General features: G+C 60.9%; 52 protein-coding genes and 1 pseudogene (2 of these 53 cut by a window edge). 20 read left to right on the forward strand and 33 right to left on the reverse strand.

All coding sequences use genetic code 11. The features are described 5' to 3' along the window. On the forward strand, window positions 1-498 hold the 3' portion of the coding sequence (locus PCPL58_RS02675; RefSeq protein WP_065348757.1) for a LysR family transcriptional regulator. The gene continues 459 nt to the left of window position 1, outside the view; 498 of the gene's 957 nt are visible here — the last part of the coding sequence; its start codon lies beyond the left edge, outside the window; its stop codon occupies window positions 496-498. On the opposite strand, the gene PCPL58_RS02680 is transcribed toward PCPL58_RS02675, so the two are convergent. Further along, window positions 499-825, reverse strand: a complete 327-nt coding sequence (locus PCPL58_RS02680) for an ElaB/YgaM/YqjD family protein (protein WP_003318456.1) — start codon at window positions 823-825, stop codon at window positions 499-501. A gap of 165 nt (window positions 826-990) precedes the next feature. Between PCPL58_RS02680 and PCPL58_RS02685 the strand changes: the two genes are divergently transcribed. Both PCPL58_RS02685 and PCPL58_RS02690 read left to right on the forward strand, forming a co-directional pair. Then, window positions 991-1,206, forward strand: coding sequence for a dodecin (locus PCPL58_RS02685; protein ID WP_003318455.1), 216 nt, complete (start codon window positions 991-993; stop codon window positions 1,204-1,206). A 146-nt stretch (window positions 1,207-1,352) separates the two neighbouring features. Beyond that, the gene (locus PCPL58_RS02690; RefSeq protein ID WP_003318454.1) at window positions 1,353-1,577 is read left to right on the forward strand and encodes a DUF1161 domain-containing protein; all 225 of its coding nucleotides are present in this window, start codon (window positions 1,353-1,355) and stop codon (window positions 1,575-1,577) included. Between the two features lie 137 nt (window positions 1,578-1,714). On the opposite strand, the gene PCPL58_RS02695 is transcribed toward PCPL58_RS02690, so the two are convergent. Then, entirely contained in the window at window positions 1,715-2,716 is a 1,002-nt protein-coding gene (locus PCPL58_RS02695) for an LLM class flavin-dependent oxidoreductase (protein WP_003367765.1), read from the reverse strand. Between the two features lie 211 nt (window positions 2,717-2,927). Between PCPL58_RS02695 and PCPL58_RS02700 the strand changes: the two genes are divergently transcribed. Both PCPL58_RS02700 and PCPL58_RS02705 read left to right on the forward strand, forming a co-directional pair. Next, on the forward strand, window positions 2,928-3,359 hold the full coding sequence (locus PCPL58_RS02700) for an OsmC family protein (RefSeq protein WP_065348758.1): 432 nt from the start codon (window positions 2,928-2,930) through the stop codon (window positions 3,357-3,359). 118 nt (window positions 3,360-3,477) lie between these two features. Beyond that, entirely contained in the window at window positions 3,478-3,711 is a 234-nt protein-coding gene (locus tag PCPL58_RS02705; RefSeq protein WP_003367761.1) for a DUF1161 domain-containing protein, read from the forward strand. Here the strand turns inward: PCPL58_RS02705 and PCPL58_RS02710 are convergent, their stop codons facing one another. Then, entirely contained in the window at window positions 3,712-4,140 is a 429-nt protein-coding gene (locus PCPL58_RS02710) for a PA0061/PA0062 family lipoprotein (RefSeq protein WP_167355214.1), read from the reverse strand. 95 nt (window positions 4,141-4,235) lie between these two features. On the opposite strand from PCPL58_RS02710, the gene PCPL58_RS02715 reads away from it, so the two are divergent. After that, window positions 4,236-5,291 carry an aminopeptidase gene (locus PCPL58_RS02715; RefSeq protein WP_065348759.1) on the forward strand — a complete coding sequence of 352 codons (1,056 nt, stop codon included), beginning with the start codon at window positions 4,236-4,238 and terminating at the stop codon, window positions 5,289-5,291. Window positions 5,292-5,461: 170 nt separating this feature from the next. Here PCPL58_RS02715 and PCPL58_RS02720 read toward each other — a convergent pair whose 3' ends face one another. Continuing rightward, a complete protein-coding gene (locus PCPL58_RS02720; protein WP_065348760.1) occupies window positions 5,462-6,007 on the reverse strand; it encodes a gamma carbonic anhydrase family protein in 546 nt (181 codons plus the stop codon). 76 nt (window positions 6,008-6,083) lie between these two features. Between PCPL58_RS02720 and prlC the strand changes: the two genes are divergently transcribed. Both prlC and PCPL58_RS02730 read left to right on the forward strand, forming a co-directional pair. Further along, complete coding sequence (gene prlC, locus PCPL58_RS02725; protein ID WP_162273806.1) at window positions 6,084-8,171, forward strand: oligopeptidase A; 2,088 nt, start codon at window positions 6,084-6,086, stop codon at window positions 8,169-8,171. Next, complete coding sequence (locus tag PCPL58_RS02730; protein ID WP_003367746.1) at window positions 8,168-8,455, forward strand: YheV family putative zinc ribbon protein; 288 nt, start codon at window positions 8,168-8,170, stop codon at window positions 8,453-8,455. Before prlC ends, PCPL58_RS02730 begins: the two co-directional genes overlap by 4 nt. Window positions 8,456-8,544: 89 nt before the next feature. On the opposite strand, the gene PCPL58_RS02735 is transcribed toward PCPL58_RS02730, so the two are convergent. The 5 genes from PCPL58_RS02735 to PCPL58_RS02755 all read right to left on the reverse strand — a co-directional run bounded on the left by PCPL58_RS02735 (window position 8,545) and on the right by PCPL58_RS02755 (window position 14,257). After that, complete coding sequence (locus tag PCPL58_RS02735; protein ID WP_003367743.1) at window positions 8,545-8,772, reverse strand: hypothetical protein; 228 nt, start codon at window positions 8,770-8,772, stop codon at window positions 8,545-8,547. Window positions 8,773-8,981: 209 nt separating this feature from the next. Beyond that, window positions 8,982-10,880, reverse strand: coding sequence for a cytochrome c/FTR1 family iron permease (locus PCPL58_RS02740; protein WP_065348762.1), 1,899 nt, complete (start codon window positions 10,878-10,880; stop codon window positions 8,982-8,984). 156 nt (window positions 10,881-11,036) lie between these two features. Then, the gene (locus PCPL58_RS02745) at window positions 11,037-11,669 is read right to left on the reverse strand and encodes a LysE family transporter (protein ID WP_011266152.1); all 633 of its coding nucleotides are present in this window, start codon (window positions 11,667-11,669) and stop codon (window positions 11,037-11,039) included. Window positions 11,670-11,736: 67 nt separating this feature from the next. After that, window positions 11,737-12,330, reverse strand: a complete 594-nt coding sequence (locus tag PCPL58_RS02750; protein ID WP_002551363.1) for a mechanosensitive ion channel family protein — start codon at window positions 12,328-12,330, stop codon at window positions 11,737-11,739. A gap of 16 nt (window positions 12,331-12,346) precedes the next feature. Then, window positions 12,347-14,257 (reverse strand): ATP-binding cassette domain-containing protein, encoded by a 1,911-nt coding sequence (locus PCPL58_RS02755; protein ID WP_003432693.1) that lies wholly within the window; start codon window positions 14,255-14,257, stop codon window positions 12,347-12,349. Between the two features lie 46 nt (window positions 14,258-14,303). Between PCPL58_RS02755 and PCPL58_RS02760 the strand changes: the two genes are divergently transcribed. Continuing rightward, window positions 14,304-14,780, forward strand: a complete 477-nt coding sequence (locus PCPL58_RS02760; protein WP_065350985.1) for a TIGR02444 family protein — start codon at window positions 14,304-14,306, stop codon at window positions 14,778-14,780. On the opposite strand, the gene PCPL58_RS02765 is transcribed toward PCPL58_RS02760, so the two are convergent. Beyond that, entirely contained in the window at window positions 14,777-15,775 is a 999-nt protein-coding gene (locus tag PCPL58_RS02765) for an AlgP family protein (protein ID WP_065348763.1), read from the reverse strand. The two genes, PCPL58_RS02760 and PCPL58_RS02765, sit on opposite strands and share 4 nt — an antisense overlap. A 216-nt stretch (window positions 15,776-15,991) precedes the next feature. Here PCPL58_RS02765 and PCPL58_RS02770 point away from each other — a divergent pair, with 216 nt between their 5' ends. Continuing rightward, window positions 15,992-16,669, forward strand: a complete 678-nt coding sequence (locus PCPL58_RS02770) for an FKBP-type peptidyl-prolyl cis-trans isomerase (protein WP_003367726.1) — start codon at window positions 15,992-15,994, stop codon at window positions 16,667-16,669. 78 nt (window positions 16,670-16,747) lie between these two features. Here the strand turns inward: PCPL58_RS02770 and PCPL58_RS02775 are convergent, their stop codons facing one another. The 8 genes from PCPL58_RS02775 to PCPL58_RS02810 form a co-directional block, all read right to left on the reverse strand. Continuing rightward, the gene (locus PCPL58_RS02775; RefSeq protein WP_003432684.1) at window positions 16,748-17,221 is read right to left on the reverse strand and encodes an Rsd/AlgQ family anti-sigma factor; all 474 of its coding nucleotides are present in this window, start codon (window positions 17,219-17,221) and stop codon (window positions 16,748-16,750) included. 174 nt (window positions 17,222-17,395) lie between these two features. After that, on the reverse strand, window positions 17,396-17,923 hold the full coding sequence (locus PCPL58_RS02780; protein ID WP_065348764.1) for a disulfide bond formation protein B: 528 nt from the start codon (window positions 17,921-17,923) through the stop codon (window positions 17,396-17,398). A gap of 216 nt (window positions 17,924-18,139) precedes the next feature. Further along, complete coding sequence (locus PCPL58_RS02785; RefSeq protein WP_003367721.1) at window positions 18,140-19,384, reverse strand: heme biosynthesis protein HemY; 1,245 nt, start codon at window positions 19,382-19,384, stop codon at window positions 18,140-18,142. Next, a complete protein-coding gene (locus PCPL58_RS02790) occupies window positions 19,381-20,502 on the reverse strand; it encodes a uroporphyrinogen-III C-methyltransferase (protein WP_065350986.1) in 1,122 nt (373 codons plus the stop codon). Before PCPL58_RS02790 ends, PCPL58_RS02785 begins: the two co-directional genes overlap by 4 nt. A gap of 53 nt (window positions 20,503-20,555) precedes the next feature. Next, a complete protein-coding gene (locus PCPL58_RS02795; protein ID WP_044309662.1) occupies window positions 20,556-21,329 on the reverse strand; it encodes a uroporphyrinogen-III synthase in 774 nt (257 codons plus the stop codon). Then, a complete protein-coding gene (hemC, locus tag PCPL58_RS02800) occupies window positions 21,326-22,267 on the reverse strand; it encodes a hydroxymethylbilane synthase (protein WP_003318426.1) in 942 nt (313 codons plus the stop codon). Before hemC ends, PCPL58_RS02795 begins: the two co-directional genes overlap by 4 nt. Before the next feature lie 232 nt (window positions 22,268-22,499). After that, window positions 22,500-23,246 carry a LytR/AlgR family response regulator transcription factor gene (locus tag PCPL58_RS02805; RefSeq protein WP_003367710.1) on the reverse strand — a complete coding sequence of 249 codons (747 nt, stop codon included), beginning with the start codon at window positions 23,244-23,246 and terminating at the stop codon, window positions 22,500-22,502. Further along, complete coding sequence (locus PCPL58_RS02810; protein ID WP_003318424.1) at window positions 23,243-24,325, reverse strand: sensor histidine kinase; 1,083 nt, start codon at window positions 24,323-24,325, stop codon at window positions 23,243-23,245. Before PCPL58_RS02810 ends, PCPL58_RS02805 begins: the two co-directional genes overlap by 4 nt. 133 nt (window positions 24,326-24,458) lie before the next feature. On the opposite strand from PCPL58_RS02810, the gene argH reads away from it, so the two are divergent. Together argH and PCPL58_RS02820 are read left to right on the forward strand one after the other, a co-directional pair. Continuing rightward, a complete protein-coding gene (gene argH, locus PCPL58_RS02815) occupies window positions 24,459-25,853 on the forward strand; it encodes an argininosuccinate lyase (protein WP_024641407.1) in 1,395 nt (464 codons plus the stop codon). Between the two features lie 306 nt (window positions 25,854-26,159). Beyond that, a complete protein-coding gene (locus tag PCPL58_RS02820) occupies window positions 26,160-27,401 on the forward strand; it encodes a nucleoside recognition domain-containing protein (RefSeq protein WP_003367703.1) in 1,242 nt (413 codons plus the stop codon). 4 nt (window positions 27,402-27,405) lie between these two features. Here the strand turns inward: PCPL58_RS02820 and PCPL58_RS02825 are convergent, their stop codons facing one another. From PCPL58_RS02825 to PCPL58_RS02845, 6 genes and pseudogenes are all read right to left on the reverse strand, one after another. Beyond that, complete coding sequence (locus PCPL58_RS02825) at window positions 27,406-28,599, reverse strand: DUF5924 family protein (protein ID WP_003367700.1); 1,194 nt, start codon at window positions 28,597-28,599, stop codon at window positions 27,406-27,408. A 95-nt stretch (window positions 28,600-28,694) separates the two neighbouring features. Next, a complete protein-coding gene (locus PCPL58_RS02830; RefSeq protein WP_065348765.1) occupies window positions 28,695-30,080 on the reverse strand; it encodes a M16 family metallopeptidase in 1,386 nt (461 codons plus the stop codon). A 57-nt stretch (window positions 30,081-30,137) separates the two neighbouring features. Continuing rightward, entirely contained in the window at window positions 30,138-31,790 is a 1,653-nt protein-coding gene (locus PCPL58_RS02835) for a Na/Pi cotransporter family protein (protein WP_065348766.1), read from the reverse strand. 764 nt (window positions 31,791-32,554) lie between these two features. After that, complete coding sequence (locus tag PCPL58_RS32515) at window positions 32,555-33,415, reverse strand: methyl-accepting chemotaxis protein (protein ID WP_414860626.1); 861 nt, start codon at window positions 33,413-33,415, stop codon at window positions 32,555-32,557. Continuing rightward, a pseudogene (locus PCPL58_RS32520) lies at window positions 33,410-34,531 on the reverse strand (Cache 3/Cache 2 fusion domain-containing protein); the annotation flags it as partial. The gene PCPL58_RS32515 and the pseudogene PCPL58_RS32520, both read right to left, overlap by 6 nt. 185 nt (window positions 34,532-34,716) lie before the next feature. Then, entirely contained in the window at window positions 34,717-35,637 is a 921-nt protein-coding gene (locus tag PCPL58_RS02845) for a LysR substrate-binding domain-containing protein (protein WP_065348768.1), read from the reverse strand. 165 nt (window positions 35,638-35,802) lie between these two features. Between PCPL58_RS02845 and PCPL58_RS02850 the strand changes: the two genes are divergently transcribed. Next, entirely contained in the window at window positions 35,803-37,185 is a 1,383-nt protein-coding gene (locus tag PCPL58_RS02850) for a NorM family multidrug efflux MATE transporter (protein ID WP_065348769.1), read from the forward strand. A gap of 12 nt (window positions 37,186-37,197) precedes the next feature. Here the strand turns inward: PCPL58_RS02850 and PCPL58_RS02855 are convergent, their stop codons facing one another. After that, window positions 37,198-38,862, reverse strand: a complete 1,665-nt coding sequence (locus tag PCPL58_RS02855; RefSeq protein ID WP_065348770.1) for a putative bifunctional diguanylate cyclase/phosphodiesterase — start codon at window positions 38,860-38,862, stop codon at window positions 37,198-37,200. Window positions 38,863-39,066: 204 nt separating this feature from the next. Here PCPL58_RS02855 and rep point away from each other — a divergent pair, with 204 nt between their 5' ends. Together rep and PCPL58_RS02865 are read left to right on the forward strand one after the other, a co-directional pair. After that, the gene (gene rep, locus PCPL58_RS02860) at window positions 39,067-41,076 is read left to right on the forward strand and encodes a DNA helicase Rep (RefSeq protein WP_003401585.1); all 2,010 of its coding nucleotides are present in this window, start codon (window positions 39,067-39,069) and stop codon (window positions 41,074-41,076) included. A gap of 51 nt (window positions 41,077-41,127) precedes the next feature. Continuing rightward, window positions 41,128-41,697 carry a xanthine phosphoribosyltransferase gene (locus PCPL58_RS02865; RefSeq protein WP_044309668.1) on the forward strand — a complete coding sequence of 190 codons (570 nt, stop codon included), beginning with the start codon at window positions 41,128-41,130 and terminating at the stop codon, window positions 41,695-41,697. A gap of 427 nt (window positions 41,698-42,124) precedes the next feature. On the opposite strand, the gene PCPL58_RS02870 is transcribed toward PCPL58_RS02865, so the two are convergent. After that, on the reverse strand, window positions 42,125-43,444 hold the full coding sequence (locus tag PCPL58_RS02870; RefSeq protein ID WP_003367682.1) for a sigma-54 interaction domain-containing protein: 1,320 nt from the start codon (window positions 43,442-43,444) through the stop codon (window positions 42,125-42,127). Window positions 43,445-43,708: 264 nt separating this feature from the next. Here PCPL58_RS02870 and PCPL58_RS02875 point away from each other — a divergent pair, with 264 nt between their 5' ends. From PCPL58_RS02875 to PCPL58_RS02885, 3 genes are read left to right on the forward strand one after another with little or no spacing between them, the layout of a single operon-like run. Next, a complete protein-coding gene (locus PCPL58_RS02875) occupies window positions 43,709-44,593 on the forward strand; it encodes an MBL fold metallo-hydrolase (protein ID WP_003435144.1) in 885 nt (294 codons plus the stop codon). 27 nt (window positions 44,594-44,620) lie between these two features. After that, window positions 44,621-45,874, forward strand: coding sequence for an NAD(P)/FAD-dependent oxidoreductase (locus PCPL58_RS02880; RefSeq protein ID WP_065348771.1), 1,254 nt, complete (start codon window positions 44,621-44,623; stop codon window positions 45,872-45,874). Continuing rightward, on the forward strand, window positions 45,867-46,679 hold the full coding sequence (locus PCPL58_RS02885; RefSeq protein ID WP_003435140.1) for a sulfite exporter TauE/SafE family protein: 813 nt from the start codon (window positions 45,867-45,869) through the stop codon (window positions 46,677-46,679). Before PCPL58_RS02880 ends, PCPL58_RS02885 begins: the two co-directional genes overlap by 8 nt. Window positions 46,680-46,946: 267 nt before the next feature. Here PCPL58_RS02885 and PCPL58_RS02890 read toward each other — a convergent pair whose 3' ends face one another. The 6 genes from PCPL58_RS02890 to dibA all read right to left on the reverse strand — a co-directional run bounded on the left by PCPL58_RS02890 (window position 46,947) and on the right by dibA (window position 53,193). Further along, entirely contained in the window at window positions 46,947-47,927 is a 981-nt protein-coding gene (locus PCPL58_RS02890; RefSeq protein ID WP_002551393.1) for a sulfate/molybdate ABC transporter ATP-binding protein, read from the reverse strand. 2 nt (window positions 47,928-47,929) lie between these two features. Next, window positions 47,930-48,802, reverse strand: coding sequence for a sulfate ABC transporter permease subunit CysW (cysW, locus tag PCPL58_RS02895; protein WP_065348772.1), 873 nt, complete (start codon window positions 48,800-48,802; stop codon window positions 47,930-47,932). A 13-nt stretch (window positions 48,803-48,815) separates the two neighbouring features. After that, on the reverse strand, window positions 48,816-49,637 hold the full coding sequence (cysT, locus tag PCPL58_RS02900) for a sulfate ABC transporter permease subunit CysT (RefSeq protein ID WP_003367677.1): 822 nt from the start codon (window positions 49,635-49,637) through the stop codon (window positions 48,816-48,818). Between the two features lie 95 nt (window positions 49,638-49,732). Continuing rightward, window positions 49,733-50,743 (reverse strand): sulfate ABC transporter substrate-binding protein, encoded by a 1,011-nt coding sequence (locus tag PCPL58_RS02905; protein WP_065348773.1) that lies wholly within the window; start codon window positions 50,741-50,743, stop codon window positions 49,733-49,735. 149 nt (window positions 50,744-50,892) lie between these two features. Next, complete coding sequence (oscA, locus tag PCPL58_RS02910; RefSeq protein ID WP_003367675.1) at window positions 50,893-51,072, reverse strand: sulfur starvation response protein OscA; 180 nt, start codon at window positions 51,070-51,072, stop codon at window positions 50,893-50,895. A gap of 201 nt (window positions 51,073-51,273) precedes the next feature. Continuing rightward, window positions 51,274-53,193: a phosphodiesterase DibA gene (gene dibA / locus PCPL58_RS02915; RefSeq protein ID WP_065348774.1), complete on the reverse strand. Its 1,920-nt coding sequence runs from the start codon at window positions 53,191-53,193 to the stop codon at window positions 51,274-51,276. A 153-nt stretch (window positions 53,194-53,346) separates the two neighbouring features. Between dibA and desA the strand changes: the two genes are divergently transcribed. Both desA and PCPL58_RS02925 read left to right on the forward strand, forming a co-directional pair. Further along, on the forward strand, window positions 53,347-54,531 hold the full coding sequence (desA, locus tag PCPL58_RS02920; protein ID WP_003367671.1) for a delta-9 fatty acid desaturase DesA: 1,185 nt from the start codon (window positions 53,347-53,349) through the stop codon (window positions 54,529-54,531). Between the two features lie 129 nt (window positions 54,532-54,660). Continuing rightward, the gene (locus PCPL58_RS02925; protein WP_032609721.1) at window positions 54,661-55,659 is read left to right on the forward strand and encodes a GGDEF domain-containing protein; all 999 of its coding nucleotides are present in this window, start codon (window positions 54,661-54,663) and stop codon (window positions 55,657-55,659) included. A 511-nt stretch (window positions 55,660-56,170) separates the two neighbouring features. Here the strand turns inward: PCPL58_RS02925 and PCPL58_RS02930 are convergent. Beyond that, a protein-coding gene (locus tag PCPL58_RS02930; protein WP_065348775.1) for an HDOD domain-containing protein crosses the window boundary here: on the reverse strand, window positions 56,171-56,246 show its 3' portion. The gene runs 1,307 nt beyond the window's last position; the window shows 76 of its 1,383 coding nt (coding positions 1,308-1,383); its start codon lies off the right edge, out of view; the stop codon is at window positions 56,171-56,173.

The following is a 56,246-nucleotide window of genomic DNA, read 5'->3' on the forward strand; positions in this document are numbered from 1 at the left end:
CGGCCAGGTCTTGATGCCCTGCTGATATTTGCCGAGCCGCCGTGGCCGGCAGACATGCAGGTATTCGAACTGGCAAGCGAGCGGATCGGACCTGTGTTGAGCCCACGCTTCGCGCGATTCGAGCGTCTGTGCGATGCACCTGCCGAGACGTTGCTGGAAGAATCGTTGCTGCAAACCACATCGCGTCCGCAGGCGTGGCCGAGCTGGGCGCAGCAGAACGGCATCGATCCGCAGTCATTGCGTTACGGGCAGGGTTTCGAGCATTTGTATTATTTGCTGGAGGCGGCCGTGGCGGGCCTTGGCATTGCAATTGCGCCCGAGCCTCTGGTCATCGATGACCTGAAGGCCGGTCGCCTGGCTGCGCCTTGGGGGTTCAGTGAAACCCCGGCGCAGCTGGCGCTTTGGGTACCCAGACGTGCGGCCGATGGACGGGCGCAGCAGCTTGCTCAGTGGTTAAAAAATGAGCTGAAGCGGTCCGGGGAACCGATCAAAAACTGATCAATTACCGCGCTTGAACAGCATGTAGGCAGCGATCAGGCCGATGGCACCTACCGCAACGCCGGCGGTGGTCCAAGGGTGTTCCTGAGCGTAGTCGCGGGTTGCCAGTGCGTTTTCGCGGGTTTTCTCTTTAACGTCTTCGTAGACATCGCTTAGCAGGCTGCGCGAGTGGCTCAGCGCGCTTTCAGCGTTGGCTTTCAGATTCTTCAGTGTCTTGCGCGACTCGTCGGTAGCGTCGGCTTTCAGGCCCTCGAGGGACTTCAGGAGGCTCTCGATTTCAGCTTCCATACTCTGCAACGAGGCTTTGCGAAGTGACGTAGTAGCCATGGTGTTTCTCCTGCAATGATGAGTGGGCGTGTTGTTTCGGACTCCGGGCTTTTTGGAAAGTGCGATGGGATTTTTGCAAAGGTCTGAACTTTTGCGCGCCTTCTCCTGACAGAAGCAGGGAGCGCGCTCTATATCGCGTCTTTTTCAGACCTCAGGAGAACTGCCATGTCGGATCATCACACGTACAAGAAAGTTGAAATCGTAGGCTCTTCCACGACCACCATCGAAGACGCCATCAACAATGCCCTGGCCGAAGCCAGCAAAAGCCTCGACCTGATGGAATGGTTTGAAGTGACCGAAACCCGCGGCCATATCGAAAACGGCAAAGTCGCGCACTTCCAGGTGACGTTGAAAGTGGGCTTCCGCATCACCAACAGCTGAGGGTGATCTGAACCTTTCGGCTGGCCGATTGCCATAAGCTGCGCTACACGCAAATGTGGCCACGCGTTCGATGTGTGAGCGTGGGGATTTTCAATGGGCGCCTGTTCCGATGGCGTCTTCATTTGGCCGGACGAGAGGGATTACCCATGAAGAAGTTTTTGTTGGCTGTAGGCTTGCTGAGCATTGCAGGCACTGCCCTCGCGGCAGGCAAGCCGTGTGAAGAGTTGAAAAGTGAACTCGACGCAAGACTCCAGGCGAAGGGCGTAACGTCCTACACGCTGGAAGTGGTCGAGAAAGGCAGCGCGGCCGACAAGCAAGTCGTCGGCACCTGCGAAGGCGGCACCAAGGAAATCGTTTACCAGCGCGGTTGATTGCCAGCCAGGCCCGGCTCAGGCCGGTTGGCCCGGTCAATCCCGTTTGCAGGTTTCACGAACAGCATCGCCCCGGACTTTCATCCAGTCCGGGGCGATGCTGTTTCTGGCTGGTTTTTTCCGATTCGGAAAGTCGCTTAGCCGTGCGCGACCTGGGCCAGGATCTCGTAAGAGCGCAGCCTGTCTTCGTGCTCGTACATGTCGCAGGTGAAGAGCAACTCGTCCGCATCGGTCTGCTCGAGCAGCACGTCCAGTTTGGCGCGAATCTTTTCCGGGCCACCCACCATCGCCAGACCCAGGAAGCTTGCTACGGCTTCACGCTCGTGTGGCAGCCACAGGCCGTCCATCGACTCGACAGGCGGGCGCTGCATCAGGCTGTGCCCACGCATCAACGCCAGAATGCGCTGATAGACCGACGTCGCCAGGTATTCGGCGTGCTCGTCCGTGTCGGCCGCCGACAGGGGCACACCGAGCATCACATAAGGCTTGTCGAGCACTTCCGATGGCTGGAAGTGATTGCGATACACGCGAATCGCCTCGTGCATGTAACGCGGTGCAAAGTGCGATGCGAAGGCATACGGCAAGCCGCGCATGCCTGCCAGCTGGGCGCTGAACAGGCTCGAGCCCAGCAGCCAGATCGGCACGTTGGTGTTTGAACCGGGTACGGCGATCACTTTTTGATCAGGCGTGCGCGGCCCCAGGTATTCCATCAGCTCGGTGACATCATCCGGAAAGTCATCGGCACTGCCGGAGCGCTCGCGGCGCAAGGCACGCGCAGTCATCTGGTCGGAGCCCGGAGCGCGGCCCAGTCCCAGGTCGATGCGGCCGGGATACAGGCTGGCCAGGGTACCGAACTGCTCGGCAATCACCAGCGGCGCGTGGTTGGGCAGCATGATCCCGCCAGCCCCGACACGAATGGTCGACGTGCCGCCTGCCAGGTAGGCGAGTAGCACCGAGGTCGCTGAACTGGCGATGCCGTCCATGTTGTGGTGCTCGGCCACCCAGAAGCGGTTGTAACCCAGCTTTTCAACATGCTGGGCAAGGTTGAGCGAGTTGCGCAGGGAATCGGCGGGCCCTTTGTCGTGGCGCACCGGCACCAGATCAAGGGTGGAAATTTTTACATCTGCCAAACGTTTCATAGGCCGGGGTAGCTCCTCGAATTGTGATGGGCCGGCTGCTGGAGCTGCCCACGATGAAACAGCAGTGCGGGCGCAAGTCCGGCTTTTCAATGGGCAGTGTAGAAAAGCCTACTGAAATGGTTGGTCTTTCCGACGGTTGAACTTTCCAGAGCCGTCTATCCTCAGAATGCTGTAACAGCAACGATCCAAATTCATTCCAAAAGGAGCCACCATGAGTATCGTCAAGAAAGCATCCGCCCACTGGGAAGGTGATCTGAAAAGCGGTATCGGCAGCATCTCCACGGAAACCGGAGTGCTGCGCGAAGCGCCTTACGGCTTCAAGGCACGTTTTGAAGGCGGCAAAGGCACCAACCCGGAAGAGCTGATCGGCGCAGCCCATGCAGGCTGTTTCTCGATGGCGTTGTCCATGATCCTGGGCGGTGCAGGCCTGACTGCTGAAAGCATCGATACTCAGGCTGAGGTGTCGCTGGATGAGGTAGAAGGCGGTTTCGCGATCAGCGCTGTGCATTTGACCCTCAAGGCCAAAGTGCCAGGCGCGACCCAGGAGAAGTTCGACGAGTTGACCAAGCAGGCCAAAGAAGGCTGCCCGGTTTCCAAGGTACTGAACGCGAAGATCACCCTGGACGCTACATTGCTGAGCTGATTCACAGCCAGCCTTGCGGGGGCGCCTTGTGCGCTCCTGTATCTGCTGTATAAAGCTGGCTTGCTTCATCGGTCATGCGTTGGTTGACGCATGGTTTGATTATGATCAGGAGTCGAGCATGAAACGTTTTATTATGGCAGCGACCTGCACCCTGCTGGCAACCAGTGCCCTGGCGGCACCGAAATCCTGCGAAGAACTAAAGGCTGAAATCGAAGCCAAGATCCAGGCCAACAACGTCACGTCCTACACGCTGGAAATTGTTGGCAACGAAGAGGCCACCGATCCCAGCATGATCGTCGGCAGCTGCGACAACGGTACGAAAAAAATCATCTATCAGCTCAACGGTCGCTGATCAGATGCAGTGCACCCCGCCCTCTTCTTCCTCCTCGGCCACCACCTTGCGCTCTGCATCGTAAAGCCAGGCATCGACACTGTTCGCCAGTGAGCGTACCTCCAGCACATAACGCTGCCCGGCAGCGAAGTGGTCGTAACGAACACTGACGTAACACGTGATCTCGGTGTACTCGTCGCCGATCATCCCCATGCCGCCCGAGCGGTACTCGTAGTCATAACGCACCTGCAACTCATGGCTGCCCGGCGTCACCTGAAAGTAGCGGCCGTCGTAAGTGTTCTTGCCATCGAGCTTGTCGCCCATGATCAACTGGCCGGTGATGGTGCGCATGTCGACCCACGCCATGTCCGGATTGACGGTGGGCAAGGGGCCGGCGCATCCGGCGAGGGTGGCGAGTACAAGTGCGATCGGCAGTGTCGTGAAGCGCATCATGTGGGCGGTTCCGGATTTTGTTGATTGAGCATAGCCTGCCACACCCGTCCGGCATAACATCACCTTCTCCACATCACCAAAGCACTTCCTTGATGGCCACATTCTCCCTGCCACGCCTTCGACACCTGCCAGCGCTGACGGCCGTCACGCTGCTCGCCGGCTGCTCCAGCGTTTCCTACTACGGGCAGTTGGCTCAGGGGCAGTGGCAGTTGCTGCAGGCACGTGAGCCGGTGGAGAAGATCGTGGCTGACCCGACTCGGGATGCAGGTTTGCGCCAGCATCTGGCCCGGTCGCAGTTGGCGCGGACGTTTGCCAGTGAGCATTTGCATCTGCCGGATAACAAGAGTTACCGCCTGTATGCGGATCTGGGGCGGCCTTATGTGGTGTGGAATGTGTTCGCGACGGATGAGTTCTCGCTGGAGCCGGTCACGCACTGTTTTCCAATCGCTGGGTGTGTGGCGTATCGCGGTTATTACAGCCCTGGCGGTGCGCGTGGCGAGGCGGCGTTGCAGCGGCAGGCGGGCAAGGATGTGTATTTGAGTGGCGTGGAAGCCTATTCGACGCTGGGTTGGTTCAATGATCCGATTCTCAGTTCGATGATGGGCTGGGGTGACGAGCGTCTGGCCACGCTGATTTTTCATGAGTTGGCGCATCAGCGTTTTTACGTGAAGGACGACACGGAGTTCAACGAGTCCTACGCCAGTTTCGTCGAGCAGGAAGGTACGCGGCAATGGCGTGCGGCGCGGGGATTACCGCCGGAGAGTGTTTTGCAGTCGGCGCGGCGTGATCAGTTTACCCGGTTGGTGCTCGATACCCGGGAGCGGCTCAAGGCGTTGTATCGCCAGCCGCTGTCGGCCGAGGTGATGCGCGCCCGCAAGGCTGAAGAATTCGAGCGGATGCGCCGTGATTACCGCGCGTTGCGGGATGATCAATGGGCAGGCGACAAGCGCTTCGATGCCTGGATCAACAGCCCGATGAACAACGCCAAGCTGCTGCCTTTTGGTCTTTACGATCAATGGGTGCCAGCCTTCGAGGCGTTGTTCAGGCAGGTGAATGGCGACTGGCAGGCCTTTTATCGGGCTGTGGAGAAGCTGGGCGCGATGCCTGCCGAGGCGCGCAAGGCGGCGCTGCGGGCGTTGATGCCTTGAATCCCTTGTGGGAGCGAGCTTGCTCGCGAAGAGGTCGGTACAGCGCCCACACAAAGGGCGTTTGAACCGCGGTCTTCGCGAACAAGCGAAGCGTCGCCCGGCTCGCTCCTAAGGCCTTCGGCCAGAATAGAAGGTCAACTGAGTGCAGAGCGCAGTATTAATAGCGGGCCTCAACCCTTATCAAACCCCTCCGCCAGATGCTGATCCTTGAGTTTCACGTAATTAGTCGCGCTGTACGGGAAGAAGGCGATTTCCTTTTCAGTGAGTGCGCGCACCTGTTTGACCGGGCGACCGACGTACAGGAAGCCGCTTTCCAGCACTTTGCCCGGCGGCACCAGGCTGCCTGCGCCGATGATCACCTCGTCTTCAACTACCGCGCCATCCATGATGGTCGTGCCCATGCCGACCAGGATGCGATTGCCGATTGTGCAGCCATGCAGCATGGCCTTGTGGCCGATGGTCACGTCATCGCCGATGATCAACGGAAAACCGTCCGGGTTGAAGGGGCCTGCGTGGGTGATGTGCAGCACGCTGCCGTCCTGCACGCTGGTGCGGGCACCAATGCGGATGCGATGCATGTCGCCGCGTACCACCGTCAACGGCCAGACGGAGCTGTCGGCGCCGATTTCGACGTCACCGATAACCACCGCTGAATGATCGACAAAGGCCCGTTCGCCGAGGGCTGGGGTGTGCTCCTGAAACTTGCGAATGGCCACGATAGGCTCCTTCTTTGGCAGTGATAGGCGTGCAGAGCGGGTTTGGTTGCTGCGGTCGGCGTCGATTGTAATTAAGATGGCTGAGTGTTTCTTCAAGGCAAGGTGCAAAACCGTGAGCGCGAACAACCCTCTTCTGCAATCGTACGACCTGCCACCCTTTTCGGCGATTCGTGCCGAGCATGTCAAACCTGCTATCGAACAGATCCTGGCGGATAACCGTGCCGCGATTGCCGACATCCTCGCCAAACAGGGTTCGACACCGACCTGGGCCGGGCTGGTGCTGACCATGGACGAGCTGAACGACCGCCTGGGCGCGGCATGGAGCCCGGTCAGCCACCTGAATGCCGTGTGCAACAGCGCCGAGCTGCGCGAAGCGTATGAATCCTGCCTGCCGGCCTTGAGCGCCTACTCCACCGAGATGGGCCAGAACCGCGCGCTGTTCCAGGCCTATGAAGCCCTGGCCAATGGCCCCGAGGCCGCCAGTTTCGACGTTGGCCAGAAGACCATTCTGGAGCAGTCGCTACGTGACTTCCGCCTGTCCGGTATCGATCTGCCGCCCGAGCAGCAGAAGCGTTACGCCGAAGTGCAGAGCAAACTGTCGGAGTTGGGCAGCCAGTTTTCCAACCAGTTGCTCGATGCCACTCAGGCCTGGACCAAGCTGGTCGCCGATGAGTCCGCCCTCGCCGGCCTGACCGATTCTGCCAAACAGCAGATGGCCGCCGCTGCCAAGGCAAAGAATCTGGAAGGCTATCTGATCACGCTGGAATTCCCGAGCTATTACGCGGTGATGACCTACGCCGAAGACCGCGCACTGCGCGAAGAAGTCTATGCGGCGTACGCCACCCGCGCGTCGGATCAAGGCCCGAACGCGGGCAAGAACGACAACACGCCGGTCATGGAGCAGATCCTCGACCTGCGTCAGGAACTCGCGCAATTGCTCGGCTATGCAAACTACGCCGAGCTGAGCCTGGCGACCAAGATGGCCGAGTCCAGCGACCAGGTACTGAGCTTCCTGCGTGACCTGGCCAAACGCAGCAAGCCTTTTGCTGCCCAGGATCTGGAGCAGCTCAAGGCTTATGCCGCCGAACAGGGCTGCCCTGATCTGCAAAGCTGGGACAGCGGTTTCTACGGCGAGAAGCTGCGCGAGCAGCGCTACAGCGTTTCCCAGGAAATCCTGCGTGCCTACTTCTCTGTCGATAAGGTGCTTGGCGGCCTGTTCACCATCGTTCAGCGCCTGTACGGCATCGAGATTACCGAGCAGAAAGGCTTCGACACTTGGCACCCGGATGTTCGTCTGTTCGAGATCAAGGAAAACGGCCAGCACGTCGGGCGCTTCTTCTTCGATCTGTATGCGCGCGCCAACAAGCGTGGTGGTGCCTGGATGGACGGCGCGCGCGACCGTCGCCGTACGGCGCAAGGCACGTTGCAGAGCCCGGTAGCCAATCTGGTGTGCAACTTCACACCCGCTGTTGCCGGCAAGCCTGCGCTGCTGACCCATGACGAAGTCACCACGCTGTTCCACGAATTCGGTCACGGCCTGCATCACCTGCTGACCCGCGTCGAGCATGCCGGGGTATCCGGTATCAATGGCGTTGCCTGGGACGCCGTCGAGTTGCCGAGCCAGTTCATGGAAAACTGGTGTTGGGAGCCCGAGGGCCTGGCGCTGATCTCCGGTCATTACGAAACCGGCGAGCCTCTGCCGCAGGATCTGCTGGAGAAGATGCTCGCCGCCAAGAACTTCCAGTCCGGCCTGATGATGGTGCGTCAGCTGGAGTTCTCGCTGTTCGATTTCGAGCTGCATGCCACGCATGGCGACGGCCGCAGCGTACTGGACGTGCTGGAAGGCATTCGCGACGAAGTGTCAGTGATGCGTCCACCCGCCTACAACCGCTTCCCGAACAGCTTCGCACACATCTTCGCAGGCGGTTACGCAGCCGGTTACTACAGCTACAAGTGGGCCGAGGTGCTGTCCGCCGATGCGTTCTCGAAATTCGAGGAAGACGGTGTGCTCAACGCTGAAACCGGACGCGCCTTCCGCGAAGCCATTCTGGCGCGTGGTGGTTCGCAGGCACCGATGGTGCTGTTCGTCGACTTCCGAGGACGCGAGCCGTCGATTGACGCATTGTTGCGTCACAGTGGCTTGAGTGAGGATGCGGCAGCATGACCGATACCCCGGTAGTCATTACCAGGAAACGCTTCATCGCCGGGGCGGTTTGCCCGGCGTGTAGCGAGCCTGACAAACTGATGATGTGGAACGAAAACGACGTGCCGCATCGCGAGTGCGTGAGTTGCGGTTACAGCGACACGCTCAACGAGCAGGGTATTTCGATACCGAAGGAGTTGGGTACGCGGGTCAACAAGGCGGTTGTCAAACCGGCTGATCCCAAGGTCCAGGGCGTGCAGTTCTTCCCGAACCCGAAGTTGAAGAAGCCGGTTGATCCCGAGTGACGTGATCGGTCGGTGTCAAATTGAAAGGTTCGTTCGTTTGAACGAACCTTTTTTATTGCCCGCCGTGCCTCAGGTTATCAACGGTAGAGTTACCAATCGGCCAACTCAGCCACTTTCTTCCTGAAGGCCAGCGCCAGAGCCGTCAGCACTTCCTCATCCCTGCCCAGTTCGCCGCGAATCTTGTGTTTTCCCTGCGGGTGCAGCCTGACCCAGGCGTGTTCTTGCAGGTCATCATTTTCATAAAATTCAATGGCTATTTCAGGATGGTCATGTTCCTCAATGTCTTCAGCCCACAACCGAATCTCATACTTGGCCATCACCCACCCCGTTGTCAGGTAAATGCGCCAGTACCCGATAGCCGAGTTGGCGTTTCGCTACACTAGGCCTGAAGAAAAAGGGCGTCTACTGGCAGAAGTAACAGGTGGTTTTTTGTACAGGGCGGGAAAGTAAGACCGCGAATCGCAACAACGCTGGGGGGGAAGCAGGGACAAGCGGTGAGCACCACTTGTCCCTGGCAGGCAAAACGTCAGCCTGCTGTTTGCAGTCTGCGCTTCTCGGCCAGACGACTTCTGCCGTACAGCACTGCAATGGCGATCAAGGCGATGGCCTGTGCGCTGAGTGAGTACAGGTCGGCGTGAATGCCCAGCCAGTCGAACTCGAAGAACGGCACCGGCCTTGTGCCGAATATCCCCGCCTCCTGCAGCGCCTTGACGCCGTGACCGGCAAACACCACTGACAGTGCGCAGAGCAGCGCAGCATTGATGCCGAAGAACAGCGACAGCGGCAGCTTCGCCGAGCCGCGCAGGATGACCCACGCCAGGCCTACGAGCAGCACCAGCGCCGTGGCACCCCCCGCCAGCACGGCATTGTGCCCGGCCGGTCCGGCCTGCAGCCACAGAGTTTCGTAGAACAGGATGACTTCGAACAACTCGCGATACACCGAGAAGAACGCCAGCACCGCGAAGCCGAAACGACCGCCGCCGCCGACCAGACTGCTTTTGACGTAGTCCTGCCACGCAGCGGCGTGACGACGATCATGCATCCACACCCCGAGCCAGAGCACCATCACACTGGCGAACAGCGCGGTGGCGCCTTCCAGCAATTCACGCTGCGCGCCGCTGACGTCAATGACATACGCCGCGAGTGCCCAAGTGGCCAGCCCGGCCAGCAGCGCCAGACCCCAGCCGATGTTGACGCTGCGTACGGCAGACTGCTGGCCGGTGTTGCGCAGAAACGCCAGAATCGCCGCCAGTACCAGAATCGCTTCCAGCCCTTCACGCAGCAGGATCAGCAGGCCTGAAATATAGCTCAGCGACAGGCTCAGGCCGTCGCTGCCCAACAGGTCCGCCGACTCCTTGAGCTTGCCTTTGGCTGCTTCCAGCTTCTGCGCGACCTGAGGTAGCGGCATGCTGTCCTGCAAGGACTGCCGGTAAGCCATCAGGCTCTTTTCAGTGTCCTTGCGCACATTGGCGTCGACGTTATCCAGCGAGCTTTCGACCAGCTCGAAACCCTCCAGATACGCCGCGACCGACAAATCATAGGCCTGCTCGCGATCACCGGCCTTGTAGGCTGCCAGGCTCTTGTCCAGCGTTACACTGGTGTAATCCAGCAGTTGCGCCGGGCCGCGCTGTACCTGAGGTGGCTGCGCGCGCTGGGCCCGGAAGGTGGCGGTAGCGTCCGGACCTTCGGCAGCCTGGATTTCGGCTGGTGTCTGGCGAGCCAGATCGGCGAGGTTGAAGGTCTTGGCAGGCTGGGCGACAGGTTGTGCGCTGAAGCTGGCGATATACGTCGCGATGTCCCAGCGCTGGCGATCGTCCAGCTGGTCGGCGAACGCGGGCATATCGGTGCCGGCAATGCCTAGCCCGGTCGCGTTGTAGAGGTCGTAGAGACTCAGGCGATCCAGCCGCGCAGTATCCCGCAGGTTCGAGGGTGGCGGTTCCAGGCCGATACCTGCCGGTCCATCCCCTGCACCGCTGTCGCCATGGCACACCGAGCAATGCTGGGCGTATAAAGGCGCGCCACGGGCGGGGTCCGGCGTAATGGCCGGGGCCTGACTGACCTCGTAGGCAAGCGCGAGCTTCGCACTCAACTGCCGCGCCTGACGAGTGACCTGCGCAGCGTCCTGTCGACCTGCCACAGCGCTTTTCAGCTGGTTTACCGCCTGCTCCAGAGCATCACGCTCGGCGCGCTGCGGCAAGGCAACGATGAGGCCCTGCAACGCAGTCAGGTTATCGACCTGCTGCTGATACTTGACGGTGTCCACAACCTTGCCGTCCGCCACGGTCGCCGGGTAATCGGCCCCCAGGTAATCCAGCAGATGCAGCGCCTGGGCGGCACCCTCGACCGGGTCGGCCAGCGCAATGCAGCTGCCCAGCGCCAGAAGCGGCAACAGTAACCAGGCAAGAAAACGAGAGCGGACGGGCATTGCAGAATCTCGACGGGAATGCGAAGCGTTGCATTGTTAACGCCGCAACGGCACTACTCAATAGTCGAGGTCTATTTTTGTTACAGAATCTTACGTTCGGCCTTCAATCGCCCTGAACAGAACGTATGTCTGTTCAGGGCTCGAGACCGACACGTTTCAGGCCGTACCGCGATGCAACGTCGCGAGGAAACCTGCCGCGCCTACGAACAGGCTGGCGAAGGTGCGGTTCATGCGACGTTGCTGGCGAGGCGTCTTGAGCAGGCGCAGCACCTTGGATGCCAGCCCGGTGTAGCCCGCCATCACGATCAGATCGACCACCACCATGGTCGCTGCGATGATCGCGTACTGGATGAGCAGCGGAGCGGCCGGGTCGATGAACTGTGGCAGGATCGCCAGAATGAAGATCAGCGCCTTGGGGTTGCTGATATTCACCAGAAAGCCGCGCAAGACCAGCGTCATCGGTTTGCCCACCGGGCGCACGGCAGATTCATCGGCCAGGTCGGCTGGCAGGGCGCGCCATTGCTTGATGCCGAGATAGACCAGATACGCGACGCCGAACCACTTGATCAGCGTGAACGCCATATCCGAGGCCGCCAGCACTGCACCCAGACCTGCCGCGACAATGGCGATCTGTGCCACCAACGCAATCTGCAAGCCCAGGGCATTCCAGTAGCCCCGCCAGAAACCGTATTGCAGGCCGCAGGACATCGAAGCGATGGCGCCCGCGCCGGGGGAAAGACTGATGATCCAGCAGGCCGCAAAAAAGCCCAGCCACGTTTCAAGCGCCATCGTGCACCTCATACAAAGTCGAATGCGCAATAAATTAGTGCTTAATGCTTTGCAAGGCTAACGATTTCTAATCCTGCTCATCCGGCTGCTTTGCAACCACCATCTGCGGAAACAGATCGCTACCACGCCAGCGGCGCACTGACTTCTGGAAAAACTGGCTGTTGGGCACCTGGACCAGCGCGCCACCGGCTTCCGGGGTCTCGATCAGGGTGGTGAACATCAGATTGATGGCGACCACCCGCCCCTTCACGCCCGGCTTGTCCAGCGTATCGACCAGCTCGACCATGTCACCGATGCGGAACGGGCCGATGGTGAAGATCAGAATGGCGCAGAGCAGGTTCGACAGCACGCTCCACATTGCAAAGAACGCCACCGCCGCTACGGCGACGAAGCCGGACAGTGCGGTCCACAGCACCGTAGCCGATACCCCGAGTCGGCCGAGGACGAGAACAAAGGCGCTGCCCATGATCAACCAGCGCAGGCCGCCGCGAACCGGGACCAGCAATTCTGGCGGCAACGGATAACGCTCGCCCAGACCGGTCAGAAAACCACCGACGATGCGTTGCAGTACGTAACCGGCCAACAGGATCAGCAGAATCTGCGCACCCACCAGCAGCGGTTCAAGCCAGTACGCGGATACCGGCAAGCCCAACATGTCCATCACTTCCCTGCCTCGCTCACGACAATGCTTCCAGTTCGGCCTGCATTGATTCCAACAGTTCCAGCGCTTGCATCCAGGCGTCTTCCAGCTCGGATTCACGCACTTTCAGTTTGGCCTGTTCGGCCAGCAGATCGCGTAGCTTGTCCTTGTTGGCAGCCTCGTAGTTGGTGCTGTCGGCCAGCGCTTCTTCGACCTTGGCGAGTTTTTCATTCACCAGCCCGAGATCACGCTCCAGCTTGTCGGCTTCGCGCTTGTGCGGTGCCAGTTGCTGACGCAAGGCCGCTGCCTGCTGGCGCTGGGCTTTCTTGTCGGTCTTGTCGGCGTTGACGGGCGTGTTGCTGACCGGCGCGTTGCGCAGCCGGTAATCGGCCAGCCAGCGCGTGTAGTCATCCAGATCGCCGTCGAATTCCTGTACGCGGCCGTCGGCCACCAGCAGGAAGTCATCGGTCGTACTCTTGAGCAAGTGCCTGTCGTGAGACACCACCAGTACCGCACCACCGAACTCCTGCAAGGCCATGGTCAGCGCCAGGCGCATCTCCAGGTCGAGGTGGTTGGTCGGTTCATCGAGCAGCAACAGGTTGGGCTTTTCCCAGGCGATCAGTGCCAGCGCCAGGCGGGCTTTCTCGCCACCGGAGAAATTCAGCACCGGCTCATCCAGGCGCGCGCCACGGAAGTCGAAACCGCCAAGGAAATCGCGCAGTGTCTGTTCACGCTCGGTCGGTGCCAGGCGCTGCAAGTGCAGCAACGGGGTCGCCTTGGCGTCCAGTGAGTCAAGCTGATGCTGGGCAAAGTAGCCCACGGTGAGGTTTTCGCCACGCACCAGCCGACCGCTTTGCGGCTCGAGCTCGCCGGCGAGGTTTTTGATCAGCGTCGACTTGCCTGCGCCGTTCGGACCCAGCAGGCCGATGCGTGCACCGGGCGTGAGTTGCAGCTTGACCTTCTCGAGGATGGTCTTGTCGCCATAACCCAGGCGCGCGTCGGACAGGTCCAGCAATGGGCTGGAGATCTTGTCGGACTCACGGAAAACGAAGTTGAACGGTGAGTCGACGTGCGCGGCCGACAGCTCTTCCATGCGCTCCAGCGCCTTGATCCGGCTTTGTGCCTGACGGGCCTTGGTAGCCTGGGCCTTGAAGCGTGCGATGTACTTTTCCATGTGCGCACGTTGCGCCTGCTGCTTTTCGTAGGCCTGTTGTTGCTGGGCCAGACGTTCGGCACGGGCCCGCTCGAACGCGCTGTAGCCGCCGCGATAGAGGGTGATCTTGCGTTGCTCGACATGGGCGATGTGATCGACCACGGCATCCAGAAAATCCCGGTCGTGGGAAATCAGCAGCAAGGTGCCGGGGTAACTCTTGAGCCAGTCTTCAAGCCACAGAATGGCGTCAAGGTCCAAGTGGTTGGTCGGTTCGTCGAGCAGCAGCAGGTCCGAGGGGCACATCAATGCCTGCGCCAGGTTCAGGCGCATACGCCAACCACCGGAGAAACTGCCGACCGGACGTTCCATCTGTTCGTTGGTGAAGCCCAACCCGGCCAGCAGCTTGCGAGCGCGTGCGTCGGCGGTATAACCGTCGGCGCTGTCGAGCTCCGAATGCAGACGTGCCTGAGCGGCGCCGTCCTGCGCGGCTTCGGCCTCGGCCAGCGAGCTCTGTACTTCCCGCAGGCGCTCGTCGCCATCAAGCACGTAATCCACGGCCAGGCGTTCGAGCGTGTCGACCTCCTGGCGCATGTGCGCGATACGCCAGTCGGCGGGCAGCAGGCAGTCGCCGGCATCCGGCGTCAGCTCTCCACGCAGCAGGGCAAACAGGCTGGATTTACCGGCGCCATTGGCACCGATCAGACCGGCTTTATGGCCGGCGTGCAGAGTCAGCTCGGCGTCTTCTAGCAGACGTTGCGGACCACGCTGTAAGGTAAGGCTTTGAAGTCGAATCATAATGGCGGCGGAGTCTACCAGCTTCGTCCTGAACAGGTGGATCACTATGCCTTCAGCGCTCTGGAGTTTCACCCTCGATTTCTACGCCCGACCGGGTGTGGAACAGGCTTGTCTGACGCTGCAAGCCAACGGGGCCAACGTGTGCATGGTGCTTTGCGGGGTGTGGCTGGGTACGCGCGACGTGGCGTGCAACGCTCAGCGAGTCGCGCAAATAAAGCAGTTGGCGACACCCTGGCATGACGATGTGGTGCGTCCGCTACGGGATTTGCGCAACCAATGGCGCATTACGGCGCTTGAAGATGCGTTGCTGACTACATTACGGATGAAGGTCAAGGCGCTGGAACTGGAGGCCGAACAGAGCCTGATGATAAAGCTTGAGGCACTGACCGGGGATTGGCCGGCAGGTGAGGCGAGGAATGCAGAGGAGTGGCTGCTCGAATTTGCCGAAGGGGATGCAGAAAAAAACCGCGATGCGCTGGATGTGCTGCGCATCGCGGTTGGACATGCCGTCGACCAGACTTAGGAAGCGCTGGTTGGCGTTGCGCCGTTGGCAGGGGTTGCCGGTGCGGCGGCTGGCGCAGCAGGCGTCGTCGGCTTGGCTGCAGCAGCAGGCGCTGGCGTGGCCGGTTTGGCGGCGGCTGGCTTCGCCGCAGGTTTGGCGACAGGCTTGGCTGCTGCTTTCACAGGTGCCTTGGCCGGTGCTTTGGCCGGTGCCTTGACGGGCGCTTTCACAGGCGCTTTCGCCGCAGGCTTGGCGGCCGCTGCTTTTGCTGCTGCAGGTTTGGCAGCGCTGCTGGCGGTGGCCTTGGCAGCCGGCGCCTTGGTGGCGGCAGGCTTGGCCGTAACCGGCTTGGCGGCAGCTGTCTTGGCTGCGACAGGCTTGGCTGCTGCAGTCGTGCGGGCGGCAGGTTTGGCGGCGGCTTTTACCGGGGCCTTGGCAGCAGCGGTTTTGACCGCTGGCTTGGCAACTGCGGAAGGCTTGGCTGCGGCTTTGGTGACTGGCTTGGCGGCGGCCGCTTTAACCGGCGCTTTCGCTGCAGTTTTTGCGGGGGCTTTGGCAGCAGGTGTCTTGGCAACAGGTGCCTTGGCGACGGCTTTAGGCGCGACAGGCTTGGCATCGCGAGTGGTCAGGATCTTGCCGACCGCCTCTTTTACGCGACCAATACCCTGGGCCAGTTTCAGGCTTTCCTGGGCATCACGCTTGAGGTGCAGGATGTACGTGCGGGTTTCGGTCTGACGATCCTTGAGAGCGTCCAGCAACTCTTCCAGCTCGGACACGGCGCCTTTGGCCTTGGCCTGCGCCTTGGATTTTCCGGCGGTGGCAGCATCCTGCAGTTTGATGCGGGAATTGTGCAGTTTTTCCTGCGCCTTGCCGCGTTGTTTCTCAAGCTTGGCGAGCAGTTTCTCGGCATCAGCCAAGGCTTGGGAGCAGGCGTCTTCCAGATGTTCAAGCAAGCTGCCCGATAATTGTTGGAGCAAATGCAACGGAGTATTTACTGGCTTCTTTTTGGCCGACATGACTTACCTCCTGGGTGACGAAATTGCGGCTCATACTAGGCTTCTGCGCGCATCGCCGCTAGGGCATCTTGACAGCATCCATGGGTCCCTGTTGCATACTGAGAGAAATGATTGCTCGGCACGATGCAAAGGCATTGTGAAATTCACGTCACAAGACTCGTCACTACTCGCGCTGGCGCAGGCATAATCGCTGCCTTCCCAGGCCGGAGAGCATTAATGTCGCGCTACCTGTTAACGTCGTTGTTCCTCTTGCTACCCCTGGCTCAAGCCGCCGAGTCGCCACCTGCGTCCAGTGACGGCCACGACCTCGCCTATAGCCTGGGCGCAAGCCTTGGCGAGCGGTTGCATCAGGAAGTCCCTGACCTGGACCTCAAGGCGTTGGTGGAAGGCTTGCAGCAGGCTTATCAGGGCAAGCCGCTGGCGCTCAAGCAGGAGCGCATCGACCAGATTCTGCGCGAGCATGATGCCGCTATCGCTCAGGCCGAGACTGCCGGTACGGATGCGCCGACCGAGGCGGCCCTCAAGGCCGAGCGCACGTTCATGGACAGCGAGAAGGCCAAGCCGGGTGTGAAGGTGCTGGCTGACGGGATTCTCATGACCGAGCTGACTCCTGGCACCGGCCCCAAGCCCAGTGCCGACGGCCGGGTTGAGGTGCGTTACGTCGGTCGTTTGCCGGACGGCACGATCTTCGATCAGAGCACCCAGCCCCAGTGGTTCCGACTCGACAGTGTGATCAGCGGCTGGACCAGCGCCTTGCAGAACATGCCGACCGGCGCTAAGTGGCGTCTGGTCATTCCTTCGGATCAGGCCTATGGCGCCGAGGGCGCCGGCGATCTGATCGATCCGTTTACACCGCTGGTATTTGAAATCGAGCTGGTTGCGGTTTCGCAGTAAGCGGGCGTAAAGCCGGCGTTCAGAAATGCGAAAGGGTGCAATAAGCACCCTTGGCGTGTAGCGCTGGCACCGACAAGATCACGCCTGAGCGGCGATCTCTTCCTTGTGCGAGTTGTGCAGCACTTCGATCAGGCAGTCTTCCAGCTCGAAACGCTCGTGCAGCAATTGCCCCAGCTGATTGAATTCCCGTGCTACTACCGCCGCATCCGAGCAGTCGCCCTTGTCGCAGCGATCATTGAACGTGAGGGCAAACTTGGTGATGACGTCCAGACGTGGATAGATCGTGTCTGCCAGCTCGAGCCCACGCTCGTCATTGAACGCCCGGGCTTCATCACCCAGCTGTTCATAGACTTCGAAGTGCCCGGCGGAGACGTAATCCACAAGAATCCCGCAGAAGTTCTGCAGACCTTCAAGGTCGGCTGCCAACGCTTCGGGCGTGTCGCCCAGCGCGTCATAGGCTTCGACCAGTTCGAGACGGCTTTGAAGCCAGCGATCGATCAGCTTGTTCACTCCGCCCCAGCGTTCCTGAGCATTCTGACAACTTTCCAGCATGGTCTTCTCTCTTCCCTTCAGGGGCATGCAGTCCTGGGCCGGTCCGGGTGATTGGCCGGGACCTGGCCTGATAAATGCGTCAGGACAGCATATTTCCAGTGACGCGTGCGGCCCAGATTATGCCCGCTCGACAAGGCCATCAAGGTACGCAGGAGATAAAGTTCATACAAGCGTTTAATAGCCGCCCCGATCTCTGGTCGCCAGCCAGTGGCTGAATTCGCTGAAAAGAGGATACAGCGGTAACAGCGCCAGACCCGTGAATGCCAGCAGACTCCACTCCGGCAGGCTGATGCCGAACAGTGTCCAGGTGATCTCGGCGCAAAACAGCGCGTCGCTTCGCAGTCGGTCGATGCACATGTCCAGGGAGAGCAGGCTCAATACCTGCTCCAGTCTGGTAATAACAGGTATCAATTGATCGGCCGAGGCGGTCTGCAACCACACCTGTGTGCCTGCTGCAGCAAGCCCGGCCAGGGCGAACAGCAAAAGCCCCAGACTGTAGCGCCGCGTGCCTGTCGGGCCAGATGCGTGGCAGGCAGCACAGAGCGCCAGCACGCCACAGACGATGAATGCAGCCCGTTGCACCATGCACAGCGCGCAAGGGTCGAGACCGAAAGCTTGCTGCAGGTAGAAGGCGACGCCAATGATTGATGCACAGGCCAGCGATGCCAGGAAAAACAGGAAGCGTGTGCGAGCCAGATACATGGCAAATCCGTAACAAAGGACGAGACGATTACGGTAGAGGAAAGGGTGCGGCGCATTCAAGGTGGCGACGTACGGATGCGTCGCTGTTTACCGAGGAAAAAGAACACACCGCTGCGTGGTTCTTTTACTCATGTATGTAGGACGATTCTTACGCATTGATCTTGACGGGCTGGTGAGGCAGCACGGAGAGCCCTGACTTAGGACTCTCCGGTGGTTTCAAGCCTTGGTCAGCACCGGCAGGGGCCGCGACAGAAGGCGCTCGTCCAGCAGGCCCAGGCCTTCCTGAAACAGCTGATTGCTGCGATCCGTCTCACCCAGTTGGCCCAGCAGACGAGCCAGCTCGGCGCAGGTTTCGGGATTGCGTTCCAGGCGCAGACTGCTCTCCAGATAATCCCGCGCTTTGCCCCACAGTCGGCCTTGCAGACAGATACGTCCCAGGCTCAGCAACAGGCTTGGATCAGCCGGATGGTGCTTGAGCCAGCCTTCCGCCGTTTGCAGCTGCTTGAGCGGGTCACTGCCGCGAACCAGCCCGTACAGACGCGCCAGATGGCTGTTGTACTCGCGCTTGAGGGCGCTACGAAGCACCTCTTCAGCCTGAGCTTCGGCACCCAGACGGCGCAATTGATCGGCGTACGCCAGCACCAGTTGCGGCTCCTGGCGTTGCGCAGAGGCCAGCCCCTGCCAAGCGCTCTCCAGAGAAGGCAGGCCGGTCGGTGCGCCTTCGATGCCCTCGCGGTACGCCGCCAGGCTCAGGTTCTCGCCCCAGGCGCGGCGTTCCAGCTCGGCCAGCTCCTTGGCTGGCAGAACCTTGTCCTTGCGCAGTTCCGGCATCAGGCGGACCACGTCGGACCAGTCACCACGCTGCTGATACAGGCGTTGCAACTGACGAAGCACCTGAGGGTTGTGCGGATGACGCTCTTTCATGGCCAGCAGCGTGGTCAGCGCACCTTCGGTGTCGCCGCGATCCTGCTGCAACTGGGCGTGATTCAGGGCAATCGCCAGCTCGGCTTGTGGCTGACGCTCGAGCGCACGTTCCAGCAAGGCATCGCAGTCTTCGTAACGACCCTGCTCGTTGGCCGCGCGTGCAGCGCCGATGTAGTAGAGCAGCGGGTGAGTATCGGCTTCGGCCGCGCGTTGCAGATGACGCTGGGCGCTGGACCAGCGGCCCTCGGCAAGGTCCATCTGGCCTTGCTCGATAGCCATTTGCACGCGACGACGGCGGTTGCGACGCGACCATGGGTTAACCACGCGGCCCGAAGTCGTCAGCAGGCTGATCAACAGTCTCAGCAGTGCGATCACCAGCAACGCGGCGACCAGCAGCGCCAGGGTCGCCCACAGGCTCGATTCGTAGCGGAAGTTCTGATAGGCGATCAGGACGTAACCGGAGTGCTCGGCGATGGCGACACCGATCAACGCCGCAGCGGCGATCGCGATGAATAACAGCACATAGAAGCGCTTCATCGGCTGGTCCCCTGTTGCGCCTCGGCTGGCTGGCTGGCGGCATGACGGCGTTCAAGGTAGGCCTGCACGGCGCTCAGGGTCGGCGCCAGATCCGGTGTCTTCACCGATACCGGCTGGCTGGCGACAGCATCAAGCCCCTGGTCGAGCGCTTTACCTTGTGGATCGTCCTGATCAAAGTTGGCTTTCAGAACGTTTTGCGCTTCAGTGATGGCCTTGGAATAAACCTCGGGCTCGCCGTTAAGCGCTGCCCACTGCGCCTGCTCCAGCGCCAGGCTCAGCGCCAGACGCACCTGCGAAAGGCTTTGGCCGGCGAGTACCGGGCGGATGTCCTTGTCGGCGTTGAAATCGATGCGGAAGTAATGGGAGATCTCGTCCCACCACTGCGTCCACCGGCTGGATTCGGTCTTGTCGGCGGTCAGGCCCAACAGTGACTCGCCCTTGTCTTCGTATTCGGGGGCCAGCTTGTTGAGCTGTACAGCTTGCTCACGCAGAGCTGCGAGTTGCAGAAACAGCCCGGTGCGGTCCGGCTGCTCGATGCTGCGCAGGGCGGCAAGGCTCTTGGCCAATTGCTCGCGGGCAGCGAAGGAGCCCGGATCGTCCTGCTCACGCAGAATTTCGTCGGCACCCTGAACCAGCGCCTGTGCACTGTTGATGTCCTGCAGCGCTGAAAGACGCAGGCTGGCCAGACGCAGCAGATGCTCGGCCTCGGCCAGACGCCAGTCCTTGCGGCTCGCCCCCAGTACGGTTTCGAGTCGCTGGCTGAGGCGCTGCTGATCGCCTTGCAGTTGCGCGACCAGACGTCGACTGTCTTCCAGCTGATTGGCTGGCGGAAATTGCGCGATGCGTGCGCTCAGTTGCTGGTCATTCTGCGCCAGTACCAGGGTCTGTTCGGCGATATCCTCGACCTGTCCGCGCTGCTGCTGGTGTCCGGCCTGCAACATGCGCAGTTGCCAGACTCCCCAGCCGGCGACGGCGATACCGGCAATTGCCAGCAGTAAGGCCAGGAACACCAGGCCACTGTTGCGGCTGCCGGTGCGCTCGGTGCGGACTGGCTCAGGCTTGGATGCAGGCGTTTTCAACACCGATTCTTCGTCTTTAGGCAAGGCTGTTTCGCTCACGTATCCCATCCTTTGCATTTTGGCGTAATAGCGTAAACGACAGGTGTCGATCATTACGCCTTGACGGCAGGCTGAGGTTGTTCCCGCAACGCTGCCAGCAATGCCGCGGCGCTGGCGCCACGACAATCAATAACGGTCCTTGCTCCGGCTGCCCGCGCGATGCTGGCAACCCTGGGGCTCGGTACAAACAGCGGCAGATCGGCCAGGACCGGCCATGAATCCCCCGCCAACTGAAGCAAATGTTCAAAACCCTGCCCACTGCTGACCACCAGCCCGTTCAAGCGTTCCACCGCGACGCGTTGCGCCAGGGCGCCGGGCGCATGTTGCGGCAGGTAGCGACGATACAGCGGCAGGTAATCAACCCCCACCCCCAGCCCGCGCAGTTGCTCGGCCAGCAGTTCGCGTCCCTCGTCACCGCGCATGATCAACACACGGCTTCCCGGTACGGCAATCGCCTGTTTGAGGCGCGGCAGTTCAAGCAAGGCTTCGCTGTCGTCGCCCTGCTCCGGCCAGCTCGCATCCAGCCCATAGTCGAGCAGTATCTGCCCGGTTGCTGAACCCACACTGAACCAGGGTTGCAGGGGCGGTTGCGGCCATACTTCATCGATCAGCTCGATGGCCAGTCGCGCGGCAGGTTTGCTGACCACGATCACTGCACAATAATTGAGCAGCTCGAAAATGATCGAACGCTGTGCAGGCGTCAAGGGCAAAGGCTCGGTTTCAAGCAGGGGCAGACTGCTGCTGAAGATACCGTCCTCGGCCAGCACCCTGGCCAGCGCTGCCGACTCTTCGGCCGGGCGGGTCAGCAGCAGACGCCAGCCACTCATTCGTTATTGGCCTCGCCGTAGACCGCTTTCAGGATGTCGGCGGCGCCCTGCTCCAGCAGCGCTTCGGCCACTTGCACACCCAGTGCCTGAGCAGATGTCTGAGGTGCCCGGGCATCCGCGTGCAGCAACACGCTGCCGGACGGATCGCCCACCAGGCCGCGCAACCACACGTCATCGCCTTCCAGCACGGCGTAGCAGGCGATCGGCACCTGACAGCCACCGTTGAGGTGCTTGTTCAGCGAACGCTCGGCAATCACGCGCACAGCAGTGTCTTCGTGATGCAGAGGCGCAAGCAGCGCATGAATTTCGGCGTCGACGCTGCGGCATTCGATACCCACCGCGCCCTGGCCACCGGCTGGCAGGCTGTCGTCGACACTGATTGCGGAAGTGATGCGGTCTTCGAAACCCAGGCGGATCAGGCCAGCGGCGGCGAGGATGATGGCGTCGTATTCACCGGCATCCAGCTTGGCCAGACGGGTATTGACGTTGCCGCGCAGGAAGCGGATCTGCAGATCGGGTCGACGCGCCAGCAATTGGGCCTGACGGCGCAGGCTGGAGGTGCCGACAATGCTGCCGGCCGGCAACTGGTCCAGGCTGGCAAAGGTGTTGGAAACGAATGCATCGCGCGGGTCTTCGCGCTCGCAGATGCAGAACAGGCCCAGGCCTTGTGGAAAGTCCATTGGCACGTCTTTCATCGAGTGCACGGCGATGTCGGCGTTGTTTTCCAGGAGCGCGGTTTCCAGCTCCTTGACGAACAGGCCTTTGCCACCGATTTTCGACAGCGGGGAGTCGAGCAATTTGTCGCCACGGCTGACCATGGGTACCAGCGTCACGAGCAGGCCGGGGTGGGCCTGTTCCAGGCGGGCCTTGACGTATTCTGCCTGCCAGAGTGCCAGCGCGCTTTTGCGAGTGGCGATGCGGATTTCGCGAGAGGACATTGAACAATCCGTACTGAGTAAATGCGACGGATATTAACAGCTCAATCCCGGTCAGGGCGGCTTCGGCGCTGATTGCAACTTGCGTCAGACACTGAGCCGATCAATCAATCGGCAGTGCCTGAGGGGCGCATGGGAAAGGCTGCGCGTAGGCCAGCCGAAAAGCACATGGAGCCGGAATTCTCCTCCGTTCCATGACTCGGTCTGGGCGCAGAGGCTCCAGAGCGGCGAGGCGCTAGAGCTGCTGCATCATTTTGCGGACACCGGCTACGTGGCGGCGGCTGACGATCAACGCATCGCCATTGAGCCCTCTGAGGAACAGCTGGAAATGCCCCAGCGGGGTGCGCTGCAACCGTTCTATGCGCTCGCGGGCCACCAGCGCATTGCGATGGATGCGCACGAAACGGTCACCGAATTCGTCTTCCAGTGCCTTGAGCGGTTCGTCCAGCAGCACTTCGCCGCCCTCGTGACGCAATGTCACGTATTTGTGATCGGCGATAAAGTAGATCACCTGATCCAGGGGAATCAGCTCGATGCCTTTGCGGGTACGCGCGCTGATGTGGCTGCGTGGCCCTGATCCGCTTTCGGCTGCCGGGCGGGTCAACGCCGCCAGTTGCACGCGGTTCGGCCGCTCGGCTTTTCGCAACGCTTCGACAAGGTGCTCGGGACGCACAGGCTTGACCAGATAGCCCACCGCACTGACCTGAAAAGCTTCCAGGGCGAACTCATCGTGGGCGGTGCAAAACACCACGGCAGGCGGTGCTTCCCGCTCGCACAGTCGGGCTGCGACCTGGAGGCCATCGAGACCCGGCATGCGGATATCGAGCAGCACTACGTCCGGTTTGTGGGTTTCGATCAGCGCCAAGGCTTCTTCGCCATTGGACGCGCTGGGTTCCAGTACTCGATAACCCTCGATTTCATTGACCATGCGGCTCAATCGCTCGCGGGCCAGGGGTTCGTCATCAACGATCAGGACATTCATATAGCTCTGGCTTCCTGCGTGAGTCTCGCACAAGGATAGCGTAGACAGGTGTAGTGACGACCGTCACGGCGCTCCACGCTCAGACTGGCATGCGGGCCAAAAAGTGCCGCAATTCGTGCGCCTATATTCGTCAGAGCCTGCTGAGTACCGTTGGAAGTCTGCCGATTGGCAACTTCTTCATAGGGATTGCTGACGCTCAATATGAACTCTCCCCCTTCATAGTTCGCTTCGACCGTTACAACGCCCCCTTCGACCCGCGGAGCAATGCCATAAATCAAAGCGTTTTCAAGTAATGGCTGCAAGGTTAGCTGGGGGATTGGCAAGTCATCGGGAATTGCACTCACCCTCCAGTCCAACTGTAGACGCTCGCCAAGACGATATTGCTCAATCGATAAATATCGTTTTGCCAATGCCAGCTCCTCACCCCATGTCACGAGGCTGCCCGGCTTGGCCAGACTGGCACGAAAAAGGTCCGAAAGATCGAGCACCGCCTGCTCGGCCTTGACCGGGTTGCTGGCCACCAGACTGGCGATACTGTTGAGTGTATTGAAGAGGAAGTGCGGGCGGATGCGCGCCTGCAGCGATTCGATCCTGGCGCGCAGCTCGCCCTGTTGCTGCTTGCGCCACTGACTCTGCAGATAGAAGTAACGCAGCATCAGGGCGGACATGATCAGGGCAATCGTCGAGTAGCGCAGATAACGCTCGACCATGCCGCTGACCGAAATTCGCCCGGTAAGCTGACAGACGTCGGTGACGGCTGTGCACAGCAGCGTCAGGCCGACCACCAGCAGGCAACTGAGCATGCCCGCCAGCCCCGGCGTCAATCGCGCCAGCCAGGGGCGCAACCCGCACAGCAGCGCTGCCGACAGCAGCACGATCCATTGCACGAACAGCGACATCAACGCCAGGCGTACCCAGTCGAAGCCGCTGCGCATCGGTTCCACCAGCACCAGAACCAGCACCAGCAGCTCGGCCAGCACGACGAGCACCAGCAATGCCTGCGGCAGGCACAGTTCAGGGAGGAAAAAGTCTTTGCCGGGCGCGGGCCGGGCATCATGTTTCACAGGTTCGATTCGCATGGCTCCAGTCTCTGCCCTGGCCTCGTCAGCGGCAAGCTGTCCAGGGATAAAAATGCATCAACCCTGTTATCATCGCGTTCGTTCTTGTGCCAGGTATCGGGCACGTCACTTTCAGTCAGCAACGAGCGAATCCATGAGCACCGACAAGACCAACCAGTCCTGGGGCGGCCGCTTCAGTGAACCCGTCGACGCGTTTGTCGCGCGTTTCACTGCCTCCGTCACCTTCGATCAACGCCTGTATCGCCACGACATCATGGGCTCCATCGCCCACGCTACGATGCTGGCCAAGGTGGGCGTACTGACCGACGCCGAGCGCGATACCATCGTTGACGGCCTGAACACCATCCAGGCCGAGATCGAGGCTGGCCAGTTCGACTGGCGCGTCGATCTGGAAGACGTGCACATGAACATTGAAGCACGCCTGACCGACCGCATCGGTATCACCGGCAAGAAGCTGCACACCGGTCGCAGCCGCAACGATCAGGTCGCCACCGACATCCGTCTGTGGCTGCGCGACGAAATCGACCTTATCCTCAGCGAAATCACACGTCTGCAGCAAGGCCTGCTGGGCCAGGCCGAGCGTGAAGCTGAAACCATCATGCCCGGTTTCACCCACTTGCAGACGGCCCAGCCGGTAACATTCGGTCACCATATGCTGGCCTGGTTCGAAATGCTCAGCCGCGACTACGAGCGTCTGGTGGATTGCCGCAAGCGTCTCAACCGCATGCCGCTGGGCAGCGCGGCGCTGGCGGGCACCACCTACCCGATCGACCGCGAGCTGACCTGCACACTGCTGGGCTTCGAGGTGGTGGGCGGCAACTCGCTGGACGGCGTATCGGATCGCGACTTCGCCATCGAATTCTGCTCGGCTGCATCCATCGCAATGATGCACCTGTCGCGCTTTTCGGAAGAGCTGGTGCTCTGGACCAGTGCGCAGTTCCAGTTCATCGACCTGCCGGACCGCTTCTGCACCGGCAGCTCGATCATGCCGCAAAAGAAGAACCCCGATGTTCCTGAACTGGTTCGCGGCAAGAGCGGCCGCGTGTTCGGTGCCCTGATGGGCCTGCTGACCCTGATGAAAGGCCAGCCCCTGGCTTACAACAAGGACAACCAGGAAGACAAGGAACCGCTGTTCGACGCCGCCGATACGCTGCGTGATTCGTTGCGTGCATTCGCCGACATGATCCCTGCGATCAAGCCCAAGCACGCGATGATGCGTGAAGCAGCGCTGCGCGGCTTCTCGACCGCCACCGATCTGGCCGACTATCTGGTCCGCCGTGGTCTGCCGTTCCGTGACTGCCATGAGATCGTCGGTCACGCGGTGAAATACGGTGTGGAAACCGGCAAGGACCTGGCAGAGATGAGCCTGGAAGAGCTGCGTCAGTTCAGCAACCAGATCGAACAGGACGTCTTCGCCGTGCTGACCCTGGAAGGTTCGGTGAATGCCCGTAATCACATCGGCGGCACCGCCCCCGAACAGGTCCGCGCCGCCGTCGTTCGCGGCCAGGAACTGCTGGCCGGGCGCTGAAGATACTCCGCATAGCCCCTGATCATCATTCCCGCGCCCCGCGTGGGAATGCCGATCCTGAGGGTGCGCCGCGGCCCGGATGTGTGAAGGATTCCATCGTTCCCATGCTCCGCGTGGGAATGCCGTTCTGGACGCTCCGCGTCCGAACCTGAAGGTGCGCTGCGGCGCTGATGTGTGACGCGGAGCGTTGGCACGATAGTCGGTCTGGCCCCTGCTCACCGTTCCTACGACTCTTTCAGCACCTGCCGATTTCCCTCCGGCGCCCCCCGCCGCTATCATCCCCGCTTCTTGTGGGGGACTTATCCGATGCTCAATGGCCTGTGGCTTGGTTTTTTTGTCGTGGCGACGATTTCCGCGCTGGTGCAGTGGCTGGTGGGCGGCAACGCCGGCATTTTTGCGGCGATGGTCGAAAGTATCTTTGCGATGGCCAAGCTGTCGGTCGAGGTCATGGTGCTGCTGTTCGGCACACTGACCCTGTGGTTGGGCTTTTTGCGCATCGCCGAGAAGGCCGGCATCGTCGACTGGCTGGCCAAGGTTCTCGGGCCGCTGTTTCTGCGCCTGATGCCGGAGGTGCCGCCCGGCCACCCTGCGCTGGGGCTGATCACCCTCAACTTCGCCGCCAACGCGCTGGGTCTCGACAACGCCGCCACGCCGATTGGCCTGAAGGCCATGCGCTCGCTACAGGAACTCAACCCGAGCAAGACCGCCGCCAGTAACGCGCAGATCCTGTTTCTGGTGCTCAACGCCTCATCCCTGACCCTGCTGCCGGTGACGATCTTCATGTACCGCGCCCAGCAAGGTGCGCCTGACCCGACCCTGGTATTCCTGCCGATCCTGCTGGCCACCAGTGTCTCGACCATCGTCGGCCTGCTGTCGGTCGCGTTCATGCAGCGTCTGCGCTTGTGGGACCCGGTGGTGCTCGCCTACCTCATCCCCGGCGCCCTGTTGCTGGGCACCTTCATGGCTTTTCTCGGCACGCTGTCGGCGGCTGCGCTGGCGGGTCTGTCGTCGATTCTGGGCAACCTCACGCTGTTCGGCCTGATCATGATGTTTCTGATCATCGGCACGCTACGCAAGGTGCTGGTCTACGAGGCCTTCGTCGAAGGTGCGAAGGAAGGTTTCGACGTCGCCAAGAGCCTGCTGCCTTATCTGGTCGCCATGCTCTGTGCGGTGGGCGTGCTGCGCGCATCCGGCGCGCTGGACTTCGGCCTGGAAGGCATTCGGCATCTGGTGCAGTGGCTGGGGCTGGACACGCGCTTCGTCGATGCGTTGCCGACCGCGATGGTCAAACCTTTCTCGGGCAGCGCCGCCCGTGCCCTGTTGATCGAAACCATGCAGACCCAGGGCGTGGACAGCTTCGCTGCATTGGCCGCTGCCACGATTCAGGGCAGCACCGAGACCACGTTCTACGTCCTTGCCGTGTACTTCGGCGCCGTGGGCATTCAGCGCGCTCGCCATGCGGTGGGCTGCGCGCTGCTGGCCGAGTTTTCCGGTGTCGTGGCCGCGATCTTCGTCTGCTACTGGTTCTTCGGCGCGACCGCGACCTGAAACATTATTGCGCCGGAGCCTGAGGCGCAGACTCTGCGGGGGCTGCTTCGGCAGGCGCAGCCTCCTGCTTCTCCTGCTTCGGCTCATCAGCCGGTGCGGACTCAGGCGTAGTCTCTTCGGCCGAGTCGCCGCCCGGCTTGAGCTTGATTATCCGCCCGGTAGGTCGCTTGACTGCTGGCTGGTCATTGTCAGTGACGACAAAACGCAGCACGCCGATCATCTGGCCGTCCTCGGTCAGCACCCTCACCTGCCAGCGTCCTGTCACGTCCTCCGGGAAGTTTTGCTTGCGCGTCCAGGCGCGATAGCCTTCCTTACGGCCGCCGTGGATATCCAGCGCGATGCGGTCCATCTCTTCGCCTTCATGCCACCACACATGGTAGATACGCTCGTCCAGCCCGCGCGGCGCATTGATGGCGGTGTATGCATACAGGCCGCCGTTGCGCAGCTGCTTGGCGCTGATCAGCGAAATACTGTCGCCCGGCGTACGGTTCTTGTTGTCGAAGTCCGGGCTCACCGCCACTTCAGTCAACCATAGCGTCGCAGGCGGCACCCAGGAGCGTAGCAACCAGCCCGCCGCGCCGATGGCCAGGATGATGCTGATCACGGCCAGTGCGCTGCGCCAGGTGTTGAGCGGGAAGTTGGACATCAGGCTGGGCGCCGACAGCAGCATCGCCACGCCCAGCGCCAGTTTGTAACTCTCGGCGGTGGTCAGGTGCAGGATGATCGGCAGCGCGGTCAGCAGTGCCGCGAACAGTGTCAGAGTGTGCAACGTCATGAACAGCCAGCGTCTGGGCGCCAGCCATTTGTAGTAGAGGGGGTCGATGATCGAAATCAACCCGGCGGCGCCGAGCACCGCAGTGAATACCGCCTGACCACTGTTCCAGGTGGTGGTGATGAAAAAGAACGGCAGCACGAAGAACAGGCTTTCCTGATGGATCATCTGCGTGCCGTAGCGCAACAAGCCCTGCGGAATCTCGCGACCCAGCGCCTTGTTGAGCAACCCGACCATAGTGTTTTCGACCATCAGCCACAGCCAGCTGATCAGCATCACCACGGCAATCCAGGTGGCCAGCCCTGCCTGGCGATCGACCAGAATGAAACTGGCGATACCGGAAACGAAACCAAACGCTGCAATGAGCCCCGGGTAGCGCTGCATCAAGTTGAGCACGGGTGTCACATAGCGATTCACGTCAAGCATCGGAGGGGTCACTCGGTTCTGTTCATACAAAAAACGCGCTGTGTAACAAACGCAGCGCGGAGCCTGCACCCGCGGTGCAGTTCGGTGTCAGGATTCTATTTGCTGCGTACACGCCAGCGCCACAGGGCCAGCAGTGCCAGCAGTGCCATGAAACCCAGTACTCCGCCAATCAGCCAATACAGACCGTCATAACTGAACAATGGCTTTTCAATGCGCATGTAACCCGGCTGGGCAAGCAATTGGCGCATCGCCTGATTGGCCGTTTCCAGCTTCACCGCCTTGATCCGTTTGGCCGGATCCTCGAAGCGCCCGTTTTCATAATCGTTGAGCGCGCTCCAATAGTAGTCGGCCAGCGCGCTATTGCCTTGTGTGGCCCATGACTGCCGGTCAATGGCGAGCTGTTGCAGCCGCGCAAACGTAGCGGGCTGCATGCCGTCTTTTTGCAGGCGCTCGACCAGACCGCGAATGTCGCGCTCGGCTTCATCGGCATCGTCACGTTCGACATCGGCGTTCAGGCTCAAAAACCCGGCATCGCCGAACACTTCGCGCTCTGCCGAGGGGCCGTAGGACAAACTGTGTTTCAGGCGCAGCTCAGTGTAGAGCGTCCAGTCCAGATAGGCTTTGACCAGTTCCCAGGTTTCGTCGTGCTGGTCGTCGAGCTGCGGCTCTGGGTAGATCAGGTGCAGCTTGGCGCTCTCGCCCAGCCCGCCGCGCTCAAGCTCGCGGCGCGGTTCGGCCGAGCCGCTGCCCTGCGCCAGTGGCGGATGGTCGATCGGATCGGTGGGGGCGAGCTTGCCGTAGGTGCGCTCCAGATAGGCTGGCAGCAGCTTGTCCAGATCACCCACCACAATCAGCGTCATGTTGTTGGGGGCGTACCAGTTGGCGAAGACGTCTTCGATGTGCTCCAGCTGGATGCCGTCCACCTCGGGACGTTCAGCGCATTTGAGGCCCAGCTCCACGGCCAGCTGGCTGCTGGCGCTGCGCCCGGAATCACGCCGGTCAAGCAGGCGCTGCAAGTGCGAAAAATGCCCGCCATCTTCGCGTTCGACCACGCGTTTGACGCCGTCCAGCCGCGCCTGGCTCAGCTCGGTTTTGGTCATGATCTCCAGCAGCAGGTCGAGCACCTTGCGCTGGTTGCGCGCAGGCGCTTCGATCACGAAGGTGGTGTCGGCGTTGCTGGTGAAGGCATTCCACTCGCCGCCCAGCGCCTGCATACGCTCTTCCAGCCCGCCTTCACCGCTGTCATCCACGCCGCTGAACAGCAGGTGTTCCAGCAGATGCGGCAGTTCCTTGTCCTGGCACGGGAAGTCATCGAAGCCGATACCCACCACCAAACGGATGGCGACGTGACCCTTGTCGTAACCGGGCTTGAGAATGACTTGCAAACCATTGGGCAGCAGATAGCCCTCGACCTGAAGACGGTCAAGGGCGAATGAGGGAAGTGAACCGAGGAGCAGACAAGCGAACAGCAGGCAACGCATAAAACAGCTTTCCTGGCGGGCCGGTATGTTTAACAGACTTCACCTCGGCCCTTACGTTCATAGCGATCTGTCGGCCTCGACCTCGCTCGACAAGGCTCCTGTGTCAGCGGTTTCCAGCACCACGTAGGCGCTGCTGCAAAACAGCGAGTTCAGACGCTTCATGTCGGCAATCAGCTCCAGGTGCAGCGAACTGGTTTCGATACTCTGGACCACCTTGTTGCGCAGCCGGCTGACGTGGGCGTGCGCCAGGCGTCGCTCCTCGGCCCTGAACTGGCGCTTCTCGCGCAACAACTGACGCGCGCTTTCGTGATCGCCGCTGAGGAACACCGAAAGGCCCAGGCGCAGGTTCGACTGTAATTGAATCTGCAGATCCGCAAGTTCTTCAAGACCGACTTCAGAGAACGACCGGCGATGTGCCGTCTTCTGCTGCTGGATTTTGCGCAACATGCGTTCGATCAGGCCGCTGGCCAGCTCCAGGTTGATGGTCAGTTCGATGATCTCGGCCCAGCGCCGGTTGTCGTGCTCGCCGAGGTCTTCACGCGGCATCTGCGCCAGGTACAGCTTGATCGCGCTGTACAGCGCTTCGACGTCATCGTTGAGGCGGCGCACTTCCTGGGTCACCGCCGTTTGCGTGCCGCGCAGTACCGCCAGCATCGAGGCGAGCATGCTTTCGATCAGGTCGCCCATACGCAGGGTTTCGCGCACCGCGTTGGCCAGCGCAAGGCTGGGCGTCGACAGGGCGGTCAGGTCCAGATGACGCGGTTTGGCCAGGCCGCCGACTTCGTTCTGCTGGGGCAGCAGATACGAGCACAACCGCGCCATCGGGGCCACGGTTGGCAGCATGATCAGGCAGCGCACCGTGTTGTAGAGCAGGTGAAAGCCGATCGCCAGTTCCTGAGGACTAAAGCCCAGCGTGTCGATCCAGGCAACCAGCGGGTCGAGCACCGGAAAGATCAGCAACAGGCCGAACAGTTTGTACAGCAGACTGCCCAGCGCCACCTGCCGACCGGCGACGTTCTGCATGCTGGTACTGAGAAAGGCCAGCAGGCCGCTGCCGATGTTGGCCCCGATCACCAGGCCGATCGCCACCGGCAAGCCAATGACTTCGGTACCTGCCAATGTGGCCGTCAGCAGCACTGCCGCCAGGCTGGAATAGGAGATCAGCGCGAACATGGCGCCCACCAGCGCATCCAGCAGCAGGTCGCCGGTCAGCGAGGCGAACAGCACCTTGACCCCCGCCGCCTGGGTGATCGGTGCGGCAGCCGCGACGATCAGCTGCAAGGCCAGCACGATCAGGCCCAGGCCGATACCGACCCGTCCCAGTTGACCGGCACGGGTCTGCTTGCGCGACAGGAAAAACACTACGCCAAGGAAGATCAGCAGCGGCGACAGCCATGACAGATCGAAGGTCAGCACGCGAGACATCAAGGCGGTGCCGACATCGGCGCCAAGCATGATCACCAGCGCAGGCGTCAACGTCATCAGCCCCTGGCCGACAAACGACGTCACCAGCATGGCAGTGGCGTTGCTGCTCTGCACCAATGCCGTCACCAGAATGCCGGCGATGAACGCCAGCGGTCGTTTGGACATGTTCTGGCTGAGCACACGACGAAGTTGTGTACCGTAGACACGAAGGATGCCAGTGCGCACGATATGCGTGCCCCAGATCAGCAGGGCGACGGCGGATAGCAAATCGAGCAGGGTCAGCATGCGAAAAGCCCCCTGAGGTTTGCCTATACAGGCGATGAATTGAAAGATGCAGTGTGTGGCGAGCGGGGATGGGTGTAACGCTCTACTAGGCTCTGTACGAAAAGTGGCTGCGCTCGGTGATGCTTCGTTAAAAACAGGCTCGCCTGACCTTCGCTCGCCGACTTTTCGTACAGAGCCTAAGCTTTTAGTCGGCCATGGGCCTTGGCGCCAGCATCGCACAGCGTGGATTTCATTGAAATAAAAGTGTCATAAATCAGTGTCTCATTCGTACCTCGCGTTCCTCATACTCTAGCGCGGGGATGCCCTCCGTGACACTCTGCGCTACGCCGCACACCCAGGAGAGGACGCAGAGCGTCCAGAACGGAATACCCACGCGGAGCATGGGCACGATGGTGTCCCTGAGAGCACCTGTCGTTCCTCATACTTTAGCGCGGGAATGCTCTTCGTGACGCTCTGCGTCATGGATTTACGTCACGCCGCCTATTCAGGATCGGACGCAGAGCGTCCAGAACGGCATACCCACGCGGAGCATGGGTACGATGGTGTTCTTGAGAGCACCTATCGTTCCTCACGCTCCAGCGTGGGAATGCTCTTCGTGACGCTCTGCGTCATGGATTTACGTCACGCCGCCTATTCAGGATCGGACGCAGAGCGTCCAGAACGGCATACCCACGCGGAGCATGGGTACGATGGTGTCCTTGAGAGCACCTATCGCTCTCCGACGCAGAGCATCGGCACGATGATCGTGCGCCCTTCAGCAGTCATCAACGGAACCGGTCAACCTCGTGACGCAGTTCTGTAGCCAGGCCATTCAGCTCCTGGGCAGTGATGGCGAGGTTGGACATGACCTGGCGCTGTTCGCTGTTGGCCATGGCGATGCTTTGCAGGTTGCTGCTGAGCATGGTCGCGGTGCTGCTTTGTTCCTGGGTGGCGGTGGTAATGGCGGCGAACTGGTGACCGGCCAAGCGGCTTTGCTCGTCGATCTGGGCCAGTGCGGAGGCCACTTTGGCGTTGAGCGACAGGCCTTCCTGCATCAGTGTGTTGCCCTGCTGCATGGTGCTGATGGCGTTGCCGGTTTCTTGCTGGATGCTGGCGATCATGCCGGAAATCTCATCGGTGGCTTCACGGGTGCGCGAGGCCAGGCTGCGGACTTCGTCAGCCACCACGGCAAAGCCGCGACCCTGCTCACCGGCGCGTGCGGCCTCGATGGCAGCGTTGAGCGCGAGCAGGTTGGTCTGGTCGGCAATCGAGGTAATCACCCCGACGATGCTGCCGATTTCCTGCGAGCGCTGACCCAGCGTGTCGATGACTTTCGCGGTGCTGCTCAGCGAAGTGGCGATCTGTTGCAGCGACGAAGATGCCTCTTCCATCGAAGTACGACCAATGCGTGTCTGCTGGGCATTTTCCTGTGCCAGTCGTTCGGTATTGCCCATGTTGTCGGCGATGTTCATCGACGTGGCGCTGAACTCTTCGACCGCACCGGCCATGCTGGTGATCTCGCCGGATTGCTGCTCCATGCCCTCGAACGCACCGCCCGACAGGCCGGACAATGCGTTGGCGCGGGTGCTGACTTCCTGCGCCGCAGTACGGATATGCGCGACCATCGATGACAACGCTTCGCTCATCTTGTTGAAGCTACCCGACAACTGCCCGATCTCGTCATTGCTGGTCACATTCAGGCGTACGCTGAGGTCGCCTGCACCCAGTGCGTCGGCCTGGCGTACCAGTTCGGACAGTGGACGCAGCTTGCTGCGCAACAGCCAGATGGCACTGATCACCGCGATCAGCATGGCCAGCAGACTGCCGATCGCCAGTTGCGTGCCAACGTGCCAGGTCACTTCACTGATTTCCTTGCGCGGCATGCTGGCGATGACGGTCCAGGGGCCGCCAGCGAACGGCTGGCCGACGCTGTAATAGTTGTCATCACCGTCATCCCAGAACTGCGCCTTGCCCGGTTTGCTGGCAAGGTCGGCAACGGACTTGGCGGCACCGTCCAGGGATTTGACGCCTGCCGGTGGCACCAGCCAGGTGCCCTTGTCGTCGAGCAGCGCCAGCGAGCCGGTAGAGCCGATACGGAAGCTCTTGAGGTTATCGAACTGGGTCTTCTGTGCATCGGTGTAATCGAACCCTACAAACAGCGCCGCAATGATCTTGCCGCTGCTGTCGCGAACCGGGCTGTACTGGGTCATGTAATAGCGATCGAACAACACCGCCTTGCCGACATAGCTCTGCCCGGCCATCAGACGCTCGTAGGCTGCGCCCTTGCGATCCAGTACCGTGCCGATGGCGCGCGTGCCATCCTGCTTGCTCAGGGAGGTGCTGATACGGATGAAGTCGTCGCCGCTGCGCACGAAAATGGTTGCCACACCTGCGGTCATCGAGCGGAATTCGTCGACTTCGGTAAAGTCGTTGTTCAGCACGGCATCACGCAGGAACAGGCCTGGCGTGGACGTGCCCGCCACCGTGACCGGCTTGTCGGGTTGCAGGCTCAGGCCATCGGCGAAGCGTTTTTCGAACAGTCCACTCAGGCGCTGAGTGCTGTCGCGCAGCGTGCTGTGGAAGGTGTTGAGCTGGTCAGCGAGGAGCCTGGCTTCACTCGACATGTGCTCTTCACGAATGACCAGGTTGGACGCGTCCAGAGACCTCAACGCGAACAGGGTACTACCACTGATAACCACCGCCAGGATCACGGCCAGAGCAATACCAAGTTGCGAAGCAATTCGGGTACGAGGCTTGGACATAGAGACTCCGTGCCGAATGATTGGAGTTGCCGGGTCCGTGGCTTATCATTCAGCTGATAGATTTAGTTGGTGTTTTACGCCGTTTGAACGAGCAATCGCTAAGCAATGCTTCGGCCATCAAGGTCGTTACTTGAGAGCGGAGCGAGACATTAACAAATGATGGCAGTTCAATACTAAACTAAATTTTAATAGAGTACTTCAACTAATGGCAACTTCATGGCGCCCACCTCCGCCTTGAGAAAATCGCTGAGGCGTCGCAACCGCTCTGCGCCGGGCCTTGTACGCGGCCAGACCAGATAATAGTTTTCGCCACTGAACACCGCCGTGCGCCACGGCAGACTCAGACGGGCCTGCGCCACGTCCTCGGCGACCATCAGCAGATCACCCATCGACACACCGTAGCCGCGTGCGGCGGCAATCATTCCCAGCTCGAGGGTGTCGAATACTTGCCCGCCTTTGAGCGACACCTTATCGGCCAGACCCATGCGGTTCAACCAGGTGCGCCAGTCACGACGGTCAGGAGTGGGGTGCAGCAACTCAGCCTTTGCCAGCCGCTCCACGTCCCATGGCGGGTCCTGCAACAACGTGGGGGCGCCGACCGGAATCAGCAACTCGGGAAACAATAATGTGGCGTCCCAGTCCGACGGGAAATGACCCTGGCTGAGCAGAATCGCGCAGTCAAAAGGCTCCTGGGTAAAGTCCACCGCATCGATTTCCATCCACGCGCTGGTCAGTTGCACTTCGTTGCCCACCTGCAGGTGACGGAAACGGCTGAGCCGCGCGAGCAGCCAGCGCATGGTCAGGGTCGACGGGGCTTTCATGCGCAGAATGCCCTCCTCGGTCTGCAAGGTGCTGCAGGCGCGTTCCAGTGCCAGGAACCCATCGCGCACACCGGGCAACAGCGCGCGTGCCGATTCGGTGAGCTGCAAGTTACGCCCGTTACGCTGAAACAAGCGGCAGGCAAAGTGCTCTTCCAGCGTACGAATATGACGGCTTACTGCACTTTGGGTGATCGAAAGTTCCTCGGCTGCGCGGGTAAACGAGGTATGCCGCGCAGCCGCTTCAAAAGCCCTTAGTGCATAAAGAGGGGGGAGACTGCGAGGCATGGGCGCTTCCTGCGGACGATGAACGGCTACTTTACTGCAAATGCTGAAAATTGCTTCAGATGAGTTTTAGTCATGCTGAGCATCGGATTTATCGTTTTGTGTTTAGTCGAGCAACTGCCCAGAATACGTCGCTCAATCGTCCCTTTGCCGTAGAGCACCGTCACCATGCAGCCGTCCGCCCTCAAAGAACTCTGGATCATCCTGCGCCTGGCGGGGCCGCTGATTGCGTCACAGATGGCGCACATGCTGATGGTCTTCACCGACACCGTGATGATGGGCAAGATCGGACCGGAGGCCTTGGCGGGCGGTGGTCTGGGCGCTGCCACGTACAGCTTTGTGTCGTTCTTTTGCGTCGGCGTGATGGCCGCAGTCGGTACGCTGGTCTCGATCCGTCACGGTGCTGGGGACGCTGAAGGCGCGACCCGTCTGACCCAGGCCGGTCTGTGGCTGGCCTGGGGCATGGCGCTGGTTGCCGCGCTGTTGCTGTGGAACCTCGAACCCATCCTGTTGCAGTTCGGTCAGGCCGAAGCCAACGTGGATATGGCGGCTCAATTTCTGATCACCCTGCCCTTCGCCCTGCCCGGCCTGCTCAGCTTCATGGCATTGCGCGGCTTCACCAGCGCACTGGGTCGAGCGGGGCCGGTGATGACCATCAGCCTGGCCGGTGCGGCAGCGAACTTCGTGCTCAATTACGCATTGATCCATCAATGGCTGGGGCTGCCCAACCTCGGGCTGATGGGGATCGGGCTGGTCACCGCGATCGTCACCAACTGCATGGCCCTGGCCCTGGCGCTGCATATCAGGTGGCATCCGGCTTACGCGGCGTACCCAATCAGAAAGGGGCTTTCGAAACTGTCGCGCAGTCACCTGGGCGAGCTGTGGCGGCTCGGTCTGCCGATTGGCGGCACCTATGCAGTGGAAGTCGGCCTGTTCACCTTTGCCGCGTTCTGCATGGGCGCGATGGGCAGCACGCAGATGGCGGCGCACCAGATCGCCCTGCAGACGGTGTCCATGGCGTTCATGGTACCGGTGGGGATGTCCTATGCGGTCACCATGCGTATCGGCCAGCATTATGGCGCGGGCAACCTGGTAATGGTGCGCATGGCCGGTCGTCTGGGCATCGGTTTTGGCGGCTGTGTGATGCTGATGTTCGGGCTGCTGTTCTGGCTGGCACCGCATCTGGTCATCGGTCTGTTTCTGGATATCAACGACCCGGCGTTTGCCGAGATCGTCGTACTGGCGGCAAAACTGCTGGCCATTGCCGCCCTGTTCGAGTTCTTCGACGGCACCCAGACCATTGCCATGGGCGCCATTCGTGGGCTCAAGGATGCACGCACCACCTTCCTGATCGGCCTGGGTTGCTACTGGCTGATCGCCGCGCCTGCCGCGTGGTTGCTCGGTTTCTCTACCGATGCCGGCGCTTCGGGCGTGTGGTGGGGGCTGGCGCTGGGCCTGTTCTGCTCGGCCGTGGCGCTGACCTACGCGTTCGAATGGAAGACGGCTCGGCTGTTGCGTCGGGACGCGGCCGGGGTCGCGGTGCCGGGCTGATCCGGCGCACCGTCACCCGGATCTGGATGTATCTGCGTGCACGGCTTGCGAGCGCAGATAGGTCACCAGTTCTTCCACCGGCAGCGGCCTGCTGATCAGATAGCCTTGCACCTGATTGCAGCCGAAACTGCGCAGCAACTCCAGTTGCCCGGCGGTTTCCACACCTTCGGCGACTACTTCCAGGTTCAGGTTGTGCGCCAGATTGATCATGGCGTTGACCAGCTTGCGGTTCTCTTCGCGTAACTCCATCTGCGCGACAAAGCCCATGTCGATCTTGAGCAGCGCGATGGGCAGGCTGTTGAGGTGCATGAACGACGAATAGCCGGTGCCGAAATCATCCAGCGAAAAGCGCACGCCCAGTTGCCGCAATGCGTCCATGGTCTGCCGGACTTGGTCGCTGCGCCGCATGACGGCGGTTTCGGTCAGTTCGAATTCCAGCCAGCGCGCGTCGACATCGTGTTCCGCGATGAGGCGATTCAAGGTCGGCAGCAGCTGGCTGTCCTGAAACTGCCGGAACGACAGATTGATCGCCATGTGCAGTGGGGCAAAGCCTTGTTCGCGCAGGGCCTGCATGTCACGCAGTGCGCGGAAGATGACCCAGTAGCCGAGCGGCACGATCAGGCCGCTTTGCTCGGCCAGTGGCACGAATTCGCTGGGCGGCAGCAGCCCGCGTTCCTGATGGCGCCAGCGCACCAGCGCTTCCAGGCCGACAATACGCCCGCTGTCCAGGCACAGGCGCGGCTGGTAATGAAGTTCCAGCTCATCGCGGCGCAAGGCGCGTCGCAGTTCACCTTCCAGATCGGCGAGGCTGCGGGCGTTGCGGTTGATGCGCTCGTCGAACAGGTGATAGGTACAGCCCTGCATGCTCTTGGCCTGACGCATGGCGATATGCGCATGCCACATCAGCGGGTCGGCTTCGGGCTGGGCTTGCGAATGCGCAATGCCCAGGCTGCAACCCAGCAGCAGGCTTTCGCCATCGACCCAATAGGGCTCGGCCAGCACGTCAGTGATACGTTCGGCCATTTGCAGGGCACGTTCGGGGGTTGCTCGGGTGTCAATCAACAGGGCGAATTCGTCGCCCCCCAGGCGGGCGATCTGATCACCGGCATCGAGCTGGTTTTTCAAGCGCGCCACGACTTGCAGGATCAGCCGGTCACCGGCCTGATGCCCCAGTGCATCGTTGGCGCGGCGAAAATTGTCCATGTCCAGATGCCCCAGCGCCACGCTGCCGCCTTCGCTCAAGCGCGCCGAGAGCAGCGCCTGAAATCCCTGGCGGTTGGCGATGCCGGTCAACGGGTCTTGGCCGACCAGGCGTCGCAGGCTGTCTTCCAGGCGACTGCGCTCGTGGACATAGCGCAGGCAGCGCCGAAGCGTGTCACCGGTCAAGGCATCGCGCACCAGCCAGTCACTGACGCCGGTCGGTCCGACCAATGGTTCGGTCTCGAGCAGCACCACGGTAGGCAACAGGCAGGCCCCGGTCCTGGGCTGCAGATCAGGGGTGGTCAGCAGCACGGTATTGCGCTCGTTAGCATATCGGGCGCTGAAAACGTTCCAGTTCGCGCCATGCAGAAGTATCACGTTGCTTCCCGGCGCAGTGAGGCAGCCGCTAAGCAGCGCCTGCCAGAAGGGCTCGTGCGCCAATAACAGCAATCGCAAGGGTTCGACAGGTGTAGGCAATCTAACTTCCTAAGTGCAAAGGAAAAACCGGTGGCCGCACTCTCGCAGGAGCGCGACAAATACACGTATCGCGCGTCGCGGCGCAAATGTAACAAAAACAGAAGAATTAGATAGCTGTCACTGTCCGACGACGATGAGCACTGCACAAAACCGTGGGCCTGTTAAAATGCCCGACCTTTTTTGCAGACGACTCTTCATATCGCCATGTCCCGACTCAATCCCCGGCAGCAGGAAGCCGTGAACTACGTCGGCGGCCCTCTTTTGGTGCTCGCCGGTGCCGGTTCCGGCAAGACCAGCGTGATCACCCGCAAGATCGCGCATCTGATCCAGAACTGCGGTATTCGTGCCCAGTACATTGTCGCCATGACCTTCACCAACAAGGCCGCGCGCGAGATGAAAGAGCGGGTCGGCACGCTGCTCAGAGGCGGCGAAGGACGTGGCCTGACGGTTTCGACCTTCCACAACCTGGGTCTGAACATCATCCGCAAGGAGCACACGCGGCTGGGCTACAAACCGGGCTTCTCGATCTTTGACGAGACCGACGTCAAGGCGCTGATGACCGACATCATGCAGAAAGAGTATTCCGGCGACGACGGCGTCGACGAAATCAAGAACATGATCGGCTCATGGAAAAACGACCTGATCCTGCCCGCCGAGGCGCTGGAAAACGCCCGCAACCCCAAGGAACAGACTGCCGCCATCGTCTACACCCACTATCAGCGCACGCTCAAGGCGTACAACGCGGTGGACTTCGACGATCTGATTCTGTTGCCGGTCAAGCTGTTCCAGGAACACGCCGACATCCTGGAAAAATGGCAGAACAAGGTGCGTTACCTGCTGGTGGACGAATATCAGGACACCAACGCCAGCCAGTACCTGCTGGTGAAGCTGCTGATCGGTACACGCCATCAGTTCACCGTGGTGGGCGACGACGACCAGTCGATCTACGCCTGGCGTGGTGCGCGGCCGGAAAACCTGATGCTGCTCAAGGACGACTACCCGTCGTTGAAAGTGGTCATGCTGGAGCAGAATTACCGTTCCACCAGCCGTATTCTGCGTTGCGCCAACGTGCTGATCTCCAACAACCCGCACGCCTTCGAAAAACAACTGTGGTCCGAGATGGGCCACGGCGACGAGATCCGCGTGATCCGCTGCCGTAACGAAGACGCCGAGGCCGAGCGGGTGGCCATGGAAATCCTCACCCTGCACCTGCGCACCGACCGCCCGTACAGCGATTTCGCCATCCTCTATCGCGGCAACTATCAGGCCAAGCTGATCGAGCTGAAATTGCAGCACCACCAGGTGCCGTATCGACTGTCGGGCGGCAACAGCTTCTTCGGCCGCCAGGAAGTGAAGGACTTGATGGCCTATTTCCGGCTGCTGGTGAATCCGGACGACGATAACGCCTTCCTGCGGGTGATCAACGTTCCGCGTCGCGAGATCGGCTCGACCACGCTGGAAAAGCTCGGTAACTATGCCACCGAGCGCAAAGTGTCGATGTACGCCGCCACCGACGAGATCGGCCTGGGCGAGCATCTGGACAGCCGATTCACCGACCGTTTGCAACGCTTCAAGCGCTGGATGGACGGGGTGCGCCAGCAGTGCGCGCAGAACGATCCCATCGCCGCGCTGCGCAGCATGGTCATGGACATCGACTACGAGAACTGGCTGCGGCAGAACAGCTCCAGCGAAAAGGCTGCCGATTACCGGATGAGCAACGTCTGGTTCCTGATCGAGGCGTTGAAAAACACGCTGGAAAAGGACGAAGAAGGTGGCATGACCATCGAGGAAGCCATCGGCAAGCTGGTCCTGCGCGACATGCTCGAACGTCAGCAGGAAGAGGAGGACGGTGCCGAAGGTGTGCAGATGATGACCTTGCACGCCTCCAAGGGGCTGGAATTCCCTTATGTGTTCATCATGGGCATGGAAGAAGAAATCCTGCCGCACCGCTCCAGCATCGAAGCTGACACCATCGAAGAAGAGCGCCGCCTGGCCTACGTGGGCATCACCCGCGCACGGCAGACCCTGGCCTTCACCTTCGCCGCCAAGCGCAAGCAGTACGGTGAAATCATCGACTGCGCGCCAAGCCGCTTTCTGGATGAGCTGCCCCCGGACGACCTGGCCTGGGAAGGCAATGACGACACCCCGACGGAAGTCAAAGCGGTTCGCGGCAACACTGCGCTTGCCGACATTCGCGCCATGCTGAAACGCTAGCCGACACAATATTGATCATTTATTGCGCAATGGCGCAGCCAAGGAATTGAAGTGGAAGCACTGCACAAGAAAATTCGCGAAGAAGGCATCGTATTGTCCGATCAGGTGCTGAAGGTCGATGCGTTTCTCAACCATCAGATCGACCCGGCCCTGATGAAGGAAATCGGCGACGAATTCGCCCGACTGTTCGCCGACGCTGGCGTGACCAAGATCGTGACCATCGAAGCTTCCGGTATCGCGCCGGCAGTCATGGCAGGCTTGAAAATGGGCGTGCCGGTGATCTTCGCCCGCAAGCATCAGTCTCTGACCCTGACCGAAAACCTGCTGTCGGCGACCGTGTACTCGTTCACCAAGCAGGTGGAAAGCACCGTGGCCATCTCGCCGCGCCATCTGAGCAGCGACGACAAGGTGCTGATCATCGATGACTTCCTGGCCAACGGCAAAGCCTCGCAGGCGCTGATCTCGATCATCAAACAGGCCGGCGCCACGGTAGCTGGGTTGGGTATCGTGATCGAGAAGTCCTTCCAGGGCGGCCGCGCCGAGCTGGACGCCCAGGGCTATCGCGTTGAATCCCTGGCGCGGGTCGAATCTCTGGCCGGCGGGGTTGTAACCTTCAAGTAAGCCCCTCGAGGGCGGACGCGGAGCGTCCAGAAAGGCATGCGACGCGGAGCGCCGCACGATAGTTGCGATGATCGTTCCTCACGCTCCCGCGTGGGAATGCAGGTCTCGACGCTCTGCGTCGCCAAGAGGACGCGGAGCGTCCGGAAAGGCATGCGACGCGGAGCGCCGCACGATAGTTGTGATGATCGTTCCTCACGCTCCCGCGTGGGAATGCAGGTCTCGACGCTCTGCGTCGCCAAGAGGACGCGGAGCGTCCGGAAAGGCATGCGACGCGGAGCGCCGCACGATAGTTGTGATGATCGTTCCTCACGCTCCAGCGTGGGAATGCAGGTCTCGACGCTCTGCGTCGTCAAGAGGACGCGGAGCGTCCGGAAAGGCATACGACGCGGAGCGCCGCACGATAGTTGCAGTTATCGTTCCTCACGCTTCAACGCGGAATGCCGAGGGCACGCAAACGTCGGTACAGGGTGCGTTCGCTCAGCCCCAGTTCTCTGGCCAGCTCACTGCGCGAGCCATTGAACACTCGCAGTGCATGGGCGAGTTTCTCCAGGCCGTCGTCCTGCTGGCGGTACGTCACACCACCCGCTTCGCCCTGGCCGCGCACCTCGGCGGGCAGGTCCTGCGCGCGAATGATGCCGTCGTCGGTAAATAAACGGGCACGTTCGAGTATGTTGCGCAGCTCGCGAATGTTGCCGGGGTAACTGTACAAACTCAGCAGCTTCATGGCCTCGGCGTCGACACGCGGCGCTGCGCCGGGCGCGATGCGTTGCAGCAGGCTGTCGATCAGCAGCGGCAGGTCATCACTGCGTTCACGCAGGGCCGGCAGGCGAATCGGAAAGGCGCTGATGCGGTAAAACAAATCCTGACGAAAGCTGCCGTCGGCGACCATCTCCCGGAGCGGTTTGTGCGTGGCCACCACCAGCCGAAAATCCGAGTGCACCGTGCGCAGGCTGCCCACCGGACGAAAACTGCCCGATTCGATCAGCCGCAACAGCTTGACCTGCATGGCCAGCGGCACCTCACCAATCTCATCAAGAAACAGCGTTCCGCCGTGAGCGGCTTCGGCCAGACCTGTCTTGCGCTGCAATGCGCCAGTGAACGCGCCCTTCTCATAGCCGAACAGCTCGCTCTCCAGCAGGGTTTCGGTAAGCCCCGTGCAGTCGACCACCACCAGCGGCCCGGCGGACCTGGCGCTGCTGGCGTGCAGTGCGCGCGCGAACAATTCCTTGCCGGTGCCCGACTCGCCCTGCAGTAACACCGGAATCTGCGCGGGCGCCGCACGTTGCAGAGCGCTCAGCACCTCCTTGAACGCCGCCGAGCGCCCCACCAGCCCATGTTGCTGCGGTTGGACGGATGCCACCGCCACCGAGCTCAGTCGCTCGACATAAGCGATCACCTCACCCTGATCATCGAGAATCGGCCGCAGCTCGACATCCACATGCTCGGGGCCGCGCGGTGTGTGATGAATGTGCAGCAGACGCTCCGGAAGCCGTGTTTCATGGGCCTTGCGCATCGGGCAATGCTCGCCGGCCTGATCGCACGGCACCGCAAACTGATGCGACACCCGATAACACTTCTCGCCCACATGCGGCGTGCCTTCGACGCCGAACTGGCGCTGGTAGGCGGTGTTGGCGGCAATGATGTTGTAGTCGGTGTCGAGCACGATGGTCGGTCGCAGATCATGCTCGAGGTATGACACCAGCGACTGCATGCGACTGCCGGGAAAATCGGTGGCGATGAGGTTCATGGGGGCTCCTGTTGGCTGGGCGCAGCTTAACCCATCCGTCTGCCAGCGTGTGCCATGGACTGCCAAACGACTGCCAGAATGTGGCAGTCCGCAGGTTTGTCAGTCGATCCAGGTGCTCTTAAAGAATTCCTAATGCCTTTATTTACTGGGCTGAACAGGCTTTGCAGTGATTGGCATGGTTATTGAGACATCATGGCAACGACTGCCAACCGTCCGGCCTGGCCAAACGGGCCTTGAGGCGATTTACAGCCATGGGAATTGCACATGATCATCGGTGAAAAACTCCATGTCGAAGCGCTCTTCGACACGCATACCTGGACCATCAGCTATCTGGTGATGGACCTGCACAGCAAGCAATGTGCGCTGATCGACAGCGTGCTCGATTACGACCCCAAGTCCGGCCGCACCAGGACCGAGTCTGCCGACCGGATGATCGAACGGGCGCAGGCGCTGGGCGCCTCGGTGCAGTGGATTTTCGAAACCCATGTGCACGCTGATCACCTCTCGGCAGCGCCGTATCTGAAACAGAGGCTGGGTGGGCAAATTGTCATTGGCAGCCACATCACCGCCGTGCAGGAAACCTTCGGCACGCTGTTCAACGCGCCGCCTGACTTTGCGCGCAATGGCAGCCAGTTCGATGTGCTGCTGGAAGACAACGCGTCGTTCGCCCTCGGCACGCTTGAGGTCAAGGCCATGCACACGCCCGGGCACACGCCGGCGTGCATGAGTTACCTGGTGCAAGTCGGTGACGCCACGGTCGCGTTTGTCGGCGATACGCTGTTCATGCCTGATTACGGCACCGCCCGGTGTGACTTCCCGGGGGCCGATGCGCGCACGCTGTATCGCTCGATCAAGAAACTGCTGGCGCTGCCGCCGGAGACCCTGCTGTTCATGTGCCACGACTACCTGCCCAATGGCCGTGAGCTGAAATACATGACCACGGTTGCCGAGCAGCGCGCCAGCAATATCCATGTGCACGACGGTGTGGATGAAGACGCGTTCGTCGGCATGCGCGAAGCCCGCGACGCGACGCTGGACATGCCGGTGCTGATGCTGCCTGCGGTGCAGGTCAACATGCGCTGCGGACACTTTCCCGAGCCGGAAGACAACGGCGTCGTCTACCTGAAGATCCCGCTCAATGCCCTTTGACCGCTGCCCGCCTTGGGAAACCCTGTGATGAATGCTTCGACAACAACCTGTCAGATCCTGATCGTCGGTGGCGGTGCTGCCGGTATCGCCACTGCCGCAAGCCTGCTCGCCCGCGACGCTACCCTGCAAATCACTTTGGTCGACCCCGCCGATACCCATTATTACCAGCCCGGCTGGACCATGGTCGGTGCGGGGATCTTCACCCCGCAGTCGACGGCGCGCAGCATGGCTTCGCTGATTCCAAAAGGCGTGCAGTGGATCAAGGCTGGAGTAGCGACCTTCGAGCCGCAGCACAATGCGCTGACGCTGGGCGACGGCCGCGTGCTCGGTTATCAGCAACTGGTGGTCTGCCCCGGCCTGAAGCTGGACTGGTCGGCCATCGACGGGCTGGTGGAAACGCTCGGGGCCAATGGCGTGACCTCCAACTATCGCTATGACCTGGCGCCCTACACCTGGAAGCTGGTGCAGAATCTGAAACAGGGCCGCGCGCTGTTCACTCAGCCGCCCATGCCGATCAAGTGCGCCGGTGCGCCACAGAAGGCGATGTACCTATCCTGCGATCACTGGTTGAAAAGCGGCCGTCTCGCGCAGATCGATACGCAGTTCTACAACGCCGGTGGCGTGCTGTTCGGTGTCGCCGACTATGTGCCAGCGCTGATGAAGTACGTCGAGAGCTACGCCATCGACCTCAGGTTCAGCCATCGGCTGGTCGCCGTCGACGGACCTGGCAAGCGTGCTACGTTCATCCGCACGCAGGCCGATGGCAGCAGCGAGACCGTCGAGCAAAGCTTCGAAATGTTGCACGTAGTGCCGCCGCAGATTGCCCCCGACTTCATCCGCAGCAGCCCGCTGGCCGATGCCGCAGGCTGGGTGGACGTGGACCCTGCCACGCTGAAGCACCGCCAGTTCGCCAATGTGCATGGCTTGGGCGATGTCACCAATACCAGCAATGCCAAGACCGCTGCAGCGGCACGCAAGCAGGCGCCGGTGGTGGCCAACAACGTGCTGGTCGCGCTGGGTCGTCGGGGTGAATCCGCTGTGTATGACGGTTATGGCTCGTGCCCGTTGACGGTCGAGAAAGGCCGCATTGTGCTGGCCGAATTCACCTATGGCGGCAAGGTCGCGCCGAGCTTTCCGCGCTGGCTGCTGGAGGGTCGCCAGCCGACCCGACTGGCCTGGTGGCTGAAAGCGCGAGTGCTGCCCGCGCTATACTGGCATGGCATGCTCAAGGGCCGTGAATGGCTGGCCAAACCGAAAAAGGCTGACACCCGGCATGGATGAGCATCAGTTACTGGGCGTTGGTCTGGGAACCATCATCGGCATGGTACTGGCGCTGACCGGAGCAGGGGGCGGCATTCTCGCCGTGCCGCTGCTGGTCTTCGGTCTCGGTCTGTCGATTGTCGAAGCGGCACCTGTCGGTCTGCTGGCCGTAGGGCTGGCGGCGGGGATCGGTGCGGTGTTGGGGCTGCGCCAGGGCATCGTGCGCTACCGCGCGGCCGGGTACATCGCGTCCATTGGCGTACTGATGGCGCCTCTGGGCCTGTGGCTCGCTCATCGACTGCCCAATACGCCGCTGGCCTTGGTCTTTTCGGTTGTGCTGCTGTACGCCTGTGGACGCATGTTCATCAGGGCCAGCCGCGAATTGCGCCACGGAAAGCCGGCGCCGCGCGCAGAGATCCTGCCCTGCGTGCTCAACCCGTTGCAGGGCCGCCTGCGCTGGACCATGCCCTGCCTGCGCGCACTGACGCTGACCGGCGTGGGCTCCGGGTTGCTGTCTGGTTTGTTGGGGGTTGGCGGCGGGTTCGTGATCATTCCGGCGTTGACCCGCTACAGCGACCTGGATATGAAGAGTGTAGTGGCGACGTCACTGGCGGTGATCGCCCTGGTCTCGACGGGCAGCGTTATCACCGCGTCACTGAGCGGGGTGATGCACTGGGCGGTTGGTGCGCCGTTTGCGCTGGGTGCAGTCGTCGGCCTGATCATCGGCAGACAAGTCGCCCGCTACCTCGCCGGCCCACGCCTGCAACAACTGTTCGCCGTATGCGGCATCGTCGCGGCGTTCATGCTGGCGTTGTCCGTGCGATAACAGCCCGAGGACGCAGAGCGTCCAGAAGGGCATTCCCACGCGGAGCATGGGAACGATAAAAATCGTGAAGCGACTATCGTGCCAACGCGGAGCGCGGGAATGATGGAAGTCGTGAGGTGACTATCGTGCCAATGCTCCGCGTTGGCATGCAGTTCGTGACGCTCTGCGTCATATGCCCGTGCTGACACCGCGCACTCAAGATCGGACGCAGAGCGTCCAGAAAGGCATTCCCACGCGGAGCATGGGAACGATAGCTGGAGGGCGGGCTTAAAGCTTCTGCCAGACCTTCGGTTTGAAGAACAGCGTCTCGCCCTTGGCCAGGCCCACCAGGCTGTCGTGGTCTTTCACCACTTCGGCTTCGATCAGTTCGCTCTGCCCTTCCACTTTAAGGGTGACCCGCGTCGTCGCGCCCAGTGGGCGGATGTCGCGGACTTCGGCGGCGTGGTGGTCTTCGATTTCCTGGCGGGACAGCGACACCTCATGCGGACGGAACAGCAGGTGACCCTCCTCGCCCAGGCTCAGGCGATTGGAGTCGCCGAGGAAGTGGTAGACGAAGTCGTTGGACGGGTTCTCGTAGACCTCGCCCGGCGAGCCGATCTGCTCGATCACACCCTTGTTCATCACCACGATGCGATCGGCCACTTCCATGGCTTCTTCCTGATCGTGAGTCACGAACACCGAGGTCAGGTTAATGTCCTCGTGCAGGCGCGCCAGCCAGCGACGCAGCTCCTTGCGGACCTTGGCGTCCAGCGCGCCGAAAGGCTCGTCCAGCAACAGTACCTTGGGCTCGACCGCAAGGGCGCGGGCCAGGGCAATGCGCTGGCGCTGTCCACCCGACAGCTGCTCCGGATAACGGTCGGCCAGCCAGTCCAGCTGCACCATGTTCAGCAGCTCATGGACCTTCTCGGCGATCCGTGTCTCGTTCGGGCGCTCGCGTTTGGGCTTCATGCGCAGGCCGAACGCGACGTTATCGAACACCGTCATGTGGCGGAACAGCGCGTAATGCTGGAACACGAACCCGACGTTGCGATCACGCACGTCGTGACCGGACACATCTTCGCCATGAAACACAATGCTGCCGTCATCCGGGGTTTCCAGACCGGCAATGATGCGCAGCAGGGTGGTCTTGCCGCAGCCTGACGGGCCGAGCAACGCCACCAGCTCGCCACTCTGGATGTCCAGACTGATGTTGTTCAGGGCCTTGAAGGCGTTGAAGTTCTTGCTGACGTTACGGACTTCGATCGACATGATTATTCCTCCGCCGCGTTATGGCGCAGACGGTTAATGCGGGATTCGCTCCACTGCTTGAGCAGCAGGATGAACAGCGCCAGGATCAGCAACAGGCTCGCCACGGCAAAGGCGGCAACGTGGTTGTACTCGTTGTAGAGGATTTCGACGTGCAGCGGCAGGGTGTTGGTGACGCCGCGAATGTGCCCGGAAACCACCGACACCGCGCCAAACTCACCCATCGCCCGTGCCGTACACAGCACCACGCCGTAGATCAGGCCCCATTTGATGTTCGGCACCGTGACGTGCCAGAACATCTGCCAGCCATTGGCGCCCAGCAGCCGTGCGGCCTCTTCTTCCTGAGTGCCCTGCTCCTGCATCAGCGGGATCAGCTCACGCGCAACGAACGGCACGGTGACAAAGATGGTCGCCAGCACGATACCCGGCAGGGCGAAGACGATCTGGATGTCGTGATCCTGCAACCACGGCCCGAACAGCCCCTGCGCACCGAACATCAGCACGTAAACCAGACCGGCGATGACCGGCGACACCGAGAACGGCAGGTCGATCAGCGTGACCAGAATGCTCTTGCCACGGAACGAGTATTTGCTCACGCACCATGCGGCGCTGACGCCGAATACCAGATTGAGCGGCACCGAGATCAGTACCGCAATAACCGTCAGCTTCAGCGCCGACAGCGCGTCCGGCTCGATGATCGCGGTAAAGAACGCGCCCAGACCGTTTTTCAGGCCCTGGGACACCACGATGAACAGTGGCAGCCCCAGAAACATGACGAACACCAGCCAGCACAGGCCGATCAGAATGCGTCGCGACACCGCGCTGCCACGACGGGCGGCGTTAGCAGAGGCGGCGGCTGAGACAGATGAATAAGACATGTTCTGCGCCTCCTCAGGATGGGGTTTCAATGCGCCGCTGCAGCAGGTTGATCAGCAGCAGCAGAATGAAGGACACCACCAGCATCATCACGCCGATAGCGGTTGCGCCGGTGTAGTCGTACTGGTCGAGCTTGACCATGATCAGCAGCGGCAGGATCTCGGTTTTCATCGGCATGTTGCCGGCAATGAAAATCACCGAACCGTACTCGCCCACGCCACGGGCAAACGCCAGGGCGAAGCCGGTCAGCCAGGCAGGCAGCAACGCCGGTACGAGGATATGGCGAAACACCTGTAACGGACGCGCGCCCAGGCAGGCAGCGGCCTCTTCGACTTCCTTGGGGATATCGGCCAGCACAGGCTGCACGGTGCGCACCACGAACGGCAGGGTGACGAAGGTCAGCGCCAGGGTGATACCCAGCGGGGTGTAGGCGATCTTGAAACCCAGATCAGCCGCGAACTGGCCGACCCAGCCATTGGGCGCGTACAGCGCTGTCAGGGCGATACCGGCCACTGCGGTGGGCAGGGCGAATGGCAGATCGATCATCGCATCGATGACCTTGCGCCCGGGGAAGGTGTAGCGCACCAGCACCCAGGCCAGCAGTGTGCCGATCACACCGTTGATGAGGGCTGCGTAAAAGGCGGTGCCGAAGCTCAGCTTGAGTGCCGCGATCACGCGTGGTGCCGTGATGATGGTCCAGAACTGATCCCAGGTGAGCTGCGCGGCATGTACGAACATGGCGGCGAGCGGTATTAGCACAATCAGACTGAGGTACACCAAGGTGTAGCCCAGCGTCAGCCCGAAGCCGGGTATGACGGGGGAGATACGACGCGACATAAAAGTCCCTGGTTTCACTTGCAAGAAGCCCGGAGGTTAATCCGGGCTGTTTGGCCAAGCCTGCGATACCGCTCGGGCGGCATCCTCATTTCGGCTTATTGCGCCTGATAAATCTGGTCGAAAACGCCGCCGTCATTGAAGAACTTCGGCTGCGCAGTTTTCCAGCCACCAAAGTCTTTGTCGATAGTCACCAGATCGAGTTTCGGGAATTGCTTCTCGTACTTGGCGGCCACTTCGGCATCACGTGGACGATAGAAGTTTTTCGCAGCAATTTCCTGACCTTCCTTGCTGTACAGGTGCTTGAGGTATTCAGTCGCGATTTCGGTGTTGCCCTTCTTCTCGGCGTTCTTGTCGACCACGGCGACAGGAGGTTCGGCAAGGATCGACAGCGAAGGTACGACGATGTCGAACTTGTCCTTGCCGCCGTCTTCTTTCAACGCCAGGAACGCTTCGTTTTCCCACGCCAGCAGCACGTCACCCTGACCATTGTTGACGAAGGTGATGGTCGAACCGCGTGCGCCGGTATCCAGGATCGGCACGTGCTTGAACAGCGTCTGCACGTATTCCTTGGCCTTGGCTTCGTCACCGCCGCCCGCCTTCAGGCCGTAGGCCCAGGCGGCCAGGAAGTTCCAGCGCGCACCGCCGGAGGTTTTCGGGTTCGGTGTGATCACCGAGACGCCTTCCTTGGTCAGGTCGCCCCAGTCCTTGATGCCTTTCGGGTTGCCCTTGCGCACCAGAAACACGATGGTCGAGGTGTACGGCGTGCTCGCGTCCGGCAGACGGGTCTGCCAGTTTTCGGGCAGCGTCTTGCCGAGCCTGGCGATTTCGTCGATATCACCGGCCAGTGCCAGGGTCACTACGTCAGCGCGCAGGCCATCAATCACGCCACGCGCCTGCTTGCCCGAGCCGCCGTGGGATTGCTTGATCTCGACCTTGTCGTCCGGATGGGATTTTTTCCAGAAATTGACGAATTCTGCGTTGTAATCCTGGTACAGCTCTCGGGTCGGATCGTAGGACACGTTGAGCAGTTCGTAATCCTTGGCGACAGCCGAGCCTGCGAAAACAGCACTGGCGAGAGCCGCCAGCGCAAAACGGCGAATGGACATAGATTGAAGCTCCTGGAAATGCTGTGTGTTGGCTTTTTTGATTTCTTGGCGCGTCAGAACGGCATTCGCACGGGCGCGTTGCTGTTTTTCAGGGGGGTATCAGGAGTCAGGATGAAACCCTCCGGTTGACCAGTCGGGTGATTGCCGCTTCAGTTCTGCTTGGCGGGGTTCTGCAAACGAAACTTTTCCTTGCGCTCGATCTGCACCACCTGTGCGTTGTGCACGGTGATTTCGACGGCACCAAAACGCAGGTCACGCAACGCACTCTGAATTTCACGCAGAATGGCTGCTTCGTCCTGACCGTCAACACTACGTAGAGATGCGCTCATTGTCTTAATCCTTGAGAAGTGAGAGGCCTGCCGTCGCGACTGGGGGCGATGGCATATGGCGGTGAGGCAATAATAGTGAGGTGCGGATATTCTTAAAAAGACTATTTAAGAATGCAGATATAACCAAAAAGACTTTATAAGGGTGGGAGCCACTCAGGGTGCATTGCACACCCTGACCCGCGTTATCAGTGAGGGCCTGAACTAGTTGAACGCGGGCGCGTGCGTCCAGTCAATCGACTGTGCCGCCATGGGCCGGGCAAACCAGTAGCCCTGGCCCAACTCGCAACCGTTGCTTAACAGGAATGAAGCCTGACTGGCGTGTTCGATCCCCTCCGCCAGTACACGCATGCCCAGGCTCGAAGCCAGCGCGATGACCGTCCGTACAATCGCGATGTCATCCACGTCGCCCGGCAGCCCGGCCACGAAACCCTGGTCGATCTTGAGCTTCTGCACCGGCATGCTCTTGAGCCGCAGCAGCGATGAGTAGCCTGTGCCGAAGTCATCGATGGCCAGACTCAGGCCCAGTTCACGCAGGCGATGCAATTGCTTGATGGCCTGTTCAGGGTCCTCCATGACGGCACTTTCAGTGACTTCCAGCTCAAGAAATGCCGGATCGAGGCCGGTCTCGTTCAAGACCTCAGCCACTCGCCGATCGACATCACCACGACTGAACAGGCGGCTGGACACGTTGACCGCGACGGACGCAATCGAGACGCCTTCTGCCAGCCATGCCTGCATTTGCCGACAGGCAGTGTTCAATACCCAGGCATCGATATCGGCGATGAGCCCGTTCTGTTCGGCGATAGGGATGAAATCGCCGGGCGAAACCATGCCACGAGTCGGGTGCTGCCAGCGCACCAGCGCTTCGACCGCGCAAATACGTCCGGTTACCAGGTCGTAAACCGGTTGGTAGAACACCCGCAATTGGTCCTGCTCGATGGCCTGGCGCAGCTCGCTGGCCAGTTGCACCCGCTGCTGGGCGTGGGCGGTCAGCTCTTCGGTGTACAGCGCAAACCCTTCGCGGCCATCGGTCTTGGCCTTGAACAGCGCCGAGTCGGCATTGCGCAACAATTGCTCGGCCGTCAGCGCGTCACCGGGAAACAGGCTGATACCGATACTGGCCGTGACGAACAACTGATGCCCGCCAATCGGGTACGGCGCTTTGAAGGCATTGATCACCTGCTGCGCGAGCGCTGCGGCATGCAACATGTGCGTACAGTTTTTGACCAGCAGCGCGAATTCGTCACCGCCCAGCCGCGAGACCGTCATACCGCTGTCGGCCAGCGCATTGAGACGTTCGGCTGCCGCCTTGAGCACTTCGTCGCCGATGTTATGGCCAAGGCTGTCGTTGATGTTTCTGAAGTTGTCCAGGTCGACCACCAGCAGCGCACAGCCGCGCTTGCTGGAGCGCGCCGAGGTCAGCGCCTGGCTGATACGGTCGGTCAGCAGCAGACGATTAGGCAACTCGGTCAGCGCATCGTAATGGGCCAGTTGCGCCAGCTCCTGCTCGGAGCGCTTGATGGCGGTAATATCGGAAAACACCGCCACAAAATGCCTGGCCTGCCCGTCTTCACCCTTGATGCAGCGGATGGTTTGCCATTGCGGATAGATCTCGCCGCTTTTGCGCCGGTTCCAGATCTCTCCGCTCCACTGCCCGGCACTCTGCAGTGAGTGATACATCTGCCGATAAAACTCGGGGCCATGACGACCGGACTTGAACTTGCTGGGGTTGAAACCCAGCACCTCGTCGGCCTGATAGCCAGTGATGTCCACAAACGCACGATTTACATGGACAATACGCCCTTCGGCATCACTGACCAGCACGCCCTCACGCGTACTGTCGAACACTACCGCCGCCAGCAGCAGCCGGTCATAGTCCTGTTGTTGGCGCTCGAACAGCGCTTCGCCGCCGACGATGGCCTTCAATTTGTCACGTGCAATGAAGATCATCACGGTGCTGAGCAACGCCCAGCCGTAACCGATCATCTGTTGTCCGACGGACAGTCGAGCCGGATCCTTGACGAAAAAAGACAGCAGGGCGCTGCCTGTCGCGAACCACAGAATCGACAGCAGCCCATACAGAACGGCGGTTCGCAGCGCGTTACGGGAATAATCGGACATAAAAAACCGAGCCTTACGAAAGGTCTGGATTATAAAGCAAGAAACATCCTGCGACGCTTATCTGCAAGGGTGACTGGTTTTCTGAGCCATGTCAGTGATAATGCCGTTGCGACTTTTTTCTTCACAGGTATTTCTACGAGGGCCAAACAGCCTATGTGGTACAACGGTTTGCTCGACCTTTCCGTCTGGCAGTTAATAGCGGTCACGCTGGTCATGACCCATATAACGATCATTGGCGTTACGGTCTATCTGCACCGCTATTCAGCCCACCGCTCCCTGGAGCTCAATGCGGGTCTGAAACACTTCTTCCGCTTCTGGCTGTGGCTGACCACTGCCCAGAACACCCGCGAGTGGACAGCCATCCACCGCAAACACCACGCAAAATGCGAAACCGTCGACGACCCGCACAGCCCGGTCGTCAAGGGTCTGTCTACGGTACTGCGCAAGGGCGCAGAGCTGTACCGCGAGGAAGCGCAGAACCAGGACACCCTGCGGATCTACGGCAAGAACTGCCCGGAAGACTGGATCGAGCGCAATCTGTACTCGCGCTACAAGCTGCTGGGCATCGCTTTGATGGCGGTCATCGACGTGGCGCTGTTCGGCGCGCTCGGTATCACGGTCTGGGCCGTGCAGATGATGTGGATTCCCTTCTGGGCTGCCGGTGTGGTCAACGGGCTGGGTCATGCGGTCGGCTATCGCAACTTCGAGTGCCGCGATGCAGCCACCAATCTGGTGCCGTGGGGCATCGTGATCGGCGGCGAAGAACTGCACAACAATCACCACACCTACCCCAACTCGGCCAAGCTGTCGGTCAAGCCCTGGGAGTTCGACATGGGCTGGGCATGGATCAAAGTGTTCAGCTTCCTGGGTCTGGCCAAGGTCCAGCGGGTCGCGCCTATCGCCCATCGGGTCGAAGGCAAGGGCCATATGGACATGGACACCGCGATGGCGATCCTCAACAACCGTTTCCAGATCATGGCGCAGTACCGCAAGCTGGTCATCGCGCCGCTGGTTACTCAGGAACTCGGCAAGGCCGACGAGTCGGTGCGTCATCAGTTCCGTCGTGCCAAACGCCTGCTGTCGCGTGAGACCAGCCTGCTCGATGACAGGCATCACCTGCGCATCCAGACCATGCTGGAACACAGCCATGCGCTGAAAGTGATCTATGAAAAACGCCTCGCGTTGCAACAGATCTGGGTCAAGACCAGCAGCAACGGTCACGACATGCTGTCGGCCATGAAAGAGTGGATTCACGAGGCCGAAGCCAGCGGTATTCAGTCCCTGCGCGAGTTCGCCGACCAGCTGAAAACCTACTCGCTACGCCCCGCACACGCCTGAACCGTTGATCGGCGCGCCATCCCCTGGCGCGCCGGTCCCGGAACTTATCCCCTCCCCATCTATCTCATCAACTTTCCCGCCAATCGGGATAGGGCGCCTTACTGGCCGTAAACGTTTGAGATGGTTCTTATGGAAAAGCAGCCTTTCACTTCCCTACCCGGCTCACCGATCACTGATATGCCCGCAGCCGCAGAAACCCTGTTAGCCCTGATGCACGCTCAGGCAGAAGTCGCACGTCTGAGCGAGCGCGAACAATTGTTCAGCTCGTTGCTGGTGAGCGTGAACGCTGTTTTGTGGGCGTTCGACTGGGAAACCCAGCACATGATCTATGTCAGCCCGGCCTACGAGCGCATCTTCGGTCGTTCGGCGGGCCTGCTGCTGGCTGACTACAGTGAGTGGCGCGACAGCATCTACCCCGATGACCTGAACTACGCCGAGCGCAGCCTGAACGAGGTCATCGAGAAAGGCTCGATCGAGGACCGCGAGTACCGGATCATTCGTGCGGATGGCGAAGTACGCTGGCTCAGCGATAAATGCTTCGTCAGTCATCGCGCCGACGCCAGCCAGCGTCTGATCGTGGTGGGCATCGCCGAAGACATCACCGAGAAGAAGCACCTCGAGGATGAGCTGCAACGCCTGGCGACCACCGATGTGCTGACCCAGAGCAGCAACCGCCGGCACTTTTTCGAATGCGCCCAGCGCGAGTTCGAACTGGCTCGCCTCAACGGTACGCCGCTGGCGTTTTTGCTGCTGGACATCGATGACTTCAAGCTGGTGAACGACACCTACGGCCATCAGGAAGGCGATACCGTGCTGCAACGCATCGCCGAAAGCGGTCGTTCGGCATTGAGGCGTGGTGACCTGTTCGGGCGTATCGGTGGTGAAGAGTTCGCCGCAGTATTCCCCGGCTGCGCGCCGGACATGGCCATGCAGATCGCCGAGCGCCTGCAACGCGAGATCCAGCGTCAGAATTTCCAGTCCGGCGGCACCACCTTCAGTATCACCGCCAGCCAGGGCCTGACTAACCTGGGCGCGGACGACCCAAGCCTCGAAACCCTCTACGGCCGCGCCGACGCCGCGATGTATCAGGCCAAGCGCCAAGGCAAGAACCAGATCGTACTGGTCTGAAATGCCTTCTCGAATGTAGAAAGCACGACTGTCCCCTTCGCGAGCAAGGCGGATCGCCGCCCCGGTCGCTCCCACGGAAGCACGAGGTATCTTGTGGGAGCGAGCTTGCTCGCGAAGACGGTCTGCCTGATCAGCAAATCTTCGGTGGTTGTACCGGCCCCTTCGCGAGCAAGTGCGCACACAGCATCAAGCCCTGTGGGAGTCTGCGGTGCCCTGTAGGAGCGGACTTGTCCGCGAAGAGGGCGGTACATTCACTGCATTGGCTGCGTTTGGAATATAGCCTTCGCGAACAAGCTCGCTCCTACAGGAGTACGCGGTACCTTGTGGGAGCGAGCTTGCTCGCGAAGAGTCGGGTGCAGTCGATGGCTTTTCTGCGTCAGGAATACCGCCTTCGCGAACAAGTTCGCTCCTACGGGAGTACGCGGTATCTTGTGGGAGCGCGCACGGCATGACGCCCTGAGGGAGCGGCTGGGCGGCGATTCGCCTTGCTCGCGAAGGCGTCGGTCGGGTTTTACTTCTCGGGCGAACTCTGAACAGCGGCTGCCGGATCCTCGATTGCAGCAGGCTCTTCAGCAGGTGCCTCAGGT

The sequence above is a fragment of the Pseudomonas cerasi genome, assembly GCF_900074915.1.
In the GTDB taxonomy this organism is placed as follows: domain Bacteria; phylum Pseudomonadota; class Gammaproteobacteria; order Pseudomonadales; family Pseudomonadaceae; genus Aquipseudomonas; species Aquipseudomonas cerasi.

Bases quoted from the DNA above. Each gene is read 5' to 3' on its own strand.
- cysT (WP_003367677.1), bottom strand. From the start codon at position 49,637: ATGTCGCGTCGTATCTCCCCCGTCATACCCGGCTTCGGGCTGACGCTG.
- PCPL58_RS02830 (WP_065348765.1), bottom strand. From the start codon at position 30,080: ATGCGTTGCCTGCTGTTCGCTTGTCTGCTCCTCGGTTCACTTCCCTCA.
- PCPL58_RS02880 (WP_065348771.1), top strand. From the start codon at position 44,621: ATGAATGCTTCGACAACAACCTGTCAGATCCTGATCGTCGGTGGCGGT.
- PCPL58_RS02835 (WP_065348766.1), bottom strand. From the start codon at position 31,790: ATGCTGACCCTGCTCGATTTGCTATCCGCCGTCGCCCTGCTGATCTGG.
- PCPL58_RS02750 (WP_002551363.1), bottom strand. From the start codon at position 12,330: ATGGACATGTTGGGCTTGCCGGTATCCGCGTACTGGCTTGAACCGCTG.
- PCPL58_RS02875 (WP_003435144.1), top strand. From the start codon at position 43,709: ATGATCATCGGTGAAAAACTCCATGTCGAAGCGCTCTTCGACACGCAT.
- PCPL58_RS02685 (WP_003318455.1), top strand. From the start codon at position 991: ATGTCGGATCATCACACGTACAAGAAAGTTGAAATCGTAGGCTCTTCC.
- PCPL58_RS02730 (WP_003367746.1), top strand. From the start codon at position 8,168: ATGACCGATACCCCGGTAGTCATTACCAGGAAACGCTTCATCGCCGGG.
- PCPL58_RS02700 (WP_065348758.1), top strand. From the start codon at position 2,928: ATGAGTATCGTCAAGAAAGCATCCGCCCACTGGGAAGGTGATCTGAAA.
- PCPL58_RS02850 (WP_065348769.1), top strand. From the start codon at position 35,803: ATGCAGCCGTCCGCCCTCAAAGAACTCTGGATCATCCTGCGCCTGGCG.
- argH (WP_024641407.1), top strand. From the start codon at position 24,459: ATGAGCACCGACAAGACCAACCAGTCCTGGGGCGGCCGCTTCAGTGAA.
- PCPL58_RS02780 (WP_065348764.1), bottom strand. From the start codon at position 17,923: ATGTATCTGGCTCGCACACGCTTCCTGTTTTTCCTGGCATCGCTGGCC.
- cysW (WP_065348772.1), bottom strand. From the start codon at position 48,802: ATGTCTTATTCATCTGTCTCAGCCGCCGCCTCTGCTAACGCCGCCCGT.
- PCPL58_RS02715 (WP_065348759.1), top strand. From the start codon at position 4,236: ATGGCCACATTCTCCCTGCCACGCCTTCGACACCTGCCAGCGCTGACG.
- PCPL58_RS02740 (WP_065348762.1), bottom strand. From the start codon at position 10,880: ATGCCCGTCCGCTCTCGTTTTCTTGCCTGGTTACTGTTGCCGCTTCTG.
- PCPL58_RS02735 (WP_003367743.1), bottom strand. From the start codon at position 8,772: ATGGCCAAGTATGAGATTCGGTTGTGGGCTGAAGACATTGAGGAACAT.
- prlC (WP_162273806.1), top strand. From the start codon at position 6,084: ATGGCTGAGTGTTTCTTCAAGGCAAGGTGCAAAACCGTGAGCGCGAAC.
- PCPL58_RS02775 (WP_003432684.1), bottom strand. From the start codon at position 17,221: ATGCTGGAAAGTTGTCAGAATGCTCAGGAACGCTGGGGCGGAGTGAAC.
- rep (WP_003401585.1), top strand. From the start codon at position 39,067: ATGTCCCGACTCAATCCCCGGCAGCAGGAAGCCGTGAACTACGTCGGC.
- PCPL58_RS02705 (WP_003367761.1), top strand. From the start codon at position 3,478: ATGAAACGTTTTATTATGGCAGCGACCTGCACCCTGCTGGCAACCAGT.
- PCPL58_RS02760 (WP_065350985.1), top strand. From the start codon at position 14,304: ATGCCTTCAGCGCTCTGGAGTTTCACCCTCGATTTCTACGCCCGACCG.
- desA (WP_003367671.1), top strand. From the start codon at position 53,347: ATGTGGTACAACGGTTTGCTCGACCTTTCCGTCTGGCAGTTAATAGCG.
- PCPL58_RS02755 (WP_003432693.1), bottom strand. From the start codon at position 14,257: ATGATTCGACTTCAAAGCCTTACCTTACAGCGTGGTCCGCAACGTCTG.
- PCPL58_RS02680 (WP_003318456.1), bottom strand. From the start codon at position 825: ATGGCTACTACGTCACTTCGCAAAGCCTCGTTGCAGAGTATGGAAGCT.
- PCPL58_RS02805 (WP_003367710.1), bottom strand. From the start codon at position 23,246: ATGAATGTCCTGATCGTTGATGACGAACCCCTGGCCCGCGAGCGATTG.
- PCPL58_RS02845 (WP_065348768.1), bottom strand. From the start codon at position 35,637: ATGCCTCGCAGTCTCCCCCCTCTTTATGCACTAAGGGCTTTTGAAGCG.
- PCPL58_RS02925 (WP_032609721.1), top strand. From the start codon at position 54,661: ATGGAAAAGCAGCCTTTCACTTCCCTACCCGGCTCACCGATCACTGAT.
- PCPL58_RS32515 (WP_414860626.1), bottom strand. From the start codon at position 33,415: ATGAGCGAAGCGTTGTCATCGATGGTCGCGCATATCCGTACTGCGGCG.
- oscA (WP_003367675.1), bottom strand. From the start codon at position 51,072: ATGAGCGCATCTCTACGTAGTGTTGACGGTCAGGACGAAGCAGCCATT.
- hemC (WP_003318426.1), bottom strand. From the start codon at position 22,267: ATGTCCTCTCGCGAAATCCGCATCGCCACTCGCAAAAGCGCGCTGGCA.
- PCPL58_RS02795 (WP_044309662.1), bottom strand. From the start codon at position 21,329: ATGAGTGGCTGGCGTCTGCTGCTGACCCGCCCGGCCGAAGAGTCGGCA.
- PCPL58_RS02825 (WP_003367700.1), bottom strand. From the start codon at position 28,599: ATGCTTGACGTGAATCGCTATGTGACACCCGTGCTCAACTTGATGCAG.
- PCPL58_RS02810 (WP_003318424.1), bottom strand. From the start codon at position 24,325: ATGCGAATCGAACCTGTGAAACATGATGCCCGGCCCGCGCCCGGCAAA.
- PCPL58_RS02710 (WP_167355214.1), bottom strand. From the start codon at position 4,140: ATGCGCTTCACGACACTGCCGATCGCACTTGTACTCGCCACCCTCGCC.
- PCPL58_RS02785 (WP_003367721.1), bottom strand. From the start codon at position 19,384: ATGAAGCGCTTCTATGTGCTGTTATTCATCGCGATCGCCGCTGCGGCG.
- PCPL58_RS02890 (WP_002551393.1), bottom strand. From the start codon at position 47,927: ATGTCGATCGAAGTCCGTAACGTCAGCAAGAACTTCAACGCCTTCAAG.
- PCPL58_RS02745 (WP_011266152.1), bottom strand. From the start codon at position 11,669: ATGGCGCTTGAAACGTGGCTGGGCTTTTTTGCGGCCTGCTGGATCATC.
- PCPL58_RS02690 (WP_003318454.1), top strand. From the start codon at position 1,353: ATGAAGAAGTTTTTGTTGGCTGTAGGCTTGCTGAGCATTGCAGGCACT.
- dibA (WP_065348774.1), bottom strand. From the start codon at position 53,193: ATGTCCGATTATTCCCGTAACGCGCTGCGAACCGCCGTTCTGTATGGG.
- PCPL58_RS02870 (WP_003367682.1), bottom strand. From the start codon at position 43,444: ATGAACCTCATCGCCACCGATTTTCCCGGCAGTCGCATGCAGTCGCTG.
- PCPL58_RS02820 (WP_003367703.1), top strand. From the start codon at position 26,160: ATGCTCAATGGCCTGTGGCTTGGTTTTTTTGTCGTGGCGACGATTTCC.
- PCPL58_RS02770 (WP_003367726.1), top strand. From the start codon at position 15,992: ATGTCGCGCTACCTGTTAACGTCGTTGTTCCTCTTGCTACCCCTGGCT.
- PCPL58_RS02905 (WP_065348773.1), bottom strand. From the start codon at position 50,743: ATGTCCATTCGCCGTTTTGCGCTGGCGGCTCTCGCCAGTGCTGTTTTC.
- PCPL58_RS02885 (WP_003435140.1), top strand. From the start codon at position 45,867: ATGGATGAGCATCAGTTACTGGGCGTTGGTCTGGGAACCATCATCGGC.
- PCPL58_RS02765 (WP_065348763.1), bottom strand. From the start codon at position 15,775: ATGTCGGCCAAAAAGAAGCCAGTAAATACTCCGTTGCATTTGCTCCAA.
- PCPL58_RS02695 (WP_003367765.1), bottom strand. From the start codon at position 2,716: ATGAAACGTTTGGCAGATGTAAAAATTTCCACCCTTGATCTGGTGCCG.